The organism is Auritidibacter sp. NML100628, from assembly GCF_003185985.1.
Classification (GTDB): Bacteria; Actinomycetota; Actinomycetes; order Actinomycetales; family Micrococcaceae; genus Auritidibacter; species Auritidibacter ignavus.
This window is the reverse complement of sequence record NZ_QHLP01000005.1, coordinates 1-57245: the sequence shown is the minus strand read 5'-3', so window position 1 is coordinate 57245 and position 57245 is coordinate 1. Positions and strand designations below refer to the sequence as shown.

The following is a 57245-nucleotide window of genomic DNA, read 5'->3' as shown; positions in this document are numbered from 1 at the left end:
CGGTGCCCTGGCCTACGGCACGACCGGTCTGTACTGGGATGCTGAGGGTGAAGAAAACGTGGCCACCCACGCGGTGTTCGGTGGTGACTACAACGCCGAATCCACCGTGGAAGGTGGATTGATGATCGTGACGATTCGCCCTGGGTCGGTTTCCCACCGTCCTGACTCGGTGTCGAGTCCCGAACTGGTCACCTTATCTTCCGGTGAGACCACCTCGAAGTTCGCCAGCGTTGATGCCGTCCAGGTCGCCGAGCAGACCTCGACTCGCCCGGCGTTGACCAGTGCCGACATTGTGGTCTCCGGTGGTCGCGGCGTGGGATCGGCGGAAAACTTTGACCTGGTTAACCAGCTGGCCGATGCTCTCGGGGCTGGCGTGGGTGCCTCGCGTGCCGCGGTGGACTCTGGCTACGTGCCGCACTCCTACCAGGTGGGTCAGACCGGTGTCTCGGTCTCACCGACACTCTATGTGGCTCTGGGTATTTCCGGTGCAATCCAGCACCTGGCCGGTATGCAGACTGCCAAGACCATCGTGGCAATTAACAAGGACGAAGAGGCCCCCATTTTTGAAGTCGCCGATTTCGGCGTTGTGGGAGATCTCTTTGATGTGGTTCCCCAGCTGATCGAAGAACTGGGCAAACGCTAACCACTCATGCACCACCAGGAGGGGCACCAACGATGACGGAGCAGGACAATCTGCCTGGCGAGCCTTCGCGGCGTCGCATGGCCGGATGGACACCACTAACCGTGGAAAACCCCCACGCCGTGCCGGCCACACGTGCACCGATGAACGCACCGGTTGACCAGCAGACCCCACCGGAGCCTGCTACAGCACAACCGACGGCTGCACAGCCTGCACCCCAGCCACCAGCCGATACCCCCGCGCCGGCCGGCGGGGCCGGAACGGTCGAAGAAGTGACCGAGCCGGCCCCCCTGCCAGCGGGGCGACGTCGCATGACGGGCTGGACCCCGTTGAACTACCGGTTCGTTCCGGAGCACACCGGACAGGCGGTTACCAGTGCGGCACCCTCCACATCCCCTGCGTCTGCACCCGAGGCCGACGCAACCACGGCAGATGGTACCGCCACTGGGGTTACCACCACCGCCCAGGTGGTCGAGGTCGCTGCCGAAGAGCAGTCGATCCCTGCCGGTCGTCGTCGGATGGCTGGCTGGTCACCGCTGAAGTATCAGCGCGTGGCCAGTACCCCGCAGCCGGGTGAGACCACTGAGGAATCCGGTGCATCACAGCAACCTGCGGTAGCTCCTGCCACCGTAGCAACACACGACACCGGGACCGCTACCACCGCGGGCCCGACGACCAGCGCAACAGCAGGTCAGGGGCATGTGGAAGAAGTCTCTACCCCCGAAACCGCTCCGGAGGGTCGTCGCCGGATGGCCGGTTGGACCCCGCTGAAATACCGCTACGTTCCGGCACAGCCGGCCGAAGCGACCGCTGCGGAACCCGAGCAGACCGAGTCACCCGCTACCACCGAGCAATCCCCACCATCGCCGCAGGCATCAGCGCAGACCGAGCAGTCACCGGCCTCCTCGCCGACGGCGACGACCACACCCTCGGATACTCACCTCGCGGCCAATCAGGCGGCAGCCCAGCCCACCGCCGCTGCCGCCCAGCAACCGTCTGTCTCGCCGAGGCCGAAAGAGAAGAAACCGCTCTCGCCGTGGACCAAGCGCCTGCTCGGATTGGCCGGTGTCCTGGTTCTGGCCGTTGTGGTGGTCCTTTTCGCCCGCTGGCTTCGCAGCCTGGACCCGGTGGCCGAGTTTATCGCCACCTACGACGGACACTCCACTCAACCGGCGGATACCCCCGAAGGGTTCCCGTGGTGGATGAACTGGGCACACTTCTTCAACTTCTTCCTGATGGTGCTGATCGTGCGCACCGGTCTGTTGATCCGCACCGAACAGCGTCCCGAAGCCTACTGGCGAGCCAAGAAGAAGAGCCTGTTCTCACCGTTCAAGGACGAAGGACCCAAGGTCACCATCCACCAGTTCACTCACCAAGCCCTGGACCTGCTCTGGGTGCTCAACGGCGTAATTTTTGTGATCCTGCTCTTCGCCACCGGCCACTGGGCCCGCATTGTGCCCACCGACTGGGACATCTTCCCGAATATGGTCTCCGCCGGGATCCAATACGCCTCCCTGGACTGGCCGGCAGAAGATGCGTGGGCGCACTACAACGCACTGCAGGTCGTGGCCTACTTCATTGTGGTCTTCATTGCCTCCCCGATCGCGATCATCACCGGTCTGCGGATGTCGACCTGGTGGCCGAAGAATAACGCCACTCTGAACAAGATCTATCCCGCTCCCCTGGCCCGCAAGCTGCACTTCCCGACCATGATCTTCTTCGTGGCATTTGTGATCGTCCACGTCTTCTTGGTGTTTATGACCGGCGCGCTGACCAACCTGAACTATATGTTCACCGGTCGCGACACCAACGACGTCTGGGGCTTGCTGGTTTTCCTCCTCGCCCTGGCGGTCACGGTCGGTGCCACCTGGCTGATCAAGCCGATGATCATCTCCCCGGTGGCCCAAACCACCGGTACCGTTTCGTCGCGCTAAGAAAACCCCACACGGTGCCTGTGACACGTCTCTCATTTGGTACTGTATGACTGTATAGTCACACCACAAGTTAAGGAGAAGACTATGGAGTTTTCACAGCGTAGTTTTATCGTCACCGGCGGTGGTTCTGGGCTCGGTGCAGCCACCGCAGGGGCCCTCGCCTCCCGGGGCGCCCAGGTCATCCTGGCCGATTTGAAGGGTGAAGATGCTGAAAACCGCACCTTCGTGAAAACTGATGTCACCGACGAAGATCAGGTTCAAAGAGCCATCGAGGTCGCCCAGTCCACAGCACGGCTCTCCGGCCTGGTCAACTGCGCCGGGATCGCCATTGCCCAAAAAGCGGTGTCCAAAGGTCAGGCCACCCCGCTGGCCGACTTCGCCAAAGTCGTCAACATCAACCTGATCGGTACCTACAACACCACCCGGCTGTTCGCCGAGGCCATCCACACCCAGGAACCGGATGAGCGCGGTGAGCGCGGGTTGGTTGTCAACACTGCCTCCGTGGCAGCCTTCGACGGCCAGATCGGACAGCCGGCCTACTCGGCCTCCAAGGGTGGTGTCGCCTCCATGACGCTGCCACTGGCCCGCGAACTCGCCCGCCACGCCATCCGCGTGGTGACCATCGCTCCCGGGATCTTCAAGACCCCGATGATGGCCTCGCTACCCCAGGAAGCCCAGGACTCCTTGGCCAAAGCGATCCCGTTCCCGCAGCGTCTCGGTGAGCCCTCCGAGTACGCCCAATTGGTGCTGCACCTCTGGGAGAACCAGATCCTCAATGGTGAGGTCATCCGGCTGGATGGCGCCATTCGGATGCAGCCCTAACGACCCCACTTTGTCAGATCACCAGATAGCCACCCGGCATCGACCAAGCTGAGGAGAAAAGCATGTTATTAGATGACTACCGCCCCCGCTGGGCCACTGAAGAACACGACGATTTGCGCGATATGGCCCGCGAATTCTGCGAAAAAGAACTCGCCCCCAACGCGGAACGTTTCGCCGAACAGCACGAAGTCGACCGCGACCTGTGGAATAAAGCCGGCGACGCCGGCCTGCTGTGCCTGTCCATCCCCGAAGAGTATGGTGGCGGTGGCGGAGACTTCTCCCACGAAGCCGTGCTGATCGAAGAACAGGCCCGCGTTGCTGACAATGCCTGGGGCAACGTGATCCATTCGGTGATCTGCGCCCACTACATCCTGGAATACGGTACCGAAGAGCAGAAGCAGCACTGGTTGCCGAAACTGGCCACCGGTGAATTCGTCGCCGCGATCGGCATGACCGAACCCACCACCGGATCCGACCTGCAGGCCATCCGCACCAAGGGTGTTCGCGACGGTGACGACTACGTGATCGATGGGTCTAAGACCTTCATCACCAACGGTTCCCAGGCCAACCTGATCATCATCGTCACCCGCACCAACGAGCAACCCGGTCACAAGGGTATCTCGCTGGTCGTGGCTGAAACTGACGGACTTGAAGGCTTCTCGCGCGGTCGCGTGTTGCAGAAGATCGGGACCCACGGACAGGACACCCGTGAATTGTTCTTCTCCCAGATGCGGGTTCCCGCCGCCAACATCCTCGGCGGTGAAGCCGGCGAAGGTAAGGGTTTCTACCAGCTGATGCAGCAGCTACCCCAGGAGCGTCTGGCCGTGGCCGTCACCGGCGCTGCTGCGTGTGAGGCCGCCGTGCGCACCACCATCGACTACACCAAAAACCGTCAGGTCTTCGGCAAGACCGTGATGGACATGCAGAACACCAAATTCGTCCTGGCCGAATGCGCCGGCGACACGCTGGCCGCCAAGTCCATGGTCGACTGGGCCATTGAAGAACACGTCGCCGGAAAACTCACCACCGAAGGGGCATCTGCGGCCAAGTTCTGGGCCACCGACATGCAGTGCAAGGTGGTTGACCGGTGCTTGCAACTGCACGGCGGTTACGGCTTCATGATGGAATACCCCATCGCCCGCATGTACGTTGATGCCCGAGTGCAGCCGATCTACGCCGGCACCAACGAGATCATGAAGGACTTGATCTCCCGCGGCTTCTAGCCTCCCAGGGCGGATTAGCCGAAGTTCGGCTCCCGCTTTTCCATCATGGCCTGCGCTCCCTCGATGAAGTCGGGGGAGCGCATGGCTGTTGCCTGCACGGCAATTTCATCGTCCAGGTGAGCGTCCAACCCCACCCCGGTATCTACCGACGACACCAACAACCGCTTGGTCTGCTCCAAGGAATACCGCGATTTCTTCACCAGGATTTGAGCCAGCTGTTGTGCCCGGAACTGGGGGTCATCCACCAGTTCGGTGACCAGACCCCACTGGGCAGCATCGGCGCCGGTAAACCACTCGCCACTCAATAAGATCTGTGCTGCCCGGGTGGGTCCCACCAGTCGTGGCAAGAACCACGACAGCCCCAGATCTCCCCCGGAGAGACCCAGGTCCCCAAATGGTGCCCGGAACCTGGTCTGTGCGGTGGTGATTCGGAAATCACAGGCTCCAATCAGCGAGATTGCCCCACCGATCACCAGTCCGTTCACCGCGGCAATCACCGGCTGACGGGCGGCCCGGATCTCCACCGGAGTTTGATAAATCGCCCGCACCTGATCATCGTTGATCTGTGGTTCACCGTCATCAGAAAACGGCAGGGCCTTCAGGCTCAACCCGGAAGAAAAGGCATCGCCGGCTCCCTGAATGATGATCACCCGTACCTGTTCGTTGGTGCGTAGCTCGCGCACCGCCGCGGCGAAATCTGCAAAATCCTGCGGGCTAAGTGCATTCAACCGTTCCGGAGCATTCAGGGTAACGGTGCCGATGTTGCTGTCAATACTGGTCTCAATCATGTGCTTTATCCTAGTGATCCTGCTAACAACCGACCATGGTGGTCATAGATACCTGACGTCATGAATGAGCGTCATCCGTAATTCGGCTCACATGACATACTAAACTGAGTGAGTCAGATCACCCCGAAATATGAGACTTAACACAACATAAGGAGTACCAATGACTGAACCAGTGGTCACCGGTTACCCCGCCACCATGATGAACGACTACCAGCTCAGCCTCACCACACTGCTGCGCCACGCTTGTCGCAGCTATGGTGATACCCCGGTGGTCTACCGCACGGCCGATGGTGGCTGGGATCGCACCACCTACGCGGCGGAATACACCCGCATCGTGAAGATTTCCTACGCTCTGCGCAAGCTAGGTGTTCGCGTGGGAGACCGGGTCGGCGTGATCGACTGGAACAACCTGCGACACTTCGAAATGTACTGGGCCCTACCGGCCCTGGGCGCCGTCCACGTTCAGATCAACCTGCGTCTTCCCGCCGAAGACATGCTCTACGTGCTGGACAACGCCGGGATGAAAGTTGTGTGTGTCGACGAAACCCTACTCCCGGTCGCCGAGGCGATTGCCCCGCAGGCCACCGGCGTGCAGACCTGGGTGATCATGACCGACAAACCCGCCGACCAGGTCCAGACCAGCCTGGAGAACGCTGTGTTCTACGAGGACATTCTGGCTGAAGCCCCCGTGGAAGAACACTGGCCGAACATGGACGAGAACTCGGCCTGTACCGCCTGCTACACCACCGGCACCACCGGTCGCCCCAAAGGCATCTTCTACTCCCACCGTTCCCAGGTGTTGCACACCTACGGTGTGGCCCAGGTGCTAGGAATCACCTCCGATGACTGCGTGATGCCCATTACCCCGATGTTCCACGTCTCCAGCTGGGGCTTTGTCTATATGGCGGTGCTGTCTGGAGCGAAACTCGTACTCCCGGGCCGGTATGCCATGGAAGAAACCCCGGAACTGGTGCGGGTGATCGTCGAGGAAAACGTCTCGGTCACCAACGGCGCCCCGGCTATCTTCTCCCCGATGCTGGAGGAGATCAAGAAAATGGATCCCGCCCCGGATTTGTCCCGGTTGCGCATGATTTCTGGCTCTTCCGAGCCGCCGCTGTCCATGATGCACGGATTTATCGAGCTGACCGGTGCCGAAGTCATCCACGGCTACGGTGCCTCCGAAACCTCCCCGGTGGTCGCCGTCAACCGTCTGAAAGGTACCCTGAAGGAAAAGCTGAGCGACGACGACAAGTTGCAACTGATGCGCAAACAAGGCCTGTTGCTTTCCGGCATCGACTTTGCCCTCTTTGACGGGGTCGGCTTCGAGGTCCCCTGGGACGGTACCTCGGCCGGCGAGATCTGCATGAAGGGCCCCTGGATCACCGGGACCTACCACAAGATGGCCGAAGAAGATTTGGCCGACCGTTTCGTCAACGGCTACTGGCGCTCCGGCGACGTGGGCACCATCGACGAGAACGGCTACCTGAAAATCACCGACCGCATTAAAGACGTGATCAAATCCGGTGGCGAGTGGATCTCCTCGATCGATATGGAAAATGCGCTCACCGCTCACCCGAAGATCGCCCAAGCTGCCGTGGTCGGGTTGGAACACCCCAAATGGGAAGAGCGCCCCTTCGTGCTGGTGGTGGCTCGCGACGGTGAAGAGATCACCTTGGACGAAATTCACGAGCACCTGCTCCAGGACTTCGCCAAGTGGCAGTTGCCGGACTCCTTCCAGGTTGTTGATCACATCCCCGCCACCTCGGTCGGCAAGATCGACAAGAAGAAGATCCGCGCCGAGTACTCCGATACCTACCTGGCGTGACCTGGTCTCACCAGGGTTGATCTGCGCAAACCTAACCTCGCGGCTTGCCCGCTGTCGGTGGTGTGTGATCCCCCCAGCTGCTGAAGCACCTGCCGGAGCGTATGCGCTACCGACAGCGCGGTCGTGATGGAGGTCTGCGGATTTTCCGGGCTCGGAGCCGACTCGAACGTGAACTGAAACCGCCCGGCGGCACCGGTGGCAATGATTTCATGCCGGGCATCGGTCAAACGTGGATCGGCCACCAGATTCAGCTCCACCCGATCCAGCGATTGTTGCATCAACCGCACGTTATCCTCCGGCGACGTGCCCAACCCGCGGGTGGCCCATGCCAACGCCACGCCCACATTCGTATTCCCCGGAAACGACTCTATTGCGCCTCGGGGGGAACCCGAAAACACCGTCAACGGTTCGTCATCGTCCCCCAAATGTGCCAGCCGATCCTGTTGCTGGTCATCCATCCAGGGCTGAATCAAGCTTGCCGGCGGTTTTGATGTGGTAATTCCCACCCGGTCCAGCCCGTCGGCCTCGGCCAGTGACGACAGCATATCCAGCCCGCCGATCGCACCGTGGGTTACCCACAACCGTCCCGGACCCGATAACAGCTGGGTGGCAATCTCTTCATCGACCAACGCACCCACACTGGTCAGCACCGCATCTTTACCGGCCGCAATCACCCCCGGTCCGTAGGTAGTGGCCGGTTCAACTCCGGCGGCCTCCACAATGATCTCGGCACTGTCCACCGCTGTTTCTAGACCCGGAGTATCAATCTGGACCAATTGCACGCCATCGGGTGCCGGACTGTCTTCATAGCGCGACAGATCCCGCACCGCCGCGGTGAGTCGGATTCGGTCCTTATCCAGTTCCGGGCGCAACAACCGTGCTAAATGGCGACCCACCGCACCAAAACCCAGAAAGACCACGTGGGTTGACGTTTCTGCAGGCATTTTTTCAGTCTAATCTCGTAGACTGACTCAGGCCATGCCCGGCTGGCAGACAACTCCCGCAGAAACAGTCCAGCGACCGTAGAGAACAGGACACCGTCCCGATGTCATCAGCCCCCGATGAGGCCACCGACCAGCAGACCGCGCCCTCCGGACCCAGTTACCGCAAGACCTCCGTGCTCGGTAACGCCGTGCGCGGTGCGATGATGGGCACCGTCGAAACTGTCCCCGGGGTCTCCGCCGGTACCGTGGCCCTGGTGGTCGGCATCTACGACCAGATCATCGATTCCGCCTCGCATCTGATCACCGCCGTCCGCAAACTCATCACCGGCCCCGACCGAGCTGCTGCCTTCCGCTCCGAGATGGCAGCCGTGCATTGGAAAGTCGTCATTCCCGCCGTCATCGGCATGCTCGTGGCGGTATTGTTGATCGCCGGCCCCATGGTGAATCTGCTGGAAAACTACCCCGAACAAATGCGCGGACTGTTCTTCGGCATGGTGCTGGCCTCGATCGCCGTGCCCTTCCTGATGTTGCTCGATGGCTTCCGCTACCGTCGCCAACTGCTACGCTGGGCTGGCAAAGACCCCTCCCGCCAGCGCCTGCGCTACTACCACATCCTCGCCGCGATCCTCGGCCTGATCGCCGCCTTCTGGCTGGTGTCCCTGCCCCAAGCCGACCTGGAGCCCACCCCCTGGATCATCATTCTCGCCGCCGCCGTCGCGATTTCGGCCCTCGTCTTACCCGGACTGTCGGGCTCATTCATCCTGCTGACCTTCGGACTCTACGAGCCCACCCTGCGCGCCGTCGACGAACGCGACCTGGGCTATCTGGGAATCTTCCTGATCGGCCTGATCCTCGGCGGTATCGTGATCGTCAAAGCCCTGAAATGGTTGCTGGACCATCACCACGCACTCACCCTGGCGGTGTTGACCGGCGTGATGGCTGGCGCCCTGCGGAGCCTGTGGCCCTGGCAAGACGAAGCCGGATCACTACTCGGCCCCGATCCCAACACGCTGATGCCCGTCATCCTCTTGATGCTGGCCGGTGTTGCCATCGTGGTGGTCTTGATCATCGTCGACCGCCGAATGGCTCGTCGCGCCCAAGACAGCTAACGTCTGACCCATGCGCTCCGTCCGACCCCTGAACTGACGATCGCTACCTCCACAGCACGCCTCCACAGCCCCCTGGTTGTCCACAGTTGGATCGGGCCGACTGCCCCCGGATCCAGTGGCCCACTACGTTCGAGGGCATGACCATCCTGACTGATGCCGCCACCGCCGCCACGCAACTGGCTCAGGCCCGCGAGCAATTCATGGCCGAATTCGTCGCGATGTGCGCCGATACCCCACTACCTTCACAACCCGCCCCCGTTGCCACAGAAGCTGGCATGGTCGAGCTGCTCACCGAACTCGAACGTACCAAAAATGCGCTCACTGCTGCTGAAGTCCGGCTTACCTCCCGGCTTCATGACCAACGCCTCGCCCGCGAGAAAGCTGAAGGCGTCCCTGCCGATCGCCGTGGCGCCGGCCTCGCGGCCGAAATCGGCCTGGCCCGCCACCAGTCACCGACTCGAGGTCACCGTTTCCTGGATCTGGCGCGCACCCTGACGACCACCATGCCCCGGGCATTGGACGCCCTGACCGAGGGCCACATATCCGAAGACTCCTTGCAACGGATCAGTCGCGAACTCTCCGGCCTCACCCCCGAGCACCAGCGAACCATCGATGCCGAACTGGCCCAGCACTACCCAACTCTCTCGGCGCAACGCCTGGCCCGCCAAGCTCGCGGCCACGCGCAACGACTCGATACTGATCGACAGGCCACTCAAGCCCGCGACGCCCGGCCGAAACGCTCCGTCACTCTCAAAGATGCCGGCCCCGGCATGTCCTATGTGATTGGTTACCTCCCCACCGAAGAAGCCACTGCGATCAAGACCAGTCTCACCAAGGCCGCCCGTCGGATGATCGCCGACGCCGACAACCCCGATCCGCGCACGTTGAAACAGCTCGAAGCAGACTTGCTCGTCGAATACGCCACCGGCCAACGCACTGCGCCGGCAGTCTCAGCCCACGTCGGCGTGTTAATCACCGCCGATTCACTGTTTGGCCACGGCGATTCACCGGCCTGGATCTCCGGACAAGGCCCCCTGCCGGCCGACACTGCGCGCAAGTGGCTGAAAAATCCCGAGGCGAAGGCCTTCATCCGTCGTTTCTTTATCGACCCCGGCCACGGCGGCCTGATCGGCATGGAATCCACCGGCCGATCCTTCACACCCGGGCTCAAAACCCTGATTTCCTCGCGCGATGATGTTTGCCGCACCCCGTTCTGCGACAACCCGATCCAAGAATTTGATCACGCCACCCGGTATGCGGACGGCGGAGCGACCTCCTGGGAGAACGGGCAGGGGCTCTGTGCCAGCTGCAACCAGAACAAAGAAAAAATCGGCTGGAACTACACCGCCGACGCCGACGGGGTACAGGTTGAAACCCCCACTGGCCAGAGATACCACACTCCCACCACTCCCGTGATCCCTGGGCTCGTGGTCGGCAACGATCCTCCGGTACCCAATGCCCCGAATCTCAACGCGTCGGATCCCGACAAGGACACGCTGCCCTGGGACGCCGATGATGACCCGCCGGGTTTCGCCGACTCCGAAGGCCCACCCCCATTCTAGGGGTTTGCACGTTTTCATGTGTGCGTGTGCAAATTAATTGTGGATAGCTCTAGTAGCGATTTCTCATGACCAGTAGCGTGGAGTGATGTAGCTTACACAATCGTTTCGATGAAACTGGAGATGCGAACCGTGCCTAAACCATCACTTACACCGTCCACTGAACGTCGGCGACACCGTTTTGCCTCCGTGTTTTCGTGCAGTGGCTTGGTTTTGTTGGGGCTGGTCCTAGCTGGCTGTTCTTCCGACGATACTAACCACAATGCCTCAGCTCGGGATGCCACCGTACCGGACGAGGAGCATCAGACTGCAACTAGTCAAGATCCCTCTCCTACGGAATATATTCCCGCATCCGAGGACGGGCCGGCCCAAAATGTTCCGGTCCCGGAAAAACCTGAGGCTCTCAGTGAGCTGACTGAGGAGGGTATGAAGGCCGCCGCCCTGTATTGGTGGGACGCCTACAACTACATGTCGGAGTCGGGTGACACTGCACTCCTGGAGGAAATCTCCACTGAGTCTTGTGAGTACTGTCAAGGTCAGATGGATTCGTTGATACGCCATTATGAGGAAGGAGCTTGGTCGGACAACTCTGGTACGGAACCAGAGATCTACAACGTTCTGCATTTTGATCCGGATTCTGGTCAAGGCGAAGTTGACGTTTCTGTTACTCAGCAGGAGAACCATACTTACGATTCAAACGGCGAAATTATTCCAGGCCGTGGCGTTGAGGATTATCAACGAACTGGTCACAAAATGGATCTGGCTTTTGATGAGTCCGAGGAGATATGGCAGATAGTCCAGATTTGGTACTACTCAGGTGGTGTAGCGGAATAATCTCATGAAGCGTTGTTTTCTTATAGTCCCGATTGTGACGTGTGCGGTCCTTTTGTTCACGAAGACCATGGCGTTCGCAGATGAGTCCTCGAGCATCGAATGGGGGACGAGTGCTTTGGCCGGAGAAGGAACTATTGAGGTGTCCGCCGAGCTGAACCAGCAGGGCAGCTCTTCTTCGACGCGTGCTCTCCCCTTAACAACAGCTCCGTCACACGATGCACCCTCGAGAGAAGTCTCTTCCGGTTCTAGCGCTGGTGGGGGCTCGAGCAGTGGGCCGTCTTCGAACAGTGGGGGATCTTCTGCGCATTCGTCTGAATACGCCCTTCGCCTTATCTGTTTCACGCACAAGCGGCTCGAGATACGGATTCCAGAATTTACTACGCCGAAGTGGTGTGACTCGTTGCTGAACCCCAGTACGCCTGTCTCGCAGCCTGCTCCAGTTGGTGGAGCGGGAGGAAATCAGCAGGTGGTCGTTCCTGACGTGACGATGTCAGAGGTAGCAACTATGGAGGTCGAACCGGGTCAGATTTCTACTGATCGTGGTGGGTTCGGGTTGATCCGGGCGCATACCAATTTCTTTGTCGATTCCACCGAGACTCAAGTGTTTGAGGAACAGATGTTTGGCCGTTCGGTTCGCGTTGAAATGGAACCGTTCCGGTATGAATGGGATTACGGTGACGGGACCAGCCGGACGACTTCTGTGGGTGGTTACGCCACGGAGATGTTTAATGACGAAACCCCGACCTCTCACGTTTACGATGACACCGGCCAGTTCCAGGTCAATCTCACGACTCACTATCGGGGAACCTACCAGGTGGAGGGGATGGCCAGTCGCCCTATCCCCGGGACTTTGGCCCTGGACGCTGATCCGGTCACTGCCGACATCTGGCGTGCCGAGACCCGCAACGTGTCCGGCCCGTGCGATGAAGCTCAAACGAACTGGGGTTGTTGAGCCTGCTCAGGAAGCCTATTGGGCGCGGTTCTATACTGGGCGGGTGGACACGACTCAAGAACAACCCGTCATCACTGTCAGTGCTGTGGTCTTGCGCGATGATCAGGATCGCGTTTGCCATGTGCGCAAAGTGGGGACTCAGGCGTTTATGTACCCGGGCGGTAAGCCCGAACACGGAGAAAGCGCTACCGAGACGGCCGTGCGGGAAGCCCGCGAAGAGTTGGGTCTTCAATTACGGGTCGAGGACCTGCACGATTGGGGTACATTCACCAGTGTTGCAGCCAACGAACCGAATACGGTGTTACGTTCGCGAGTCTTTACCGTCGACTACCAGATCTGGCAGGGCCAGGACCTGCAACCTCACGCGGAAATCGAAGAGCTACGCTGGATCCCTATCGACGGTGACGATCTAGGGCTTCCTCAAGGAACCTTTCTCGCTGACCTCGCCACAGAGATTCGAACCCGAATGCAACAGTCCGCTATCGGCTACCTCACTGAGACTTCTCGAGCCCAGTTGGGGAGGGCCGAGCCTATTTATAGGCCGGAATCCCGGTGAGCTGGTGGCCAATAATCAGCGTGTGTACTTCGTCGGTTCCCTCGTAGGTGCGAACCGATTCGAGATTATTGGCATGACGAAGCGGTGAGTGGTCGCCGGTAATGCCGTTGCCACCCAGAATGGTGCGACACTCACGGGCGATGTTGATCGCGCTACGGCAATTATCCATCTTCGCCACCGAGATCTGATGGTTCTCTAGGGTGCCGGCGTCTTTGGCTCGACCCAGTTGCAGGGCCAGCAACTGCCCTTTGACCAGATCGACGGTGAGATCGGCCAGTTTCTTCTGGGTGAGCTGGAACGACGTCAGCGGGCGGCCAAACTGCAATCGTTCGGAGGCATAGTTTAATGCCACCTCCAGGGAGTCGCGAGCGGCCCCCATCGCGCCCCATGCAATGCCGTAGCGGGCTTCATTCAGGCAACTAAAGGGACCGCGCAAGCCGGGATTCTTGGGCAATATCGCATCGGCGGGCAGGGTGGCATTGTTCAGGTGGATCTCGCACTGCAACGAGGCGCGCATCGACAACTTTTGCTCGATCGGGATGGCCGTGAAGCCTTCGGTATCGGTGGGTACGATAAACCCGCGCACGACCTGGGCATCATCGGGCTTGTCGTAGTCCTCAGGAACCGCGCCGACCGTGCGTGCATCGGCCACTGAGGTTTTGGCCCAGACGATGCCCACCTGGGCGATGGAGGCCAAACCGATCCAGCGCTTGGCGCCGTTAAGCACCCACTGTCCGTCAACGAGTGTGGCCTGGGTGGTCATACTGGCTGGATCGGATCCGGCGGTGGGTTCGGTGAGACCGAAGAAACCTAGCGCTGCACCGCTTGCCATCTTGGGCAACCAATATTCTTTTTGTTCTTCGGAACCATTCTTAGAGATCGCCGACATCGCCAGGGATCCCTGAACCGAGACCACGGTGCGCAACCCCGAGTCGCCAGCTTCCATCTCCTGCATCGCCAGACCGTACTCCACCGCGGAACGTCCCGCGCAACCGTAGCCCTTCAAATGCATGCCGAATAGGCCCAGCTCCGCCATTTCGGGGATCAGTTCGATCGGCAAATGGGCTTGATCAAACCACATGGCGATCTGCGGACGCACCCGGCGATCCACAAACTCCGCGACTCGGTCACGGACCTCGAGTTCTTCAGTGCTCAGTAACGACTCGATGTTCATCAGGTCAGTGGGATGCTTGGGCATGAGCGCTCTTCCTCTTTTCACGACGGCCTCAGCTGGCAAGACAATGTATTCCACATCATAGTGACCCACACCCCACGGTGGGGGTTATGGCGAGGGGTTAATGCTTCTATACGCAGATGCGAGCCGATTATTGCGTGCCGGGAATTGCTCAACTGAGACTATGGGATGGCGCTGTTGGACAGCCGGGGTGATCAGCAGCGTAAGAGCCCAACGCATCTTCCACTGTGATCGTCGCCACCGGTAGGCTAAGCGGGAGATGTATCATCACCCATCGGCTCTTGCCGGCCAGCACCAGTTGGCACTGGTCAGCACCGATCAGAACTGATCAGAGTCGAGGAGAAACGACCGAAGCAGAACGAGGAGATAGTGCTCTGATGGTTGACGACCTGCTACAAAACATCCGTCGCATTGCCGTGATCGGGTCCGGGACCATGGGGTCGCAGATCTCGATGGCGTGCGCCCTGGCCGGATTCGAGACCACTGTGGTGGATATTGTGGATGAGGCCCTGGAGAAAGCTGAAGCGTCTTTGCGCTCGCGGATGGAACGCGACGTGTCCAAGGGCCGTCGCCAGCAGGCTGATGTTGATGCGGCGTTTGACCGGTTGAGCTTCTCGACGGATTCCGATCAGGTGGTCTCGGGCGCCGATGTGGTAATTGAAGCAGCCACCGAGAACCTGGAGATCAAGCGCAAACTGTTCGCCGGTTTTGATCAAGCGGCGCCGGAGCACACGATTCTGGCGACCAACTCCTCCACGATCGTCTCGTCTCAGGTTGCTGATGCCACCAACCGGGCCGATAAGGTGTGCAATTTCCACTTCTTCAACCCGGCGCTGGTGATGAAGGCCGTGGAAATTGTGCCCAACGACCAGACCTCCACCTACACCATCGAGGTGATGTGCGCTGTGGCGCAGCGACTGGGCAAGCACGTGGTGCAACTGCACCGTGAGATCCCCGGTTTCGTGGCCAACCGGCTCATGAATGCCCTGCGCGATGAGGCGCTGAATCTTTACCAGGCCGGTATTGCCAGCTATGAAGACATCGATGTGGCCGCCCGGGATGCTCTGGGCCACCCGATGGGGCCATTCGAGCTGATGGATCTGGTGGGTATCGATGTTTCCTACTTCATCGATATGGCCGAATACGACCAAACCGGGCAGGACGCAGCGCTACCGCACCCGGTGCTGAAAGAAAAATACGAAACCGGTGACTACGGCCGGAAAACCGGTCGTGGTTGGTACAACTACGAGAACTAACAGCCCCGGCACGGGCATCCAGAAGGAGTTTAGCCATGATGGAATCACCGACCGATCAGCTGATCACTGAGCGCCGCGATCAGGTGCTGATCATTACCCTGAATCGGCCCAAGGCCAAAAATGCCGCGACCAAAGAGATGTCGGAAGCCATGGTGGCGATCCTGGACGATTTTGATCGGGACGACTCTTTGGCGGTAGCGATCCTGACTGGCGCCGAACAGACCTTTTGTGCCGGAATGGATCTGAAGGCCTTCGCGGAAAAGGGCGAGCGCCCGTTTGTGGAAGGTAAAGGGTTTTTGGGGATCGCCGAGAACTTCGTGTCCAAACCGGTGATTGCCGCGGTGGAAGGATACGCGCTGGCTGGTGGCTTTGAGACCATGCTGGCCTGTGACCTGGTGGTGGCCTCCGAAACCTCGACGTTCGGACTCCCCGAGGTCAAGCGCGGGTTAATCGCTGCCGGGGGTGGTGTGGTGCGACTGCCGCGGCGCACACACCGGGCCGTGGCGTTGCACATGGTGCTGACCGGTGATCTTTTCCCCGCTGAGTTTGTGTACCGGCACGGACTAGTCAACGAGCTGGTGCCGGAAGGCACGGCGTTGGACGCCGCCCTAGAGATGGCCCAGAAGATCGCGGCCAATGGCCCGCTGGCAGTGCGGGTGTCCAAACAGGTGGTGGTGGAATCTGCCTCCTGGACGGAGGATGAGATGATGCAGCGTCAGCGAGTGCTCACTGAACCGGTCGGGGAGTCCGAGGACGCACTGGAGGGATCCCGTGCTTTTGCGGAGAAACGTGCTCCGCAGTGGAAAGGACGGTAACGCCCAAAACGAGCCGGTACACCTGGCAGCAGGTGCGCCGGCTCGCTGGTTTTGATCAGTGGTGGCTGTTGTGGCTGACTGAGCTGTGGTCTGATTTGATCTGAGCGAGTGCGGGGATTAGAGGTGCTCCAGACCGTAGGCCAGCACGGCAGGGCCGAGCTCACCGACCTTGTCGAATCCTTCACCCACGGTCTTGCCCTGCAGGTAGCGGTAGTGGATGCCCTCCATGATCACCGCTAACTTGAAGGCACCCAGGCCCAGGTAGAAATCAATCTGGTCCAGGTCCCGCTGGGAGCGTTCCGCGTAGCGTTGCAGAAGCTCGTCCTGGCTGATGAAGCCCGGGGCCAGGGCAACATCGGACACCGATTCGGCGGCGCGGCCACCCCGGGTGGCCAAGGCGTTGTACACCACGGTCAGAGCCAGATCTGCTAGCGGGTCGCCCAGGGTCGCCATCTCCCAGTCGAGCACCGCCAGGACTTCGTCCTGCTGGTCGGTGCCGGTGGCGCCAATCAGCGTGTTGTCGAGCCGGAAGTCGCCGTGGACAATGCTGACCTCGGAGTGCTCCGGGATCTGGGACTCCAGCCGGCGGTGTAGCTGCTCAAACTCGGGGATATCCCGCGACAGGGAGGCATCCAGCTGTTTCTTCCACCGGGACACCTGGCGTTGCAGGTAGTTGGCAGGTTTACCGAAGTCCTGCAGCCCCACCTCGGCCGGATCGATGGCATGCAGATCGACCAGCGTGTCCAGGATCCGCTCCGAAATTTTGCGGGTCCGCTCTGCACCGATCGGTTCCAGCTGGCGGGCATACCGGTAGGTGGTGCCCTCGATGAAATCCATCAGGTAGAACGGGGCGCCCAGCACCTCGGTGTCCTCACACAGCGTGACCGCATTGGGGACCGGGAAACTGGTCGGGGTCAGTGCGGAGATCACCCGATACTCACGCGACATATCGTGAGCGGTGGCCAGCACGTGACCAATCGGAGGTCGGCGTAGCGCCCAGGTGCTGCGCCCATCAGTGATCCGGTAGGTGATATTGGATTTACCACCGGTAATCAGATCGGCAGACAGTTGCCCTTCGGGGTCAACGAGTCCCGGGTGGTGATCATCCAGGTAGGTACGAACCGCGGCTAAGCTCAGCCCGGGCAGGTCCTCACCCGGCGCCGCGTGGTCCGTGGAGTTGTCAGGCTCGCTCATGATCTATCGTCTCCTCTTGCTGTTCTTCCCTGTTCCGCACCGTGCGCTGTGGCAGGTTTGCTTAGGCAGAACCGCCGGCCACGGTGATGCCACCATCGACCACCAAGATTTCACCGGTGATCCACGAGGCGGCATCGGAGGCCAGGAAGGCCACCGCAGTGGCAATGTCTTCGGGGGTGCCCAGCCGCTTAGCCGGGTACTCAGCTGCCACGGTCTCTTCCCGGCCCTCGTACAGGGCCTTGGCGAAATTGGTCTTGACCACCGCGGGTGCGACGGCGTTGACCCGGATGTTCGGGCCGAGCTCGACAGCCAAGGTGCGGGTCAGGTGGGAAACGGCTGATTTGGACACGCCGTACAGGCCAATACCGGCTGAGGGGATAATCGAGGAGACAGAGGTCAGGTTCACGATCGAACCGTGGTCTTTGAAGCCTAGCTCGTCATCGGCGACGACTTCCTGAACCCAGGCCAAGGTGGAGATCACGTTGACCTCCAAAATCTTCTGGACGGCTTCCAGCTCGATCTCGGCCAGCGGGCCGTAGACCGGGTTGATCCCGGCGTTGTTGACCAGCACATCCAGGCGGCCGAAATTGTCCTTGACCTGAGCGAGAACCTCGGGACGGTGCTCGGGATCGTGCGACTTCCCGCCGATCCCGATCGCGCGACCGGAGGAACCGGCCTTGCCGGCCAGTTCGTTGAGGTGCTCGGCGGCTTCCTGCAGGGGGCCTTCCTTCCGGGCAGTGATCACAACATTCGCCCCGCGAGCGATCAGTTCTTCAGCAATGCCCAGGCCGATCCCGCGAGAAGCGCCGGTGACCACGGCGGTCTTGCCGGCGAAGTCTTGTGGTTTGGCCTCAGCGTGCTGTTGCGATGATGCGGTGGTTTCGGTAGTCACGGTCCGGGACCCTCCAGTCGATAGTGGTATGCAGTGGGCGGTGGGAGAATGCTTCTCCCCTTATCACCCCTTTAGAGTAACCCGGGTCACAGAGGATTGAAAAGTAGCTCACCTAAAACGACGCTGTTGGCCGATAAGTTACATGCGCCGGTTAAACCGGTGGCTGGGCCCGGGCAGGTGGTGCCATCTCGTCACCCGATGTGGCGATGAGAGCTGGACACCACCGGCCACGGACCCAGTGCTAGCGCTTGCGGTTACTCCATGGCCAGCCCCTGGACCGGCGGGGTCTTCACCGCCCGGCGGGCCGGGGCGATGGAGGCCAGCAGGCCGGCCAGGGCCGCTACTGCCAGGATGATCAGCATCTCCACCCACGGGACGGTGAGTCCCACCACCTCGGAAGAGGACTGGCTCAGCGTGTCATCGGCTAGTAGCGGCTGGAAGAGCGCTTGGGCCCCGGCCCAGCCGTAGAACACTCCGAGCACACAGCCGAGCACGGCGCCTACCGCTGCGATCAACATCGCCTCCCAGGCCAGCATCGAGCGGAGCCCCCCACGGGTCAGCCCCAACGCGCGCATCAGCGAGTTCTCTCGGGTGCGTTCCATGGTGGACAGCGAGAGCGTATTGGCGACGCCGACCAGCGCGATGATCACCGAGATGGCCAGCAAGGCGACCACGATCAGCAAGAGCATGTCGATCACCATCTGGTAGAGGGCCTTCTCGGCCGCGGGCGCAGTGACGTTGGCGGTCTCGTCCAGCTGGGTATTGATCGAGGTGAACAGTTCGGTGAGTTCGTTCATGCTCAGACCGTCGTCGACACTGAACCAGACCTGACCGCCAGGCGAGACCGGGGCGGCAGAGTCCGGGGAGTCTGGCAGGCTCTCGGCCGGCATGGGGCCACCCAACGCCTCGGCGGTGGCGGGCGAGACCAGCGGGTTCTGCAATGACGTCTCGGTTCGCTGCACCGTCAGCGTCAGCGTGGTGCCGTCGGCGCCGGTGACCTCCAGGGTCTGCGGGGTCGGATCGTGCCCCATGTCTTGCCCCTGTTGCTCGATCCATGACGGCAACAACACCGTGTGCTTTTCCTCGAGCATCTCGACGTCTTGATCCGGAATGCCGACCGCGGTCAGCGCGTCGGGCTGGGCGGACTGGACCTGTTGTAGCGTTCCACTGGAGTCCTCGTAGGTGCCGACAGTCTCGATCACGGCAGTGTTCTGCACGTGCTCGAATTGCTCGATATCTTCGGCGGTGGTGGCGGGATCGGCCAGCTCCGTGATGACGGCATCGACCGGGAAATTCGAGGTCAGTAGCTTGTCGGCTTGCGCCTGAGCGATGCGTCCACCGGTGAGCATCAGCGTGACCAGCGTGGTGCCCACCAGCAGTGCGGTGGCGGTCGAGGCGGTGCGGGACCGGTTGCGCACCGCATTCAGCTGGGCCATTCGGCCCGGGACCCCGCCCAGACCACGCAGGAGCGCGCCCACACCGTAGACCGCGCCGGGAACGAACAGCACCGCCAGCAACAATATGCCGATGAAGGAGATGACCCCACCCAGGATCGCCAGCAGTAACTGGCCGACCAGGGCGGTGCCGACCATCAGCGCCGAGCCGCCCACGAACAGTACCGCACCAATGATCAACCGGATGATGCCGGTCTTCTGCTGCACCCCGGTCGGCTCCATCGGACGCAGCGCGGCCAGCGGGGAGACCCGGGTGGCGCGCAGGGCCGGGGAGAAGGCGGCGACCACGGTGATCACCACACCGGCCACCAGCACCCAGAGCAGGTTCAGCTCTGCTCCGAAGGTCAGTTGCGGCATGTTGAGTAGCTGAGATCCCAACAAGACCAGCAAGGCCATCAAGCCTACCGCGAGCCCGAGGCCGATCACCGAGCCGATCAGGCCGATCGCGAAGGATTCCAGCAATACCGAGGAGCGGACTTGGCCGCGGGTGGCGCCCAAGACCCGTTGCAGGGCCAGTTGTTGGGAGCGCTGGGCGACCAGCACCTGGAAGGTATTGGCGATCACCAGCATCGTGACAAATAGGGCGACCACCGCAAAGGCCAAGAGCACGCCGACTAATTCGGCGGCCCCGGGGGTTTCCTCGAGTTCAGCAGCGATGGTGTGTTCTGGGGTGTCGACCTGGATCGTGGTGGTGATGCGGTCGTCAGCGGTTTGACGCTCGGCCCACGACGTCAGCTCGGCCAGGGCCTGGTCCGTGGAGGCACCGTCGGCGAGTCGGATCAGCGTGTAGTCGGTGAAGACGGTGTTGTCCTGCTCGGCGGAGTCGCCAGCAGCTGGTTGACCGGATCCGTCGCCGGTCTCGGGGTCCTCGCTGGGTACGGCGTTGAAGGCTTCGACCAGGTCCGTGGAGCCGATCGCCTGGTAGCCGTAGACCATCATCGGGTTGGTGGTGCTCGGCAAGGTACCGGTCAGGGTGGCGGTGACCGGGCCGTTGGGGCCCTCGAGCTCGAAGGTGTCGCCAATATCGAGACCGAGCTTTTCGGCCGCCTCAGCGTTCAGGGCAATCTCGCCGCTGCCGTCGTGGGCCGGCAGCTCGCCCCGAGTCGGTTCGGTAGCCACTAACGAGTGATCCCGCGGGGCCGGTTGTAACAGCAAGGGCGCCGCGTTGGGCTCAGTGTCGGTTCCGAGGGGAACATGGGTGGTGCTCGGCGAGTAGGCCTCGGCGACGGTATCGAGCTCTTCCAGCTCTCGCTGGGCGGCCGGATCGGCCAACAATAAGGCCGCATCGGAATACGGGTCCGGGGACAACACCACATCGGAGGTCGAATAGGTCTCCCCGAGTGTGGCTTTCAGGGTCGCGGTTGAGGTGGATCCGACCAGGAGCGCTCCGGCGAGAAACATGGTGCCGATCACGATCGCGATCAGCACCGATACGTACCGGCGAGGGCTATGGCGGATCTGGGAGAGGGCAATTTTCAGGGTCGGTGCCATCGTTTAGACCTCCCCCATCTCGGACATGGCCTGCAGCACTGATTCGGTGGTGGGCCGGTGGATCTCACCGGTGACCGCCCCGTCGGTGAGCAGAATAACCCGGTCGGCGTAGCTGGCCGCGGTGGGGTCGTGGGTGACCATGATGATGGTCTGGCCTAACTGTCGGGCCGAGTTCTGCAGGAAGGTCAACACCTCGGTTCCGGTGGCGGTATCCAATGCGCCGGTGGGCTCATCGGCGAAGATCACATCCGGGCGGGTCAGTAGCGCGCGGGCGACGGCGACGCGTTGTTGCTGGCCACCGGAGAGCTGGTGGGGTTTATGATTCAGCCGCTCGGTCAGGCCCAGTACCTCGACGATCTGGCGGAACCAGGCGCGATCTGGTGTGCTGCCGGCTAGATCGAGCGGGAGCAGAATATTTTGTTCGGCGCTCAGGGTCGGGACCAGGTTGAAGGCCTGGAAAATGAACCCGACCTTGGACCGGCGCAGGATAGTGAGTTGTTTATCGTTCAGACCGGTGATGATTTCGCCGCCTAAGGCAATTTGGCCGGAGTCGACGGTATCAAGTCCGGCCAGAGCGTGCATCAGGGTCGATTTTCCCGATCCGGAAGGCCCCATGATCGCGGTGAACTCTCCGGGGGCGAAGGAGACGGAAACGTTGTGGAGAGCGGTGACCTGCGTGTTCTCGGAGCCATAGACCTTGGAGAGGTTCTTGGCCGCCACGGCAGGATATTGATGAGTGGGTGCATGATGTTGTGTCATGCTTCTATCCTGCTCGGTCGGGCTGGCAGGCACATCGGCGCCTAGAACGATTCTGCCGACCCCGATCGCACCGGGCCTCCTCCTGCAGGAGGAGGGTTACAGGACGAGGGTGGGCAAGCCACCCTTCCTACTACCGACGGTCAGGTCATGTTGGACCCAGCGCGGGTGAGTATTCTGTGCGCTTGGGCAATGACGGGGGCATCGATCATCGTGCCTTGAACTGAGACTGCTCCATGACCATCGGATGTCTCAGCGGCCTTCAATACCTCGTTGGCCCAGGTGATCTTCTCCTCGTCAGGGGCAAAAGCCGTCCTTGTGGGTTCGAGTTGAGCTGGGTGTATGCACAAGGTTCCGCCATAGCCGTCTTCGACGGACCGACGGGCATGCGAATTCACCACATCTGGATTCCTGAAGTCAACGCAAGGCGTGTCTAACGGCGCAGGAAGTCCTGCCAGTGCACTGGCAACGACAAGCTGTGCTCGGGCATACTCAATAGTAGTGCTCCCAACTTGGCATCCAAGTTCTACTGAGAGATCAATGGCGCCAATGGCCAATCTGCGGATTCGAGGATGGGAAGCGATTTCGGTGAGTTCAGCCAATCCCCTGGCCGTTTCAATGAGCCCGATAATTTCGACTGTCTCTGATGATTTTTCGACCACTGTGTTGAGCTGTTCTCGACTATGGGTCTTGGGTAGCATCAACCCCACGCTGGGGTGCGCTTGCTCACTAACTAGGTCGGAAAACATCGCAAGATCGGGCTCTATCCACCTACTTTCTGTACCGTTTATCCTGAGCGCTAATGCAGATTGCTTGACGTGTTCATCTTGGTCGAGATAGTGACTGAGTGTCTCGGCGGCAAGGGAGCGTGCCTGATCCTTGTGACCCGTAGAAACCGCGTCCTCAAGGTCTACAATGACCATCTGCGCTGTACTGGCCAAAGCTTTCCTTATCCTGTCTAGACGGTCACCCGGTACGAATAGTGCGGTGATCGCTTCGCTCAGTAACGAGCTATGCTGATCTGGGGCTGGATACGTCATTTTCTGGAGTACCTCTTCGTGTTCGGTCCCTTAGGCTTGAGCATTTGTATCGCGGAATGGAATAGAGGGGCCAAAGGCTTGCTGACCAGTCGAAATCTGTCGATAGAAGTCCTCGCCGTGGTGATTGATGACCACGAACGCAGGCATGTCGATCACGGTGATTGCCCGAGCGGCTTCCATTCCGAAGTCTTCAAAGCCGATAACTCGTGAATCAATAATGCAGTCTTCAGCCAGCCGGGCAGCTGGTCCGCCGATCGCTCCAAGATAGAAACCGCCGTGACGGCCACAGGCTTCTGCCACCTCGGTCGAACGGTTTCCTTTGGCTAGTGAGACCAGGGCACCTCCGTGAGATTGCAACAGGTCCATGTAGCTATCCATGCGCCCAGCGGTAGTGGGCCCGAAAGAGCCAGTGGCATAACGTCCTTCGCGCGGAGTGCGTGAGGGTCCGGCGTAGTAAACCGGATGATCTTTTATCCAGTCGGGTAGCTCACTACCTGCTTCGATCATTCGACGTAGTTCGGCATGGACTAAATCACGCGCGACAACCAGGGTGCCTGATAGTGAAACCCTTTGACCGAGATCGCACTCTGCGAGTTCAGCGAGAATCTGTGACATAGGTTGGTTTAGATCAATACAACGGACCTGCGACCGGGGCTCGTTGCTGTCGAAATCCTTTGTGGTCGTTGAAGTGCGTGGCAAGTAGCGTTCTGGCTCGTGGTCTAGAGCCTCAATCCAAGTTCCAGTGCCGTCAATACGGGCTTCTAGTTGTCGGTCAGCCGAACATGACACTGCTATAGCAATCGGTAAAGAGCCATTGTGACGTGGCATTCGGATGACGCGGACATCGTGGCAAAAGTACTTGCCACCGAATTGAGCACCTATGCCACTGCGCTGAGTCATGGTCAAAATCCTTTGCTCAAGATCTGGATCGCGTAACGACCAAGAGAGAGCGGAAGGCTTCGTGGGTAGGTGATCTAAGTGGTGGGCGCTGGCTAGTTTTGCGGTTTGCAGACATTCTTCGGCCGAGGTTCCTCCGATTACCACCGCCAGGTGGTACGGCGGGCAGGCCGAAGTGCCAATATCTGCAATTTTCTCCTCGATAAAGTCCAGCATCCGGTCTTGCTCAAGTACAGAACGATTCGCTTGGTAGAGAAAAGATTTATTAGCAGAACCGCCACCTTTTGCCATAATCAGAAACTCGTACTCGGCTCCAGGAGCGGTCTCTATGTGAATCTGGGCCGGTAGATTCGTATTGGTATTAGCTTCCTCAAAAGTGGAAAGCGGGTAGAGCTGGGAATAGCGTAGATTGAGCTCCTCAAAAGCTTGCTTGATACCGCGGGAGAGCCAGGTCTTATCCTCTCCGTCGGTAAGAATGCGGTGACCGCGACGGGCATGAATGATTAGGGTCCCAGTGTCCTGGCACATAGGTAGTACTTCTCGCGAAGAAATAACCGCGTTAGAGAGCAAATCGTGGGCCACAAAACGGTCGTTCGGTGATGCTTCGGGATCGTCGAGAATGTGGCGAAGCGATGCAAGATGTGCTGGGCGCAAGAAGTGACTGACTTCTTTGACCGCTCGATAAGCTAAATTTTGTAGGCGTTCTCCGGTTACGAGCGTCCACGGTTGCTCGCTAAGGTTACCGGGCACGTTGTTGTGTTTAGAAAATCCAGGCGTATCGAGGTGAACCTTGACAGTGTCACCACCATTTCCTACCCGGACTAATTCACCATGGAAAGAGCTGTGGCTGAGGAGGGGAACCGATTCCGGTTCGACCATGCTAGTGACTTGTGGATCCATGGCCAAACTCCTGACGAATGGCTTCGGTGTTTTCACCGATTGCCGGAACTGGGCCCCAGTTGGGTTGGGCGCCTGTGGGCATGAAAGGTGGAATTAAAGACCTAGTGGTGGCAGCCATTTCTGGGATGCGCACCTCACGCCACCGGTCGCGCTGGGCTAACTGCGGGTGCTGGTCGAAGCCGAACATGTCGCGTAAGCGTGCATTAGCAATCCCGATTTCATCCAGTAACTCGGTTAACTCCGTTGAGCTTAATTGCGCGGTGATACCTTCAATTAACCGGTGGAGCTCCTCGCGGTTTTCAACACGTCGCGCGTTGGGGGTAAAGCGTTCATCGGTTGCCAGCGAAGGTTGACCGAGAACGTGTGTACAGAATTTCTCCCACTCGCGCTCATTCTGCAACCCGAAGAATACGGGACCATCTGCGGTTGGAAATGGTCCATAGGGAGCAATTGAGGCGTGTTGAGCCCCGGAGCGAATCGGAAGCTTGCCCGAGTTAACAGCAAAGAGGTGAGTCTGTGACATCCACTCGCCTAGAGCCTCCAGCATCGAAACATCCAAAACGGTGCCGTGGCCGGTTTTACTTCGCTGGATCAAGGCGGCCAAAATACCGGAAAAGGTGTACATGCCGGCCGCGATGTCGGCTACGGAGACTCCCGCTTTACTGGGAGAATTTTCGGTGCCTGTGACTGATAGTAAGCCTGTCTCACACTGAATGATCAAGTCGTAGGCTTTCCGGGTAGTGTAACTACCACCGTTCCCGTAGCCGGAAATAGTCGCATAGATCAGTTGTGGGTTAAGGTTTTGACAGTATTCCGCGCCAAAACCTAGCCTTTCCATCGCTCCTGGCGCGAGGTTAGAAACAAGCACATCTGCTTCCTTCAGGAGTGATGTGAGCAGTTCTTTGTCGGTCTGCGATTTTAGATCGAGTACTACGGATTCTTTGGTGCGATTCAGCCAAACGAAATAGCTGGAGTAGCCTGAAACGGATTCGTCGTAGGTTCGGGCAAAATCGCCGGCGTCGCGCTCAATCTTGATGACCCGAGCGCCCAGATCCGCCAGTTGTCGAGTGGCAAAAGGTGCGGCAGCAGCTTGTTCGATGCTGACAACCGTTACCCCGTGGAGAGGTAATTCGGTTGAGGAATCTTCCGTTGCGTTACTCTTTAGATCGGCATGTTTTGTGGGGAAGGCCATTGTGTTCTCCCTTTACGTCCACGTTCATAGAATTAGGAGGCGAGCGAACCTGGTCCCGTCGTCTCGTCTGTGTGAATTAGTCTTCGATAGCTCGCTTGGAGCGTTCATCCCAGATTGGTGCGACAACCTCATTGGCGGGGCCGTGCCCTCGTTTGTAAACCATTACTGTGCGTTCGAAGGTGATGACGATAACCCCACGTTGGTTGAACCCCACGGTGCGCACCGTGACAATCCCGATGTTGGGGCGGGATTTGGACTCTCGGGTCGATAGCACCTCGGATTCGGAATAAATGGTGTCACCCTCAAACACAGGGTTTGGTAGACGCACTTTATCCCAGCCCAGGTTGGCCATGACATTCATAGAAATATCCGTGACCGATTGGCCTGTTACCAAGGCAAGGGTGAAGGTAGAATCTACCAACGGTCTACCGAATTCTGTGTTAGACGCATAGTGCGCATCAAAGTGAATGGGCGCAGTATTTTGCGTCAGCAGTGTCATCCACGAATTGTCGACAGGTAACACAGTTCGGCCCAAAGGATGGCGATAAACGTCGCCAATCTCGAAATCTTCAAAGAACCTGCCGTTCCACCCATCTTTGGGAGCGGGAGACGCGTCGTGATGCTGTTTCGGCATGGTGTTTCCTTCGCTTTGTGCAATGGATATCTGATGTTCGGGCCGGATCAGTATGTTCGTGGCATTCCCAGCACTTTGGTACCGACAAATGCCCGCACCAGATTGTTATTGATCGGCGCGACTTGGTACATCCGCGTCTCTCTAAACTTGCGCTCAATGTTGTAGTCGGTTACGAAGCCAAAGCCGCCGAATGTATTTAGTGCTACGTTTGCCGCCTCCCAAGAGGCTTCTGAGGCCAACAGTTTTGACATATTGGCTTCGGCGCCACACGATTGATTCGCATCGGCGAGTTCGCAGGCCTCCCACCGCACGGCATCAGCTGCACGCAATTTCATATAAGCGTCAGCGATGGGGAAGGCTACGCCCTGGTTTTTACCAATGGGCCGGTCAAATACCACACGTTCGTTGGCATAATTAGTGGCCTGGTCAATAAACCAGTAGCCATCGCCTATGGCCTCTGCCGCTAAGAGAATTCGCTCGGAATTCCATCCATCAATAACATAGCGGAAACCCTGGTCTACCTCACCGACAACCGCGGAGTCCGGCACCCACATGTTGTTGTAGTAAACCTGATTGGTGGCGTAATTGAACATAGTGCGAACTTTGACAGGCCGAAACGCATCAGGTTGCTCTTTACGCACTGCACTAAGGTCCACCAGGAAAAGAGTGAGGCCGGCTGTTCGGTGATTAGGATCGGGATCTGATGTACGGGCTAGGACGAGAATCAGATCCGATTCGTCAACTCGGCTTGTCCAGTTCTTATGTCCATTAATGACCCAACCATCATCTTTTCGTTCTGCTCGGGTTTTGATAGCTAAAGTATTGGATCCGGCTTCTTCTTCAGTGATGGAAAAAGCCTGCAAGCGTAAGGAACCGTTGGCCACGCTGGGTAGGTACTGTTGCTTCTGCCATTCAGTTCCGTGGTTAAGGACAGCTTTCATAGTGTAGAGCTGTGCGTGGCAGGCGGCCGAATGCCCACCGGAACGGTTAATTTCTTCAAGAATTACTGACGCTTCGGAGATACCTAACCCGAGTCCACCGTATTCTTCGGGAATCAGAGCCGCTAGATACGTGTCGGTGGTGAGGCGGTCAACAAACTCATGCGGGTATTCTCGCTCGAGATCTTTTTCGCGCCAATACTCATTAGGAAACTCTTCGCATACGGCGCGGATCTTTGTACGAAGTTCCTGGATTCGGCTATCGGATTTAAGTGACATAGCGACTCCTTCTCTCTGTGTGACGTATCCCTCAATATATTGAGTCAGTAACACTATTGCAAGGAGATAAGTGGTATCACTGCGAGATCAGCGCGAAAAATATATTTTGTTACAGCAGGCGCGGGAGCCCCAACCGTCAGTCGTTTCGTTGGGTTTTATCAAATTGCTCTGCCAAGAGTTGGCCGGCATGTTTAATATGTTCGGACATCGCTGCTCTGGCTTTCTCGGGCTGATTATTTCGGAAGCTATCTATGATTGCTGCATGGTCATCTGCCGAAGCAGTTACCCAGCCTTCAACTTCGGGGTAGAAAGCGCGGGGGACATATCGAGAAACAATGCCCAGTAATTTGGCCATTTTGGGGGAATCAGCTAATAGTGTGATCTTGCGATGGAACTGGTGGTTGCGATCTTCAACCTCTGACCATAGCTTGCGTTTTGCGCAGGCGAGGAGCTCGTAGTGTAGTGCCTCAAGTTCATCAATATCTTCGGTTTTGGCGTGAGCGACGGCGCGAGCGGCGATTTCGCCAGCGAGGAAAGAATGCACGGTGAAAATATCGCGTATATCGTCGGCACTGAGTATTTCAACAACAAAACCGTGGCCGGGTTTTGCTGAGAGGAATCCTTCAGCGGTCAGAGTTTGGAGCGCTTCCCGAGCCGGTGTGGTGGAAATATGTAGGGTTCGGCCGACTTCCTCAGGCCGAACGACTTCGCCCGGCGTTATAGCGCCGGAAAGAATTTGCTGCCTTACCCAAGTCATCGCTTCGGATGGCTTGGAACTTCGCGTCCTGGACGTGGGCATTGTGAATCCTTTCCGAAGCAGATACGGGTTAGTGCTCCCAATATATCCGGTGTGACGTAAGTGGGCTCGCAAGGTTATTTCTTTAGTGTGTTGCAGATCACACGATAGAAATATATTCTTAATCGATACGCAGGGCAGAAGCCCATGATTACTATCTAGTGAGGAAATATTGCGATGAGTCTTGAATCTAGATTGGCAGCAAGAGCTCACGATGTCGGTGACCTTGAATATTCACCGGGGCAATTATCAGAAGGGCTAGCTCCGAGGCAACGAAACATGAAGCTGCTCGGCTTTGTCGTCGGCATTGTCTTGGCAGGACTGGTGGCAATTGTCATGCCAGCGGATGTAAATCAGGGTGCACGTATGACTGCAGCAGTAGCGGTGCTCATGGGTACCTGGTGGATTACCGAAGCTGTTCCTTTACCTGCCACAGCCTTGTTACCTTTGGTGTTATTTCCCATGCTGGGTATTGCTGATCTGGCAGATGTCTCCAGTTCTTATGCTTCCTCGACGGTGTTCTTATTCTTGGGCGGGTTCCTGCTAGCCTTGGGTCTACAGCGGTGGAATCTGCACAAACGTATTGCGTTGCGGATTGTTCTGATGGTTGGGACGAAGCCAACTCGACTAATCGGCGGCTTCATGATCGCGACAGCCGTATTGGGTATGTGGGTCTCGAATACTGCGACAGCCATGATGATGATCCCCATGGCTATGTCAGTGATCGCACTGGTGGAGAAACAGGATGGGGTGAAGCCCAAGTCCCGGTTCGGTGTGGGTCTGGTGATCTCGGTCGCCTATGCGGCTACGACCAGCGCATTTGCCACGATTATTGGTAGTCCGGTCAACGTCATCGTGGCCGGATATATTCGCGATACTTTGGGCTACCAGATCACATTTCTGCAATGGATGGCTTTCGGAACTCCACTGACGGTGGTGTTCATGATCATCGGCTGGGTACTGATCGCTAAATGGTTGTGGAAACCTGAAGTAGACCGGCTGCCGGGCGGACGTGAATTGTTCCAGGAGCAGTTGGCGCGACTTGGGCGTATGAGCTCGGGCGAGATCGCCGTCGGCGTGATCTTTGTGTTGACTGCACTGTCGTGGATCTTCGTGCCGGTGATCTTTGAGAATCCTTGGGCCGATGACGCGACGATCGCAATGATGGCCGGCATAGCTGTGTTTCTCGTTCCGGCTCGTCCGCGGTCTGCAGTCATGGTCTTGGACTGGGAATCTGCCAAAGAAGTTCCCTGGGGCGTGCTGATCTTGTTCGGTGGCGGTTTAGCCCTTTCTGGTCAGATTACCGGGACCGGTTTGGCTACGTGGATGGGTGAGTCGTTGTCGGGCCTAGGTGGGTTGCCGACCTGGTTGCTCGTGGTCATTTTGGCGGCATTGTTGCTTTTCCTCACTGAGTTCACCAGTTCAACCGCAACAGCGGCAGCCTTTGTACCTGTGGTCGGTGGCGTTGCCGGTGGCCTCGGTCAGGATCCGGTGCTCTTTGCGGTGACGGCTGGGCTAGCGTGCTTGTGCGCGTTTATGCTTCCCGTGGGAACACCGCCGAATGCGATTGCTTTCGCCTCGGGGTCAGTGACTATTCCGCAAATGATGCGGACAGGTGTGTGGATGAACCTGATCGCGATCGTATTAGTCACCGCTGTTGTGCTTTTGTTGGTTCCGGCAATATTGAATTAGGGCTCTAGGTCATCTAGAGCCCTAATCCTAGAGACAGGCGTGATCAGTACTCGATCACGACGCGGCCCTCGATCTTGCCGTGGCGCATTTCCTCGAAGACGTCATTGATCTCCTCCAGGCCCCGGCGGTGGAAAGTGGGGTGGATCTTGCCGGCGGCGTAGAACTCCAGGGCCTCGATCATGTCTTGCCGGGTGCCGACGATCGATCCGCGGATGGTCAGGCCCTTGAGGACGATATCGAAGATCGGGGCCGGGAATTCTCCGGGAGGAAGCCCGTTGAATACGATGGTGCCACCGCGTCGGGTCATATTGATCGCCTGGCCGAAGGCGGCCGGGTGCACCGCGGTGACCAGCACGCCGTGGGCGCCGGCGATCTGTTCTTGAATCTCCACGGCGGGATCGGCGACATTGGCGTTGACGGTGATTTCAGCCCCGTGTTCACGGGCCAGGGCGAGCTTGTCATCGGCAATATCCACGGCCACGACCCGCATGCCCATCGCGACCGCGTACTGCACGGCCAGGTGGCCTAGCCCGCCGATACCGGAGATCACCACCCATTGGCCCGGTTGCACTTCGGTGCGCTTGAGTCCCTTGTAGACGGTGACTCCGGCGCAAAGTACGGGGGCGACCTCAAAGGGATCGGCGCCTTCGGGGATCACCGGCGCGTAGCGGGCATCGACCAGCATGTACTCGCCGAAAGAGCCATCGACCGTATAGCCGCCGTTTTCCTGGGACTCGCAGAGGGTTTCCCAGCCGGTGCGGCAGTGTTCGCAGTGCCTGCACGCGCTCCACAGCCAGGCGTTGCCGACCAGATCGCCGACCGCCAGGTTGCTGACCTGATCGCCGATGGCCTCGACGACGCCCACGCCTTCGTGGCCGGGGATAAACGGTGGGGAGGGTTTCAGTGGCCAGTCGCCTTCGGCGGCATGCAGATCGGTGTGGCATACCCCGGAGGAGATGAGTTTGACCAGTGCTTGATGCCCGCTGGGGGAGGGGACGTCGGTATTTTCGACCGCCAGGTCGGTTCCGAAGTTCTTGACGATGGCGGCTTGCATGCTTGCCGGGGTTCCTGTTGGGGGTGTCATGCTCTGCTCACAGCTCCTATCCTGTTTGGGGACGATATGGTGACTGTGAGTCTAATCACACAGCGAGCGTGCAACGTTGCTCAAAGGTTGCACGACCGCTGTGAGGGCATGGGGGTTAGTTTGGGTCAGCGCTAGCGCTATGTGGCAGAGCTGGTGTCTTTCCTGGCGTCTTCCAGGGTGCGACCGGGCTTGGTCATCATCAGACCACCCACCAGCATCACGGCTCCGGCGATCGCATAGACGATCAGCGGGACATTCCATGTGCCGGTTGCCGTGGATAGCCAGCCACCCAGTAGCGGGCCGAGGGTACCGAACAGGTAGCCCACACTCATCGCGAAGCCACTGATCGCGCTGGATCCGGAGGTGGTGGAGGTGCGCAGGTTGAAGTGGGCGATCGCCAGCGGGAAGGCGCCACCGATCATACCGATCAGCACCGACCACACCAGGGGTAGCTGCGGGAAGAGGATCAACCCGATGAACCCGGCGATCGGTACCAGCACCAGGATCCACATGATCCAGCCGGTGCGGTTGACCCGTTGGGCCAGCCAGGGCACCACCAGGGCCGGGGGCAGGGTCATGAAGGTGAAGATCGAGTAGCCGATCGAGGCGGTTCCGGCATCGCCGGAGAGTGCCTCCAGCAGGGTCGGCATCCAGCCCAGCATCGCGTAGGTGATCAGCGAGGCCATGGCGTAGAACAGCGCGGTTCCGGCCGAGACCGGGTTGGTGATCAGCGCGCCGAGACCGAACTGTCGATCGGAGCTCTGATCAGCATCGGAGGTCTCGCCGGCTTCCTGATCGGCGCCGGCGGGGTGGCGGTGAAGATCTGGATAATCCAGGGGATCGCAGCCACTGCGGACAGCAGTGCCCAGGACCCGATCGAGACTCGCCAGGAACCGGTGGCCTCGGCCATCGGCAGCGCAACCATGGCCGGCAGTGTGGCACCGGCCTGCATGAGCAGGGCGAACAGGGTCAGCATCGGTGCCGGGTTATGCGCGAAGTAGCGCTTGACCAGTGGGGCGCCGACGACGTTACCCATACCCATACCCAGCAGGGCAACCACGGACAGGGTCAGGAAGCTGATGGGTTCCCCGACCATCGCGCGGATCGCCAGGCCCAGGACGGCCAGGATCATCGCCAGGGAGGCAGTGATCTCCAGGGAGGTTTTACGGATCAGCACCGGGGCCAGGAAGCCGGCGGCACCAAAGGCCAGGGTGGGCAACATGTTCAACAGCGTGGCGGCGCCGTCGCCCGTGTTCAGATCGTCACGGGGAATTACACCAGTATTCCGCCAGCTGACAATTGAACCCCGAGGTGACGGTGAGATTAACTACAGATTCTGCAGGGAGGAACGGCGGGGGTTGACCGGAGGGACCCGGCGGTTAGCGAGAGTGCTGATCGGTGGACTCGCGCACCGTGGACTCCCGCACCGTCTTTTGCTGGCGAGTGACCCGGCGCCAGAGGGCGAAACCGGCGGGAATCAGGATCAGCAGAAGACCCAGGGTGAGGATGAAGACTGAGAGGTGATCGCTGATCAGCTTTAGCACGAGGGTGGTGGCCAGCATGAGCACCCCGATCAGCCCCATCAGCACCAGACCCAGGGTGGTCGGAGAGATCCGTTGCGGGTTTTCCACATCTTCGGGACCGGGCTGCTGGCTGGACTGAGACGCGCGGCGGGCAGAACGTCGAGAGGACATGGGGCTATTGTCTCACGATACCGGCCCGATAGGCCGCGACCACGGCCTGCACGCGGTCGCGGGCGTGCAGTTTTTGCAAGATCTTGGACACATGGGTTTTCACGGTGGTTTCAGACACGAACAGCACCTCGGCGATCTCCTGATTGGACAGCCCTTCGGCCATGTGGACCAGTACTTCGCGCTCGCGGTTGGTCAAGGTCGCTATCGCCTGATCGAGTTCCTCGTGACAGTGCGGGGTGGCCGGGGAGGGCGTGCGCAGTTCGGTGGCCAGATGGTCGAGCAACCGGCGGGTGGTGGAGGGTGCGATCACCGCGTCGCCGTGGTGCACCGAGCGGATGCCGGACAGGAGTTGGTCGGGTGGGGCATCTTTGAGCAAGAATCCAGAGGCCCCGGCGTCGATGGCCTCCAGCGCGTATTCATCCAGGTCGAAGGTGGTCAGCACCACCACGCGGATCGTCGGGTGTTCGGCTAACAGCCGGCGGGTGGCTTCGATCCCGTTGAGTCCGGGCATGCGGATGTCCATCAACAGCACATCGCAGCACGCGATGGCCTCGGAGGTCAGGGCCTCAGTGCCGGTGGCGGCTTCGGCGGTGACGGTCAGATCGGGTTGGGAGTTGATCAGCATGCTCAGCCCGGAGCGGACCAGGTGTTGGTCGTCGATAACGCCGATGCTGATGGGTGCTGGGGGAGTGGTCATGCGGTGGCTTCCTGGTGTGGTGGGTCTCGGTGGTGGCGGTGAGGTTGGCGGGTTGCTCTCCCGGGGGCGAGGCTAGTTTTGCTCATAGGGTATCTCTGCGTGCACGCGGAACCCACTACCGTCGTGGCGAGGCCCGGCAGAGAGGATCCCTGAGTACAAATTGAGCCGTTCGCGCATCCCGATCAGCCCGTGGCCGGTGGTGGGGGTCTGGCTGGGCTCGCCCATCTGGTTTGACTCGCCCGTCTGGCTGGACTCGCCCGTTCCGCCGGTGTCATCGATGGTGACCGCGACCCCGCTGGGCCGCCAGCGCACCACGACCGAAGCGCGAGCATCCTCGCCGGCGTGTTTGCCGGTATTGGTCAGCGCCTCTTGCACGGTGCGGTAGATGACTAGTTCGGCACCGGCCGGCAGCGAGCGGGCCGGGGTGCCAGAACTGGTCAGCGTGACGTGTAGCCCGGTCAGCTGCACCGTGGCGATCAGATCGTCAAGGTCGGCCAGGCCGGGCTGGGGAGCGTAGTCGGTGGTCTCGGTATCGCGCAGGACTCCCAGTAGCCCGCGCATCTGATGCAGTGCATCTCGACCAGTATCGGCCACGGTGTCGAGCGTGTCGAGGGCCAGTTGGGGATTGGTGGTGCCGGCATACCGGCCGCCATCGGCTTGGGAGATGATCACCTGCAGGGAGTGGGCGATAATGTCGTGCATCTCGCGGGCGATCCGGTTGCGTTCATCGGCGGCAGCCAGCGCCCGTTCCTGGGTGGCTTCGACCTCCAGCTGTCGGGCACGATCCTGTAGGCGAGAAACAGCAAGTTTGCGGGTGCGGGCCAGGTCACCGAAAGCCCAGGGAGCCAGCACCAGCAAGGCACAGATCACGGTCAGCATGATCCCGGCGACCACTCGGCTCTCGAAGGTCTCGGTCCCGGGGGCCGGGTAGAGGTAGTAGTCGCCGGTGGTGGAGGTAAAGTCGAGCTGGATGGCTCGTTCCTCCGCGGTCAGCGGGGTCTGTAGTGCGGGATGATCGGCGGTGAGCACGTAGTGTTCGGGGGAGTAGATCACCCGCAACCCGTAGGCGATCGCGGCGAGCACGCCAGTGATCAGGCCGGCCAACGAGGCCCAGCGTGGGGCGTTTTTGGCCAGATTATAGACCATCATTGGGATGATCACCATCGAGGGGATCAGCATCGGGCCCAGAGCCAGTTGAATCAGTCCCAGCACGACCACGACCCCGGCGGCGAAGACCGGAACGCGTCGACGGATCACCCAGGTGGCCATGTGCAGGGTGGCCAAAATCAACGTGTAGACCCCGATGCCCTCCAGCGGGAGGGCGGGCGGCCAGTACCACAGCTGCCAGAAGGACGGGTCCGAAACCGGCAGGACGTTGCTGGGAAACACCAGCACCAGCCAGATGAGGCCGGCTTGGATGGCATCGTAGGCCATCGGGTGGTTCGTGGAGAACCGATCGAGGATGCGCAACGGGTTCATCATCTCTACCCTAAGGCGTTCCGGCGGAGTGGGGGTACTGTGGTGAGAACGTCGGGACACCGCGTGGCGGTTGACCGCCCCGGTAGGCTCAAGACATGGTTGACAATGATCCCACACCACCCGATCACGCACCACAGCACACGACCATTCCCTGGCACCGACTCAGCGATGGCGGATCGATCCCCGGGATCGGATTTGGCACGCTGGTGCAGTCTCGGCAGTATCAGGCTGCCACCGAACAGGCGATTGCACACGGCTATCGGCTGATCGATACCGCGCTACGCTACGACAATGAGCGCGATGTTGGAGCCGCTGTGCGCGCCAGCGGGGTGGCCCGGCAGAATCTGGTGATCACCACCAAAATCCCGGGGCGATGTCACGGTTATGACACCGCCCGGCAGTCGATCGAAACGTCCCTGGAACGGCTCGGGCTCGACCATATCGATATTGCCTTGATCCATTGGCCACTACCGCGACTGGACCGGTATGTGGAGACCTGGCACTCGATGATCGAAATGCGCTCCCAAGGGCTGATCACCACGATTGGTGTGTCGAATTTTCTGCCCGAGCACCTATTGCGGCTGCATGCCGAGTCGGGGGTGATGCCAGAGATCAACCAGATCGAGATGCACCCGTACTTTCCGCAGGCCGACCAGCGAGCCTTCCACGCTGAGCATCATATCGTCACTGAGTCCTGGTCGCCGTTGGGGCGGGGGACTGCGATCATGCAGGAGCCGGTGATCGCCCAGATCGCTGGGGCACACGAGGTTAAGCCGGCCCAGGTGATTTTGCGCTGGCATATCCAACACGATGCGATTCCGTTGCCGGCTTCGTCTTCACCGGAGCATCAGCGGGACAATCTGGCCCTGGACTTCACGCTGACCCCGGAAGAGATGGACCAGATCGATGGCCTGGCCCGGGGCCGGATATCGGGACAGGACCCACGCACCCACGAGGAGTTCTAGATGTTTCACGAGGTGGCGTTGTTGCAACTACGGCATACCGAACTATATGATGGGATGCGCCGCAACAACAGAGTGTGGTGTTGTGTTGAGATGACAGCACGACAGATCCCCACAGGTTAAGGGAGAAGCATGCAGAGATCACGGGTGGTCACCGCGCTGGCCGCGGGAGTCGTAGCGAGTACCGCGTTGACCGGCTGCAATCTGGACGCGCCGGGAGACCAAGCTGAGGGAGACCAGCCGGTGGTCCTGACCACGTTCACGGTGCTGGCCGATATGGCCGATAATGTGGCCGGCGAACACCTACAGGTCGAATCGATCACTAAGCCTGGTGCCGAGATTCATGGTTATGAGCCGACTCCCGGCGACGTCACGAAAGCCAGTGAGGCAGATCTGATTCTGCACAATGGACTGAATCTCGAGGTGTGGTTCGAGCAGTTCGTCGCCGATGCTGATGCCGACCACGTGGTGGTCACCGAGGGGATCGAGCCGTTGAATATTACCGAAGACGCCGGGGAAGGACTACCGAATCCGCACGCCTGGATGAGCCCGGAGCTGGCTCAGGTGTACGTGGACAATATGGCCGAGGCGTTTGGAGAACTGGATCCCGATCACGCCGAGGACTATCAGGCCAATGCGGAAGCGTATAAGGAAGAGTTACAGGATATTCAAGACGAGCTGATCGCCGAACTAGACCAGGTGCCCGAACAGCAGCGGGCTCTGGTGACCTGTGAGGGCGCGTTCTCCTATTTGGCCGCCGATGCCGGATTGACCGAGGACTACATTTGGCCGGTGAACGCCGAAGAAGAGGCGACCCCGCAGCAGATTGCTGACACCATCGAGTTTGTCTCCGACAACGATGTGCCGGCGGTGTTCTGCGAGTCCACGGTCAACGATCAAGCAATGCAACAAGTGGTGTCGGCCACCGACGCCGAGTTCGGCGGTACGCTGTATGTTGACTCACTGTCGGAACAGGACGGCCCAGTGCCGACCTACCTGGATCTGCTCCGCCACGATGCGCAGACCATCACGGCCGCGCTGACTGAGGAAGGCGAAGACGCTGCATGACCCCACCCGATGCCACACCGGAGACCTCCTCTGGTTCAGGTAACTCGCCCGGCTGGACAGCACAGCCTGCGTTCGAGGTGCGCAACGTGAGCGTGCACTATGGGGAGGTGACCGCGCTGAGCGGGGTGAACCTGGTCTTGGAGACCCGGGGGGTGACCGGTCTGGTGGGTATGAATGGCTCGGGGAAGTCCACGCTGTTCAAAACGATCATGGGGCTGATCCGGCCGACTACGGGGCGGGTGCTGATCGGCGGCGATTCCCCGCAGGTTGCGCGTAAACACGGCACGGTGGCCTATGTCCCCCAGAGCGAAGCGGTGGATTGGGCGTTTCCGATCAGCGTGCGCGAGGTGGTGATGATGGGCCGATACGGGCACATGGGTTTGACCCGACGCCCCGGACCCGATGATCACGCCGCGGTGGATGCGGCCCTGGAACAGGTGCACCTGAGTGATCTGGCTGACCGGCAAATTGGGCAACTCTCCGGCGGGCAGAAGAAGCGCGCTTTCGTGGCCCGTGGCATCGCCCAGGGGGCCGAGATCATGTTGTTGGATGAACCCTTCGCCGGAGTGGATCAGCGCAGCGAAGCCACCATGGTGGCCCTGTTGCGACAGGTAGCAGCCGAAGGGCGCACCGTGCTGGTCTCCAGCCACGATCTGCACGCGCTACCGGAGTTGGCCGATGACGCGGTGCTGTTAATGCGTCGGGTGTTATTCCACGGCCCGGTGGCCGAAGCACTCACGCCCGAAAAACTAGCCCTAGCCTTCGGGCTCCAGGATTCGGGTTCCAGGACAGCAACTCACGGGGATGAACGCGAGGGGATCAACTAGAGGGATGGATCGGTGAACCTTTTCGAATACCTCTCGGAGCTGTTGCTCGGACCGTTGCAGTACGAGTTCATGGTCAGGGCACTGATCACCACGGTGACCGCCGCGGTGGTGTGTGCGTTGTTGTCCTGCTGGCTGGTACTGATCGGCTGGTCGCTGATGGGGGACGCAGTCTCCCACGCGGTGCTACCGGGTGTGGTGATCGCCTACATTCTGGGCGCACCTTTCGCCGTAGGGGCCCTGGTCTTCGGGGTGCTGGCGGTGGTACTGATCGGGGTGGTCAACGGCACCTCGCGAGTCAAGGAAGACGCCGCGATCGGGATCGTGTTCACCACACTGTTTGCCCTGGGACTCGTGCTCATCTCGGTGACGCCGTCCCACACGGACCTGGGCCACATCATTTTCGGCAATATTCTCGGGGTCTCCCCGGCTGATCTGACGCAGATCATCATTCTGGCTGCGATCGCGCTGGCGGTGCTGTTGCTCAAACGGCGGGATCTGACGCTATACGCCTTCGATGCGGTACACGCGCATGCCATCGGACTCAACCCGCGGTTGTTGGGCGCCATCTTGCTGGGGCTATTAGCTCTCACCGCGGTGGTCGCCCTGCAGGTGGTCGGGGTCATCCTGGTGGTGGCGATGCTGATCATCCCCGGGGCAACGGCCTATCTGCTCACCAACCGATTTTCCCGGATGTTGATCATCGCCCCGACGATATCAGCGCTCGCCTCGGTGGCGGGACTGTATGCCAGCTACTGGATCGATGTCTCCCCAGGTGGGCTGGTGGTGCTGTTGCAGGGGCTGGTGTTTGCGGTGGTGTACTTCTTCGCCCCGCGCCAGGGGTTGATCACCCGCTGGGTCAGGCATCGACAAGTTCAACGCTCCACGTCTGACCCGGCGCAAGTTGCTGCTGCTGGTCCTGAACGATGACATCCAGCGGGTGCGAGGCCGCGTCGAGGAGTGTCAGCTCGGCGCGTTCGTGGGTGAGCTCGACGACCAGCGGCTGGCGCTGGACCAGGAGCGAGAATTTCACACCGGGTAGCTCCTCGGGCAGCTGCGGATTCAGCCGGAGCATGTTGCCACGGGTCTCGACCCCGGCGTAGCCACGGATCACCATATCCACACTGCCGGCCATCAGGCCCAGGTGCACGCCCTCACGGGTGGTGCCGCCCTGCGTGTCGGAGAGATCAACTTCCATCCCCTCGGTGAACAGCTTCCAGGAGTTCGACCGATCGATCCGGGCCGCCACCCAGCCGTGCACCAGCCGGGAGAGTGAGGAGCCGTGGGAGGTGCGGTGCAGATAGTAGTCCACGGTGGCCTCGTGGTCCTCGACGGTGTACTCGTAGCCCAGGCGGGAGAGCATGTCGTAGAGCTCTTCGGCCGAGAACAGGTAGGTCAGCATCAGTGTATCGGCCTGTTTGGAGAGCTTATACCGGTTGGTGGTATCACCTTCGGCCTGCAAAATCAGATCCAGCCGTCCGATATTGCCGTACTTGGCCCGGTAGCCCTCCCAATCGAATTCCAAGAGGTCCTGGTAACCCTCAAACTGGGCGATAATGTGTCGGCCGGAGACCTCTATGAAGGGCACGGTGAGTTTCGAGGCGACATCTTCCCAGGAGGCAACTTCTTCCACAAACAGGTCGAGCCAGTTGCCGACCGGGTCGTTGCGCTTTTCCAGATAGCGCAACCACTCGATGGTGGATTGCAACACCCACGCCAGCAACATGTTGGTGTAGGCGTTATTGCTCAGTCCGGATCCGCGGGTATCGGGGTAGCCGTCGTGGTACTCATCCGGTCCCATCACCCCGTGGATCGAGTACCGGTCGGTGGCGGGATCATAGCTGGTTAGCGAGACGAAGAACCGGCAGATCTCGACCAGCATTTCGGCCCCGTAGTCGGAGAGGAAGGACTCATCGTGGGTCGCCTCCAGGTAGCGCAATACCGAGTAGGCGATCGCTAGTGAGACGTGGCGTTGCCGGTGGGAATTATCCGGCATCCACATCTGCGAACGGGGGTTCCACAATTCGGTGGGGGTCTCTTCTCGGCCGTCGGAGCCGGATTGCCAGGGGTACATCGCCCCGTCGTAGCCTTCGGCGGCGGCCATGGCGCGGGCTTCACCCAGCCGGCGGTAGCGGTAGAGCAACAGCCCACGGGTGTATTCCGGCCGGCGCAGGATCAGCATCGGGTGGATGTAGAGCTCATCCCAGAACAGGTGCCCACGGTATCCCTCACCGTGTAGCCCACGGGCCGGCACCGAGGCATCGAGTTCTTCACGGTTACCGAACACGGTCTGCAGCACATGGAAGGTGTGGACGTTCAACGCCAGCTGGTGGCGCAACAGCGGCCGGTCGGAGGCCATGGTGTCCACCGGGGCGGTGCGGGTAATGTCGATGGGCCGACCGAAGTCGATCTCGACGGCAAATTTCGACCACAGCACGCCCCACATCTTCTCGTGGTAGCTCAGCAGATCGCGGAAACTTTTCACCCGGTTGATCCGTTTGCTGGAGTTGATCGCCGGGGTGGAGATCGCGTGATCACGCGAGGTGGTCATCGCTGCGATCTTTTCCAGGGAGAGTTTTTCGCCCGCGGTGACCTGCAGGTCGATCTCGTGGCCGATGGTCAGCTCATCGGCGCCGGTGATCAGATTGCGGGAGAGCTCCGGGGAGTACTCGGCGCTGTGCGCGCTGGATCCCGGTGAGCCCGGGGTGAGCCGGGTGCGGGTGGCGATGGCAACATGCACCTGAGATTGGGAGGTGACGGTTTCCAGTAGTACCGTCTCGGGGTCCAAGGTCTCGGCGGTGACCGGTTCCCAGTGACGGTTGGCCAGCTGTAGATCGTCGGTGACGTTCTGATTGGCCACCCGGCCGTTGATCCCGGAGCGGACCTGGACCCGACCGGACCAGTTCTCGGCGGTGATCTTGATCTGCATGGCAGCCAGGTTCTCCCCGGCCATGGACTGGAACTGGCGGGTGGTGACCTCGGTGATCCGGCCCGAGGCGGTGCGGTAACGGATGGTGCGACTCAGCAGCCCGCGACGCAGATCCAGATGTTGGTGGTAGTCTTCCAGGCTCAGCGACGGGTTCGTCGGGGAGAGCAGAGTGCCCTGGTCGTCGGTAATGGTCACATAGGTCCAGTCGGGCAGGTTGACCATGTGCTCGGTTTCGACCACGTGACCCTGCAGGTCGGTGGTGAGTCGGTTGAACACTCCAGCGGCGTAGGAGCCGGGGTAGTGTACCTCGGAGGCCAGGGTGCCCGGCACCGAGCCACGAGTGCCCCAATACCCATTCGCCAGGGTGCACAGGGCCTCACGGGTGCCCTCATTCTCGGGTTCGTAGCCGGTGAAGTTCAGCACCCAGCGGGAGTCCATATCGTGGGTGACGCGACGGTCGAGTTTCAGCGAGGTCAGATCGTCGGTGACGATGTGGGCGCCAGCTTCAGCCAGTCGGCCGGGATCCTGTAGCCGATCGACCCCGATCACCAGGCCGAATTCTCCGGCCGTAGCAGCGGTGACTCCGGAAACGGCGTCTTCGAGCACCACCATATCTTCGGGTTCCAGCCCCATCTCATCGGCTGCCCGTAAGAACATGGCCGGGGCCGGTTTGCCCTCGAGATCTTCGGCTAAGGCGGTGTTGCCGTCAACGATGACATCGAAGTAGTCGATCACGCCACCGGCGGTGAGCACATTGGGCGCGTTGCGCGAGGAGGAGACGATCGCGGTGGGGATCCGCTCGTGGCGGAGTTTGTCGAGCACCTCGGTGGCGTCGGCGAAGACCTCCACACCGTCTAAGGCCAGCACCTTGTCGAAAAAGGACTGTTTGAGCTCGGCCAGTCCTTGCACGGTGAGCTCGCCCTCGAAATCGGCAGCGGCTTCGGGCGTGATAGTTTCGGCGTCCTCACCGATGTGGGCGCGTTCGGGTACGGACAGATCGCGGGAGGCAAAAAAGTTACGCACGCCATCCTCGCGGGGCATGCCGTCGACGAACTGCAGGTAGTCGGAGTCACGATCGAACTCTCGCAACCGGTTGGGGTCGGCGATGACGACCTCGCGGTTCATCTCCAGCTGGCCGACCGCCGGCAGGGCTTGGTCAAACAGTTTCTTCCACGCTTCGGCATGAACCTGGACGGTTTTGGTAACCACCCCATCCATATCGAAGATCACGCCACGATAGTGACGCAGTCCGTGACGTCCAACAGAGGAGGTGACCTGATTCGAGGTGCTCAGTGGATGCATGATTCCATCGTAGGGTCAATCAACCCACCTGGCGGAAGAACTGCCGTGCGCCAGGTGGGTTGTGGTGTGCCGTGATGATGTTCACAGCCGGATCTGCCGGTGCGCTTAGGTGGTGAGGGCGTTTTTGGTGTTCTTCCGGCGCCAGATCTGTAGCCCAGCCACGATCGCGATCACGGCGAACCCACCCAGCGAGCTGAGGATCTCGGGGAAGATCAGCAGAATACCGCCGGCGATCAGGGCCACCGATTCCCACCAGTGAGACCGGTCGAGGAAGTAGCCGGCCGTGGCTGCTGCCAGGGCGGTCATCCCGATGATCACGAACACCAGGGTGCGCAAAAAGGTCAGGATCCCGTCGTCGCCCTGGAAGAGCAAAGCGGGCTCGAAGGCGAAGACGAACGGCACCATAAACCCGGCGATGGCTACACGCAGGGCGGTAACGCCCGAGACCAGCGGGTTGGAGCCGGCGATACCGGAGGCCGCGTAGGCGGCCAAACACACCGGTGGAGTGATATCGGCCAGCAGTCCGAAGTAGAACACGAACAAGTGGGCGGCCAGCACGGGCACATCAAAGGTTTCGATCAGGATCGGGGCGGCCACCGAGGCGGTGACCACATAGTTGGCGGTGGTAGGCAACCCCATGCCCAGCACTAGGCAGGCGATCGCGGTATAGACCAACACCAACAGGAAGCTCCCGCCGGCCAGGGTGAGGATCCCATTGGAGATCTGACCCCCTAGCCCGGTGGCGTTAACGGTGCCGGCAACCATTCCTGCCGAAGCGCAGGCGGCGATCACCGGCAGGGCTGCCTTCGCGCCGTCTTCCAAACACAGCACGAGTTCTTTGAGGTTCATCCGGGTCGAGGCGCGCAACAACGAAATGATCAAGGTGGCTGCCAGGCCCCACAGGGCCGCATTGGCCGGGGTGCGACCGGCCAGCATCAGCCCGATGATTACCGCCAGCGGTAGCAACATGTCGACCTTACGGGCCAGCAGTTTCCATGCCGGGAGATAATCGGAGTCCAGACCGCGGATCTTGTACCGCTTGGCTTCGTAGTGCACCGAGAGCATCGCACCCAGGAAGTACAGTACCGCCGGGACAATGGCGATCACGATAATGGTCTGATACGGGATCCCGGTGTATTCGGCCATGATGAACACCGCGGCACCCATGATCGGGGGCATGATCTGACCACCGGTGGAGGCGGTGGCCTCGGTGGCAGCAGCGAAGGTGGGTTTGAAGCCGATGCGTTTCATCAGCGGGATCGTGAAGGAACCGGAGGCCACGGTGTTGGCCACCGAGGAACCGGTGACAGTACCCTGCATGGCCGAGGCCACCACCGCGGCCTTGGCCGGACCGCCGGTGAACCGGCCGGTGAGTTTGGTGGCTAGCGAGTTGAAATAGGCTCCGATATCGGTCTTCAGCAGTAGCACACCAAAGAGCAGGAACAAGAACACGAAGGTCGAAGACACCTGGATCGGGGTGCCAAAGATCGACCGGGTGGTGAAGAAGGTCTGTTCGACCACATTGTCCAGGGAAGAGCCGGCGTGGTCGAACACTGGAACGAGATCGCCGCGCCAGAAGTACAGCAACGCACAGATCGCGATGATCACGATCGGCAGACCCACGCAACGGCGGGTGGCTTCCAGGATCAGGATGATACCGGCGGCAGCGACAAAGGTATCGAGGTTGGAGTAGCCGAACAGTTGCACGTCGACGCCGGTGATGTAGTCGTAGCGGTAGACCAGGTACCCGAAGACGGCCAGACATCCCAGAGCCAGGATCGTATCCACCCCCAGGGAGGTGAAGTACGCCCAGGACCGGGTGTTGGCCTTGATGCCAAGCTTTTTGTGGATCGGATACAGCAGGTAAATCATCGCCATGGCCGATCCGACGTGGATGGCACCTTGGATCAGGATGGGGCGGGAACCGGCCAGTGCGGTATAGAGCTGGAAGATGGTCAGACAGGCGCCGACGATAAAGACCAGAATGCGCCACAGGCCCATTTCGCTGTTGAGCCGGTAGCGGGCGGCGACGTCGTGTTCGCGCAGGACCTGTTCGGCGGCCTCGGCGTTGGCCGCGGAGTCGCTCTGGCCTTGTTGCAGAGCTTCGACTTCTGCGGCGGTGAGAACAGCGGAGGGTTGCTGTTCCTGGGTGGAGGAGGGGTCAGGTTGTTGCGCCACGGCGTATCCCTTCAGACTGAAACCTGATCGTCAGTGGTGTCGACGATGTACCAAGTGCTCGAGAGCACTGTATGAGCGTGAATGATGAGGTGGTGACCGGTATCGGCCACGCCGGGCCATCAACGCCAACCGCCCGGTTGCGGGAAACAGGCTGGTCGTTGATGGCCCGGTGGTGAATGGTCGATGGGTGGTTTACTCTTCGTCTGCCCCGGCCTCGTCAGCGTCATCGCTACTGTCGCCACCGTTAGCGGAGGCGCCGACCTCGTCGAAGTACTTCTGAGCACCGGGGTGAACCGGAATATCCCCCACGCCCAGCAGTCCGTCTTCAGCGTTGATCAGATCAGCCTGGGGTAAGGAAATATCATCGGCGTTTTCGTAGACAGTCTTGGTGAGCTCGTAGGCATCGTCCTCGCTGATCTGGCTGGTGGAGCCCAGCAACGCAGCGTAGACGGTCACGGTGAGCACATCGTCTTCGACGAAGTCGTAGGTGCCGGCTTCGATGGTGTAGGTCTCGAACAGCGTGTCGCCGGCGATGGCGTCAGCTTCTTCTTGATCCAGGGAGACCAGCTTCACATCATTGGTGGAAGCCAGTTCTTGCAGACTGGCCGCCGGAACACCCAGAATTTCGATGGAGGCGTCAATGTGGCCATCCTGTAGCAGGGAACGACCCTCGGTGAAACCTTCTTCATAGGCCTCATAGTCGCCCTCTTCCAGGCCGTAGGCTTCCAGGATCTCTAGGGCCACAGCGCGGGTACCGGAGCCGGGGGCACCGATGCCGACTCGCTTACCCTCCAGGTCCGAGATGGTGTCGATGCCGTTGCCTTCCAGGGTGATCACCTGAGCGGCTTCGGGGTAGAGCTGACCGATCCAGGCCACGTTCTCGATCCCGCCTTCAGCGCCCTCGAACTGGCCGGTGCCGGAAATGGCTTCCTGGGCGGTGTTGTTCTGGGAGAAGCCCAGCTGAGTAGAACCGTTGTTAATACGACCAATGTTGTCGGCGGACCCATCGGTTTCGATGGCGTCCAAGCTCAGATCGGTGTTCTGACCGATGACGTTGGCGTACTCGTTGCCCAGCGGGAAATACACGCCGGAGGACGAGCCGGTGGCGAAGGTGATGTCCTGGGTATATTCGGCGTCGCCGCCACCACCGTTACCGCCTTCGTCGCCACAGGCAGTCAGCGCCAAGGCGGCCACTGCCGTGGCTGCCACCACTTTCAGCGAGGTGAATGCTTTCATGAGTTCTCTCCTATGGTGTGAGGTGAGTGGACAATTCGGAATAGTGTGAGGGGTCTTCAGTTCTCAGAGCAGTGCCGCCGGCCAGCTGTGGGCCATCGGTTGGTTCGTCCCGCCCTGATCCAAACGCAAGGGCCAGTCTGGGGAAAACAGGCTGGGGTCTTCGCGCGGTGCCCGCAGGACCGTGAATCTCTCGTGGCCGGTGACTCCGTAGACGCCGGGTTGGGCCAGGGAATTATAGCTGAACGGGTTGGAGGGGTAGTAGGCCCCCGTATCGGGAAAGACCAGGATGTCGCCCTGTTCGACGCGGGGGAGTTGGATGCGGTGGGCAACCACATCGCCGGAGAAACAGCACGGGCCGGCTACATCATGTTGCTGGGTGCGCTGTGGATCACGCGGTGCCGCGGTGGGGTCGAGGACTTCGACGCGTAAGGGCCAGGCGGCGGGCATGAAAATGGTGCGGGTGGCGACCTGAGCTCCGGCGTGGGAAATCGCGATCCGGCGATCGCCGGCGTTTTTGGTGTACTCCACGAAGGAGGCGATGAAGCCGTGCTTGGCCAGAATCGAGCGACCAAATTCGGTCTTGACGGTGAACTCACCGTTGAACAGCAACGGTGCGTGTTCGGCCAAAAGATGTGCGTAATCGGTGAAGGTGGGGGTACGCTCATCGGAACCGAAGTTCACCGTGAGCCCACCGCCAATATCGAGGGTGTGAACTTGGGTGCGACCGACCCGTTCATTGATCTCGGTGGCCAGTTCGCTCAGTAGCTTGGCGCCGGTAACCATCGAGTCCAAAGACATGCCCTGAGATCCCACGTGGCAGTGCAACTGGTTCAGCCACGGGTGATCGAGATAGGCCTGGATGAGATCCTGCCGGTTGGTGCCGGTCTTCAGCGCGACCCCGAACTTGGAGTAATCGGAGGCAGTGCTCATCTCTTTGATACTGCCGGCTCCGATTTGCGGGTTAACGCGGAAGCCCAGCTGGGAGGTGGACTCGATCTGGTCTTTCAGCTCGCGGATGCGCTCGAACTCCTGGAAGTTGTCGATATTGATCGACACGCCCAGCTGGAGGGCAGAAGCTAGTTCGCGACGAGTTTTGGCCGGGGAATCAAACACGATCCGGCCGGGATCGATGCCGGTGGACAGCGCCACGGCCAGTTCACCGTCGGAGGCAACTTCGGTGGCCAGCCCCATCTGTACCAGGGCGGAGACCACGGTGGGAATCGAGTTGGCTTTGACCGCGAAGCAGTGAGAAACCGGCACATGGGTGGGGAAAGCGTGTAAGAGCTCATCGACGCCGGTGCGCACCGAGTCCCAGTCGATAAACGCTGCGATCGGTGCCGTATCCGGATCCAGCAGGCCCTGGTCGCGGGCCTCGGAAATGATCCGGTGGCGATCACGAGCGAGTAACGACATGGTGGTGTTTTCCTTTCCCCGCGGGGTGAGTGATCAAGACATCAGTTGTTGGCAGGATATGATACAAATTACAGATCATACATCATCCTTAAAGGATGATTTATCTCTGCGTGAAGGTGGTATGAACCCGAGGTGACGGAGGATCGTATGGATTCGGCATCGAGACAGGCTCGGCTGATGGTGGTGGAAGACCACCCTGTGGTCGCACTCGGGCTGATCAATATTTTCTCCGATGAGCCAGATCTGCAGGTGGTCGCTCAAGCCAGCTCGAGCCGTGAAGCGCTGAAGATGATCGGCCAGGAAAACCCAGATTTGGTGATCGTACCCATGCGTTTAGGCGGGGAGCTGGCCGGGTTGGGGCTGTCGCAGCGGATCAAGGAACGTCGCCCGGGCACGAAGGTGCTGATTTTTAGTAGTTATTTTTCGGCCGAGGAGATCGGGCTGGCCTATCTTAGTGGGGCCGATAGTTATTTGGTGAAGTATCAGTCGCCGCAGGCGCTCGTGGATACCGTGCGGGCGACATTGGCCGGCCAGCGGGTGTGGGCTGAGCCACTGGCGGGGGCACAGTTCACGGAGATCATCACCGATGTGCTGGAGTCGGCCGCACTGACTCGACGAGAAACCGAAGTGCTCGGGTTGATGGTCAGACGGCTGGGCAATGAGGAGATCGCCCGGAAGTTGGTGATCTCGTTATCGACAGTGAAATCGCATGTATCCCGGGTGCTACACAAGCTGGGTTACCGGGATCGGAAAGAGCTGATGGCTGATGTGGTGGTGCAAAGCAACCGAGTCAGCCGGTGAGAGGCTTGAGGACGAGCTGAAAAGACTCGTACGACAAGAAACACTACGAACGGGAAAGGACAACCACAGGCATGACTGCCACACCACGGAACACCGAAGATCTGGTGAGAAGCTACTACAGCACCGTAGATGCCGGGGACCCGGAGGCCACCGCGGCCCTGTTTGCCACGGATGCGACCTATCACCGACCCGGCTATGACCCGTTGGTGGGCCCGGCTATCGCGGAATTTTACCGCACCGAACGGGTCATTGAGTCTGGGGAGCACACCATCACCGAGGTGCTGGTGGACGGCCTGCGAGCCAGTTCTCGCGGGGTGTTCAACGGTGTGCTCAAAGACGGTCGTGCCGCTGAAGAAGGCTTCGCTGATTTCTGGGAGTTCAACGAGGACGGCACCATCGCCAACCGCACGTCATATTTTTACCGGGCTGCGGTTTAGCTGACGTGGAGCAGGATCTTCCCGCGGGAACCGCGCTGGTTGTGTTCCATCGCCTCGGCGGCTTGTTCCAGCGGGTAGGTGGTGTCGATGTCGACGGTGAGGCGCTGCTGGTCGACCTTCTCCAACAGCTCACGGAGGCGAGCGCCGTCGGGACGGACCCATACCCAGTGGCCTCCCGCTTCTTCCACGGATGGGTCGGCGGTGGAAGCGTGCCGGCCACCCTCGGTCAGGACCGCGAGCGTTTCGTCGCGCACGCCACCGACGAAGTCCAGCACGGCAGTGACTCCCTCGGGGGCGAGTTCTTTGACGCGGTCCTCGAGACCGTCACCGTAAGCGACCGGTTGTACGCCTAGCTCGCGGAGACGTTCATGGTTGGCCGCCGAGGCAGTGCCGATCACCGAGGCGCCACGCTCCACGGCCAGCTGAGCGGCCAGGTGGCCCACGCCACCAGAGGCAGCGTGGATCAGTACGGTATCGTCGCCGGAGACCGCAATGGTGTCGAGGCTACGCAGGGCGGTCAATCCGGCGAGGGGAAGGCCGGCGGCAGTGTCGAGATCCACCCCGTCGGGGATGGGCGCCACAGAGGTTGCCGGCAGGGCCACATAGTCGGCGTAGGTACCACCCTGGATAAAGTCTTTGCGACCGTAGGCAGCCACGCTATCGCCCGGTTTGAACTCGGGGGTATCGGGGCCGACTGTTTCGACCACACCGGCGACGTCCCAGCCTGGGGTCACCGGGAAGAAGGTGTCTATCATGGCATCCAGACCGCCACTCATCACCTTCCAGTCCACCGGGTTGACCGCTGCGCGCTGAACCCGAATCAGCACGGCACCGGGCGCGACTTTGGGGGTCGGTACATCGTGAAGTTCAAGGGTATGAGGTTCGCCGTATTTGAAGTAAGTCATTGCACGCATACTTCGCATAACAGCCGACCTTGTTGGCATATTCCTGCCTGTCGGATGGTGGCGCGCCCCACGTCGGGAAACGCCCCTGGGGCGACGCGTTTCTCGTGCGTTCCTAGTGCAGGGCCCCGCCGATCAGGGGTTCATCGGGTTCCGGGCGTAAGGATTCGTCGATCAGGATCTGTAGTGCTACCACGGCTTGGTCGATGGTGACGGGAACGGTTGGGTCAGGAAGATAGGGCACGTGGACGAATCCGGCTGGAACCGGGGTGGGCCACTGTGTGACGGCTGAGAGTAAGGAGTAGAGCACCTCATTGCACACGAAGCTGCCAGCGCTCAGAGACAATTGGACCGGCAGATCGATGGCACGCATGCGAGAATGAGCGGCTTTCAACCGCAATGTGGAGAACACGGCGGTGGGCCCGTGGGGATCGATGGGCTGATCCACCGGTTGGAACCCGGCGTTATCCGGGATGCGGGCATCGCGCAGGTTGAGTCCCACCCGCTCCAGGCGGATCGTTTCGGTGCCGGCTGCTAGGCCGACGGCGATGATCAGATCTGGTTGGATCGAGTCGACCTGGTCGAGCAACAGGCGAGCGGCAGTGCCGAATTCTACCGGAAGGCAGACGGCGTGGACCTCCGGGCTGATGTCGGCCTGTGACACTTTGTGGGCTACCTCCCACGACGGGTTATCGGTCATGGTGCCAAAGGGCTCGAATCCGGAAACTAGCACTCGGGTCATGGTGTTAGCTCACCTCGGTGCGGTGGGCGTGCCGATCCGGGGAGCCCTGCCAAAACTCGACCCGGGTGGCCTCGACCACCTCGCCACGGATCCGGACGGCCCTGACCTGGGCGGGCCACCAAAACGTCATCGCTGCCGCGCTACGGTAAGCCAACTGGGAACCTTTGCGACTACTTTTCGTGCTGGAGAAGGCCCATCCGCGCTCGCCGACATCTTTGACCACCAACGGGCGGGCATCGGGGACACCATGGACATCGACGGTGGATAAATTCACCACGTGCGGTTCGGGGACCTCGGCGTCGACAGCCGCGCGAAGCCACTGCAAAAATGCGGTGACTGGGTCATTGGGAAAGGCCTCCGGGTCAATGTCGGGGGCGGTACCGGTCATGGCCGGGATGGATTTCAGGAAACCACGGACAGCATCGGTCATAGCGTCCAGCCTAGTGTGTCGGTGCAATGTCGGTGCCGGCTCCCAGGTTCTTGGCCATGCTACTGTGGCCGATCAGCCCGGACTGATCGGTCCCTTCGGCCTCGAGGAGACCACGGAGTACGGTAGCTTGCACCAAGGCATTGACGGCCCACGGGTCAACTGACCGAGCAGGACATCTCGTGCCACGGCCCGGAAGATACGTCAGTCGGCAGGGATGGTGACGATCGTGGCCACTGTCCAGACCGCTCAGAAACCGATATTGCCTGGGCGAAGGTGCTACTGATGTGGTGCAGGTATGACAAGTCTGGCCAGCTGGTCGACGGTATGGTCTAGTTGCGTAGCGGTGGTCTGCGCTCCGAACGTGAAACGCACCGCGGTCTGAGCAAGATCAGCTCCATACCCCATGGCGATCAGTGCGGGGCTGGGTTCCTGGCTACCTGCAGCGCAGGCTGACCCCGCGGAACACATGATGCCGTAGCGCTGCAGGTCCAGTAATACCGACTCCCCGCTCCGGCCGGCAAATACGAAGGAGGCATGCCCGGGTAACCTGCAGTGCCGATGGCCAGTGAGTTGGGCCCCCGGAATTTCGGCCTCGACCCGGTGGATGAAGGCATCACGGAGATCGGTCAGGTCCGCAGACTCGTTCTGGGCCAATTCCAGGCCGGTGACCATTCCCACGGCTGCTGCGAGGTTCTCGGTCCCCGAGCGCAGACCGCGTTGCTGACCGCCACCGTGGATCAGCGGATCGCAGGGGGTCCGGCGACGCAGATACAGTGCCCCGATCCCCTTCGGGGTGCCGAGTTTATGACCGGCCAAGCTCATCGCCTGAACCCCGAGATCATCCACCTGCAGTGGAAGATCTCCGGCGGCTTGAACGGCGTCGGTGTGGAAGGGAACCCCGTATTTTTCAGCCACGGTTGCCAGGGCGGGAATGTCTTGGACGGTGCCGACTTCATGATTGGCGTATTGAATGCTGACCAGCGTGGTGTTTTCCCGCAGGGCATCCTCCAGGGCCGCGGGGGACACCCGACCGGTGGCATCTACCGGGAGTTGCTCGAGCTGATAACCGAACCGTTGCAACCAGATAGCGGATTCCCGCACGGCGGGGTGTTCGATGGCCGAGACCAGCAGGTGGCGGCCCCGAGGCGCAGCCAGGGAGATTCCTTTGACCGCGGTGTTATCGGATTCGGTCCCCCCGGAGGTGAAGATGATCTCGGAGGGTCGGGCACCTAGGTGGTTGGCGAGGCGCTGTCGGGCCGCTTCCAGCACACCCCGGGCCTCTTCGGCGGGTTCGTGTTGGGCCGCGGGGTTAGCAAAGGCGCCGGTCAGATAAGGCCACATCGACCGCAAGACCTCTGGTCGGGGTGGGGCGCTAGCTGCGTAGTCCAGGTAAATACTCACGAAAAGTCCAGTCCGAGGTCCAGGGCACGAATGTGGTGGGTCAAGGCTCCCACGCTGATCAGGTCCACCCCGGTGGCGGCAATGTCTCCCACCGTTTCGAGCCGCACCCCGCCAGAGGCTTCCACCAGGGCCTGTCCAGCGATGAGTTCCACACCGCGATGCAGATCCTGAAGCGAGAAATTATCCAGCATGATGGTATCCGCCCCGCCGTGCAAGGCGGAGGGGATCTGGTCGAGGCGGTCGACTTCCACTTCCAGGTGCACGGTGTGTGGCACTTGGGCTTTGGCGTCTCGGATCGCGCTGGTCAGATCCCGGCCCCCTGTGGCAACCACAGCCAGGTGGTTATCCTTGGCCAGTACCGCATCGGAGAGGCTGAAGCGGTGATTATGGCCTCCTCCGCACCGCACCGCATGGCGTTCCAAGGCGCGCAAGCCGGGAGTGGTTTTACGGGTGTCGACAATGCGGGCTCGGGTTCCGGCGACAGCAGCGACGTAGGCGGCGGTGGTGGTCGCAATGCCACACATTCGTTGCACCAGGTTCAGTCCGATGCGCTCGCAGGTCAGAATGGGCCGGGCGGGCCCTGAGATCCCGGCCAGCACCTGGCCCCGGTCAAATTCGGCGCCCTCGTCGATCGTGAGATCCACGGCCACCTCGGGGTTCAGCGCGGTCAGAGCCCGGACGAAGACCTCCCCGCCACTGAAGACCCCGGGCTCACGGGCGACCAGCTCGGCGGTGATCTGTGCTGTGGCAGGGACGAAGGCCTGAGTGGTGAGGTCTCCGAAGGGTACATCCTCCTCCAGCGCGATATGGATCACCCGGTCAATCTGTGAGGGTTTCATGTCTGTCACCTCATCTCGGCTTGGCGGCTAGCATCCGGTCCAAGGCGACCTTGGCCGGGATGGCGATCTGTTCGGGCACGCTGATCTGATTGCTGACCCTGCCGGCCACCAGGTCGTCGAGTACCCAGGCCAGATAGCCAGGATGGATGCGGTACATCGTCGAGCAGGGGCAGATCACTGGGTCGAGGCAGAAAATGGTGCGGTCGGGGTATTGAGCGGCCAGCCGGTTGACCATGTTGATCTCAGTGCCCACTGCGATGACGTCGCCGGGGTGGCTGGCGGCAACGACTTTGTGGATGGCATCGGTGGAGCCGGACGCGTCGGCGGCATCGACCACCGGCATGGGGCATTCGGGGTGAACAATGACCTTCACCCCGGGAGCATCGCGACGGGCTTTGTCGATCTGATCGACGGTGAAGCGCCTATGGACCGAGCAGAAGCCATGCCAGAGCAACACTTTGGCGTGTTGCAGGTCTTCTGCCGTATTGCCACCTTGCGGTTGGCGGGGATTCCACATCGGCATTTGCTCCAGCGGAATGCCCATCGCTTTGGCAGTATTGCGACCCAGGTGTTGATCGGGGAAGAACAATACCCGGTGGGCGCGTTCGAAGGCCCACTCCAACACGGTGGCGGCGTTGGAAGAAGTGCACACGATGCCTCCGTGCCGGCCACAGAAAGCTTTCAGGGCCGCTGAGGAGTTCATGTAGGTCACCGGGATGACCGGCAGTTTTCCGTTGGCATCGGGTTCGGGGTTCTCCGGGTCGAAACCATAGACCGCGGCGATGTCCTCCCAGGCGGTTTCTACCGAGTCCTCATCGGCCATATCGGCCATGGAACACCCGGCAGCGAGATTGGGCAGGATCACTTTCTGTTCGGCGGTGGAGAGAATGTCTGCGGTTTCGGCCATAAAGTGAACTCCGCAGAAGACGATGGCTTCGGCCTGTGGGCGAGTGAGGGCGGCGTTGGCCAGTTGGAAGGAGTCTCCGACAAAGTCGGCGTGCTGGACGACCTCGTCGCGTTGATAAAAGTGGCCGAGGATGACCAGCTTGTCTCCCAGGGTGGCCTTGGCCTGTCGAATCCGGCGGTGGAGTTCCTCGTCGTTCATTGTCCGGTACGCCTCGGGGAGCTGGCCGGGCCGGGCGATGGCATTCGTCGGGGCGAAACCCGGCACGTTGTCGTCTTGGGAGGAACCGGGCCCATAGCCGGGGATGGCATCGAAGGCCCAGGGGTCATCTGCCAGGGAATCGTGACAGGTTTGGGCCGGTGCTAGGTTGATTCGCTGATGAATGGACAGTGTGGTCATTGATCGGTCTCCTGGATGGTGAGTATGTAGCGGGAACGTTCCGGGGCGGAACGATAAAGTTTGGGGGGCCGGTGGGCGGTTCCGGTTTGGCGGCGTCCGGTGTCTTCCACAGTGCCCTGGGCCAAAATCTGGCGTCGAAAATTAGAGGGGTCCAGCGCCCGGTCGAGGATGGCCTCGTAAACCCGACGCAAGTGGGCCAGTGGGAATTCCTCGGGGAGAAACGCGTGAGCGATCGGTGAGTAGGTGACCTTAGCGCGCAACCGATGTAAGGCATAGTCGAGAATGACGCCGTGGTCGAAGGCCAGGTGCTCGGCGTTGTCGGCAACCTCATCGACGGGGAACCACTCCACATTGTCACCATCAACAGAGGCGGCGTCCTCATCCTGGCCGACCAAGGCCCAGTAGACAATGGAGACCACGCGGGCGTGGCTGAGAGCATCAGCGCTGTGGGAGCGGTCCACATCACCGAACGCGTAGAGCTGTTCGAGGTGGCGCGGGCTCAGTCCGGTGGTGCGTTGCAGGGTCGTCTGGGCCGATTCCACGAGGCTCTGCTCGGGAGCTAGGGGCCCGCCAGGTAGCGCCCAACGACCCTGATAGGGTTCGCGGATGCGCCGGACCAGAGGCAGCCAGAGGGTTAGTTCCCCGGTGTCAGGATGCGGACGCAACGTGAAGACCACGGTAGAGACAGCCAATTCAAGACGGTCTGACATGGTGACTTACCCCCTCTGGTTAGGTGAGTGACACCATACAGGCCCCATAAGGTCAATTCAACCTGAAGTCGATGTGGGTTAAGAAATGGGTTAAGACACGACGGCGACCCGTCCTGTCATCTCAGGACGAGCCGCCGTCGTGGTTCGTTTTTCGTCAGTTCCCTCAGCGGGCAACTTCAGCGTGCACTGTCAGCGCAAGGAGGCGTAAGGAGCCTGCGCGGATCAAGCCTGACTACCGGCCGGGGTGAAGTCCCGGGAGCCCAGGAAGTCCGGGCGCAGGTGCGGTGCCGCATAGGGCGGGTCCACCGGGGTTTCTCCACAGAGTTGTAGACGATGAACACGTTGGACCGGGAGTAGGGAGTGACGTTGCCGTTGGAGGCGTGCATGCAGTTGGAGTCGAACATAATCGCTCCACCAGCGGGGCCTTCCAGCACGTCAATGCCGAATCGATCGGCGAAATCGGTCAGAATCTGTGGGTCGGGAACGCCGGCACCCTGCATCACCAGGGACTGCTTGTAGTTATCGTCCGGGGTCTGGCCCTGGCAGACGATGTAGTGCTGGTGGGAGCCCGGCATGATCATTAGCGGACCGTTGAAGGAATAGTTATCGGTCAGCGAGATCGAGATCGACACAGCCCGGGGTCCGGGCATGCCGTCCTCGGCGTGCCAGGTTTCGAAATCCGAGTGCCAGGTGAAGTCCTTACCCACAAACCCGGGCTTGTAATTGATCCGGGATTGGTGGATGTAGACATCGGATCCGAGAATTTGCCGGGCGCGGTCGACCAGGCGGGGATCATTGGCGATCTTCTTGAAGACCTCGTTGCTACGGTGAATATCGAAAATGGAACGGACCTCATTGGACTTAGCTTCCACCACAGTCCGTTCGTCCTGCTTCACCTCGGGGTCCTCGGCGAGTCGCTTCAACTCATCCTTGAACTGCTGGAGTTCTTCGGGGGTGATGAGCTGATCGATGGTGAGGTAGCCCTTCTCGTCGAAGCTCTGCAGGGTCTGCTCGTCGAGCGGGCCTTGTTCTGCGGTGCCCTGGACAACGCGGTCTGGGCGAGGAATGACCCGGGGTTCTTCGCCGGTGCGGGTCGGATAGAAATCAGTAGTGGTGTCAGCCTTGTCAATGGTGGTCATGTACTCTCCTTCCTACATGTTGATCCATGGTCGTCCGGAGTTCAGTTATGTTGCCATGATGGCCACAGTGTGGCAGGCGCCTGATAGTGCCACTACTCGTGGACCCTAGCAGGGATAGCCAGAACTGCAACCGTTGGGGCGCGGCTGAAGCTCCCGGTGAGTCTGCGCGGTGAGCCGGGAAAGGGCAGTGGCCCCTGGGGTCCGTAGTGCCTCATGTCAAACTGAGCGCGAAGGGTAAGTCGTGCCTCACAGATCGTGAGCGCGAGAGGTCGCGTGGCTGCAGTGTCGTGCCTCAGCTAGTTTGAGCGCGAAAACTTGGGTTAGCTGGCTTTGGTGCGGATGCCGGTGGTGCGGCGTTTTTGCCGGGCCTGGTGCTTGCTGTCGAGGTCGGCGGCGATGGTGAGGGTTTTGTCTTTGGCCAGGCTGATCAGCCGGTCTTGGTAGGTCAGGATTTGGCGGGTCAGCTGGGCTGGATTGATCCTGCGGTAGATGGCCGCTAGCTCTTCTTGTTGGGCGGTGGAGAGGATCCCGGCATCCAGCAGCCGGTGGTAGGGAGTCTTGGGTTTGTCATAGAGGCGTTTGCGCCGCCCGCTGGCGTCTTGGGTCCAGCCGGTGGGTTTTTTGGTGGCGGTGAAGTAGTTGAGTTTCAAACCCACCACCTGCCATAGGGCCGCCAGGATGGCGCGTTGATCTGCGGTGTCGTACCGGTAGTGAAACCCAAATTTTCGCACGGCGTGGTTGTTTTTGGATTCCACGGTGGCTTGATCATTTTTTTGATACGGCCGGCCCCGGGTGAAAAAGATCAACCGGTCAGCAGCCCAGTGCATGACTTCGTGGTTGATGAACTCTGACCCGTTGTCACAATCTAAGCCCGCGATCCCATAGGGGATGGCGGCTGCGGCCCGGTCCAATCCTGCCAGGATGTGCACTTGGGCGTTATGACGGAGCACTTCTAGGTGCACCCACCCGGTGCGCACATCAGTCATGGTTAGGGTGCGGGCGAATTCGCCTTGCAGGGTTGGCCCGCAATGGGCCACCGTGTCGGTTTCGAAAAACCCTGGTTCGTCT

52 protein-coding genes (1 of these 52 running past the window's edge) are annotated in these 57245 nt (G+C 60.4%); 20 read left to right on the top strand and 32 right to left on the bottom strand.

Annotated features, from left to right (window positions below; genetic code table 11):
* From DCC24_RS05270 to DCC24_RS05255, 4 genes are all read left to right on the top strand, one after another.
* On the top strand, positions 1 to 643 hold the 3' portion of the coding sequence (locus tag DCC24_RS05270) for an electron transfer flavoprotein subunit alpha/FixB family protein (protein ID WP_110098879.1). It extends 341 nt beyond the left edge of the window; 643 of the gene's 984 nt are visible here — the last part of the coding sequence; its start codon lies beyond the left edge, outside the window; it ends in the stop codon at positions 641 to 643.
* 32 nt (positions 644 to 675) lie between these two features.
* Positions 676 to 2574, top strand: a complete 1899-nt coding sequence (locus tag DCC24_RS12285; RefSeq protein WP_233491995.1) for a cytochrome b/b6 domain-containing protein — start codon at positions 676 to 678, stop codon at positions 2572 to 2574.
* An 84-nt stretch (positions 2575 to 2658) separates the two neighbouring features.
* The gene (locus DCC24_RS05260; RefSeq protein WP_110098878.1) at positions 2659 to 3396 is read left to right on the top strand and encodes an SDR family NAD(P)-dependent oxidoreductase; all 738 of its coding nucleotides are present in this window, start codon (positions 2659 to 2661) and stop codon (positions 3394 to 3396) included.
* 62 nt (positions 3397 to 3458) lie between these two features.
* Complete coding sequence (locus DCC24_RS05255; RefSeq protein WP_110098877.1) at positions 3459 to 4619, top strand: acyl-CoA dehydrogenase family protein; 1161 nt, start codon at positions 3459 to 3461, stop codon at positions 4617 to 4619.
* A gap of 14 nt (positions 4620 to 4633) precedes the next feature.
* On the opposite strand, the gene DCC24_RS05250 is transcribed toward DCC24_RS05255, so the two are convergent.
* A complete protein-coding gene (locus DCC24_RS05250; RefSeq protein WP_110098876.1) occupies positions 4634 to 5407 on the bottom strand; it encodes an enoyl-CoA hydratase/isomerase family protein in 774 nt (257 codons plus the stop codon).
* A 160-nt stretch (positions 5408 to 5567) separates the two neighbouring features.
* Between DCC24_RS05250 and DCC24_RS05245 the strand changes: the two genes are divergently transcribed.
* Complete coding sequence (locus DCC24_RS05245; RefSeq protein ID WP_110098875.1) at positions 5568 to 7232, top strand: long-chain-fatty-acid--CoA ligase; 1665 nt, start codon at positions 5568 to 5570, stop codon at positions 7230 to 7232.
* Here the strand turns inward: DCC24_RS05245 and DCC24_RS05240 are convergent.
* Complete coding sequence (locus DCC24_RS05240) at positions 7220 to 8176, bottom strand: aspartate dehydrogenase domain-containing protein (protein ID WP_110098874.1); 957 nt, start codon at positions 8174 to 8176, stop codon at positions 7220 to 7222. The genes DCC24_RS05245 and DCC24_RS05240 overlap by 13 nt on opposite strands.
* 101 nt (positions 8177 to 8277) lie before the next feature.
* On the opposite strand from DCC24_RS05240, the gene DCC24_RS05235 reads away from it, so the two are divergent.
* The 5 genes from DCC24_RS05235 to DCC24_RS05215 all read left to right on the top strand — a co-directional run bounded on the left by DCC24_RS05235 (position 8278) and on the right by DCC24_RS05215 (position 13186).
* Positions 8278 to 9285 (top strand): DUF368 domain-containing protein, encoded by a 1008-nt coding sequence (locus DCC24_RS05235; RefSeq protein WP_110098873.1) that lies wholly within the window; start codon positions 8278 to 8280, stop codon positions 9283 to 9285.
* Positions 9286 to 9422: 137 nt separating this feature from the next.
* On the top strand, positions 9423 to 10847 hold the full coding sequence (locus tag DCC24_RS05230) for an HNH endonuclease (protein ID WP_110098872.1): 1425 nt from the start codon (positions 9423 to 9425) through the stop codon (positions 10845 to 10847).
* A 108-nt stretch (positions 10848 to 10955) separates the two neighbouring features.
* On the top strand, positions 10956 to 11678 hold the full coding sequence (locus DCC24_RS11955; protein WP_146206282.1) for a DUF6318 family protein: 723 nt from the start codon (positions 10956 to 10958) through the stop codon (positions 11676 to 11678).
* Positions 11679 to 12144: 466 nt separating this feature from the next.
* On the top strand, positions 12145 to 12630 hold the full coding sequence (locus tag DCC24_RS05220) for a hypothetical protein (RefSeq protein WP_158524601.1): 486 nt from the start codon (positions 12145 to 12147) through the stop codon (positions 12628 to 12630).
* A gap of 43 nt (positions 12631 to 12673) precedes the next feature.
* Positions 12674 to 13186, top strand: coding sequence for an NUDIX domain-containing protein (locus DCC24_RS05215; protein WP_233491994.1), 513 nt, complete (start codon positions 12674 to 12676; stop codon positions 13184 to 13186).
* On the opposite strand, the gene DCC24_RS05210 is transcribed toward DCC24_RS05215, so the two are convergent.
* On the bottom strand, positions 13161 to 14384 hold the full coding sequence (locus DCC24_RS05210) for an acyl-CoA dehydrogenase family protein (protein ID WP_110098868.1): 1224 nt from the start codon (positions 14382 to 14384) through the stop codon (positions 13161 to 13163). The two genes, DCC24_RS05215 and DCC24_RS05210, sit on opposite strands and share 26 nt — an antisense overlap.
* Positions 14385 to 14758: 374 nt before the next feature.
* On the opposite strand from DCC24_RS05210, the gene DCC24_RS05205 reads away from it, so the two are divergent.
* Both DCC24_RS05205 and DCC24_RS05200 read left to right on the top strand, forming a co-directional pair.
* A complete protein-coding gene (locus DCC24_RS05205; RefSeq protein ID WP_110098867.1) occupies positions 14759 to 15637 on the top strand; it encodes a 3-hydroxyacyl-CoA dehydrogenase family protein in 879 nt (292 codons plus the stop codon).
* Between the two features lie 35 nt (positions 15638 to 15672).
* On the top strand, positions 15673 to 16452 hold the full coding sequence (locus tag DCC24_RS05200) for a crotonase/enoyl-CoA hydratase family protein (RefSeq protein ID WP_110098866.1): 780 nt from the start codon (positions 15673 to 15675) through the stop codon (positions 16450 to 16452).
* Positions 16453 to 16569: 117 nt separating this feature from the next.
* On the opposite strand, the gene DCC24_RS05195 is transcribed toward DCC24_RS05200, so the two are convergent.
* The 10 genes from DCC24_RS05195 to DCC24_RS05150 all read right to left on the bottom strand — a co-directional run bounded on the left by DCC24_RS05195 (position 16570) and on the right by DCC24_RS05150 (position 28918).
* Complete coding sequence (locus tag DCC24_RS05195) at positions 16570 to 17646, bottom strand: phosphotransferase family protein (protein WP_110098865.1); 1077 nt, start codon at positions 17644 to 17646, stop codon at positions 16570 to 16572.
* 61 nt (positions 17647 to 17707) lie between these two features.
* Entirely contained in the window at positions 17708 to 18538 is an 831-nt protein-coding gene (locus tag DCC24_RS05190) for an SDR family oxidoreductase (RefSeq protein ID WP_110098864.1), read from the bottom strand.
* Between the two features lie 254 nt (positions 18539 to 18792).
* Entirely contained in the window at positions 18793 to 21483 is a 2691-nt protein-coding gene (locus DCC24_RS05185; protein ID WP_110098863.1) for an ABC transporter permease, read from the bottom strand.
* Positions 21484 to 21486: 3 nt separating this feature from the next.
* Complete coding sequence (locus DCC24_RS05180) at positions 21487 to 22242, bottom strand: ABC transporter ATP-binding protein (protein WP_110098862.1); 756 nt, start codon at positions 22240 to 22242, stop codon at positions 21487 to 21489.
* A gap of 140 nt (positions 22243 to 22382) precedes the next feature.
* A complete protein-coding gene (locus DCC24_RS05175; RefSeq protein WP_110098861.1) occupies positions 22383 to 23279 on the bottom strand; it encodes a CoA ester lyase in 897 nt (298 codons plus the stop codon).
* Between the two features lie 30 nt (positions 23280 to 23309).
* Positions 23310 to 25076 (bottom strand): fumarate hydratase, encoded by a 1767-nt coding sequence (locus tag DCC24_RS05170; protein WP_110098860.1) that lies wholly within the window; start codon positions 25074 to 25076, stop codon positions 23310 to 23312.
* Positions 25057 to 26268: a CaiB/BaiF CoA-transferase family protein gene (locus DCC24_RS05165; RefSeq protein WP_110098859.1), complete on the bottom strand. Its 1212-nt coding sequence runs from the start codon at positions 26266 to 26268 to the stop codon at positions 25057 to 25059. The genes DCC24_RS05170 and DCC24_RS05165 overlap by 20 nt, the downstream gene beginning before the upstream one ends.
* A gap of 76 nt (positions 26269 to 26344) precedes the next feature.
* Positions 26345 to 26902, bottom strand: coding sequence for a MaoC family dehydratase (locus DCC24_RS05160; RefSeq protein ID WP_110098858.1), 558 nt, complete (start codon positions 26900 to 26902; stop codon positions 26345 to 26347).
* A 47-nt stretch (positions 26903 to 26949) separates the two neighbouring features.
* Positions 26950 to 28119 carry an acyl-CoA dehydrogenase family protein gene (locus DCC24_RS05155; RefSeq protein WP_110098857.1) on the bottom strand — a complete coding sequence of 390 codons (1170 nt, stop codon included), beginning with the start codon at positions 28117 to 28119 and terminating at the stop codon, positions 26950 to 26952.
* Between the two features lie 136 nt (positions 28120 to 28255).
* Positions 28256 to 28918 (bottom strand): GntR family transcriptional regulator, encoded by a 663-nt coding sequence (locus tag DCC24_RS05150; protein ID WP_110098856.1) that lies wholly within the window; start codon positions 28916 to 28918, stop codon positions 28256 to 28258.
* Between the two features lie 174 nt (positions 28919 to 29092).
* On the opposite strand from DCC24_RS05150, the gene DCC24_RS05145 reads away from it, so the two are divergent.
* Positions 29093 to 30607 (top strand): DASS family sodium-coupled anion symporter, encoded by a 1515-nt coding sequence (locus DCC24_RS05145; RefSeq protein WP_110098855.1) that lies wholly within the window; start codon positions 29093 to 29095, stop codon positions 30605 to 30607.
* Positions 30608 to 30650: 43 nt separating this feature from the next.
* On the opposite strand, the gene adhP is transcribed toward DCC24_RS05145, so the two are convergent.
* The 6 genes from adhP to DCC24_RS05115 form a co-directional block, all read right to left on the bottom strand.
* On the bottom strand, positions 30651 to 31691 hold the full coding sequence (adhP, locus tag DCC24_RS05140) for an alcohol dehydrogenase AdhP (protein ID WP_110098854.1): 1041 nt from the start codon (positions 31689 to 31691) through the stop codon (positions 30651 to 30653).
* Positions 31692 to 31828: 137 nt separating this feature from the next.
* Positions 31829 to 32377 carry an MFS transporter gene (locus tag DCC24_RS05135; protein ID WP_110098853.1) on the bottom strand — a complete coding sequence of 183 codons (549 nt, stop codon included), beginning with the start codon at positions 32375 to 32377 and terminating at the stop codon, positions 31829 to 31831.
* Positions 32378 to 32418: 41 nt separating this feature from the next.
* Positions 32419 to 32913 (bottom strand): hypothetical protein, encoded by a 495-nt coding sequence (locus DCC24_RS05130; RefSeq protein ID WP_110098852.1) that lies wholly within the window; start codon positions 32911 to 32913, stop codon positions 32419 to 32421.
* A gap of 157 nt (positions 32914 to 33070) precedes the next feature.
* The gene (locus tag DCC24_RS05125; RefSeq protein ID WP_110098851.1) at positions 33071 to 33385 is read right to left on the bottom strand and encodes a hypothetical protein; all 315 of its coding nucleotides are present in this window, start codon (positions 33383 to 33385) and stop codon (positions 33071 to 33073) included.
* Between the two features lie 4 nt (positions 33386 to 33389).
* On the bottom strand, positions 33390 to 34082 hold the full coding sequence (locus tag DCC24_RS05120) for a response regulator transcription factor (protein ID WP_199446223.1): 693 nt from the start codon (positions 34080 to 34082) through the stop codon (positions 33390 to 33392).
* Positions 34083 to 34154: 72 nt separating this feature from the next.
* Complete coding sequence (locus tag DCC24_RS05115) at positions 34155 to 35564, bottom strand: sensor histidine kinase (RefSeq protein ID WP_110098850.1); 1410 nt, start codon at positions 35562 to 35564, stop codon at positions 34155 to 34157.
* Between the two features lie 92 nt (positions 35565 to 35656).
* Here DCC24_RS05115 and DCC24_RS05110 point away from each other — a divergent pair, with 92 nt between their 5' ends.
* From DCC24_RS05110 to DCC24_RS05095, 4 genes are all read left to right on the top strand, one after another.
* Positions 35657 to 36526, top strand: coding sequence for an aldo/keto reductase (locus DCC24_RS05110; protein WP_110098849.1), 870 nt, complete (start codon positions 35657 to 35659; stop codon positions 36524 to 36526).
* A gap of 129 nt (positions 36527 to 36655) precedes the next feature.
* A complete protein-coding gene (locus DCC24_RS05105) occupies positions 36656 to 37591 on the top strand; it encodes a metal ABC transporter substrate-binding protein (protein ID WP_110098848.1) in 936 nt (311 codons plus the stop codon).
* On the top strand, positions 37588 to 38418 hold the full coding sequence (locus DCC24_RS05100; RefSeq protein WP_110098847.1) for a metal ABC transporter ATP-binding protein: 831 nt from the start codon (positions 37588 to 37590) through the stop codon (positions 38416 to 38418). The genes DCC24_RS05105 and DCC24_RS05100 overlap by 4 nt, the downstream gene beginning before the upstream one ends.
* Positions 38419 to 38487: 69 nt before the next feature.
* Positions 38488 to 39345, top strand: coding sequence for a metal ABC transporter permease (locus DCC24_RS05095; RefSeq protein WP_208392267.1), 858 nt, complete (start codon positions 38488 to 38490; stop codon positions 39343 to 39345).
* Here DCC24_RS05095 and DCC24_RS05090 read toward each other — a convergent pair.
* The 4 genes from DCC24_RS05090 to DCC24_RS05075 all read right to left on the bottom strand — a co-directional run bounded on the left by DCC24_RS05090 (position 39275) and on the right by DCC24_RS05075 (position 47473).
* On the bottom strand, positions 39275 to 42646 hold the full coding sequence (locus tag DCC24_RS05090) for an HAD-IA family hydrolase (RefSeq protein ID WP_110098845.1): 3372 nt from the start codon (positions 42644 to 42646) through the stop codon (positions 39275 to 39277). The genes DCC24_RS05095 and DCC24_RS05090 overlap by 71 nt on opposite strands.
* 105 nt (positions 42647 to 42751) lie before the next feature.
* Positions 42752 to 44824: a TRAP transporter permease gene (locus DCC24_RS05085; RefSeq protein ID WP_233491991.1), complete on the bottom strand. Its 2073-nt coding sequence runs from the start codon at positions 44822 to 44824 to the stop codon at positions 42752 to 42754.
* A gap of 192 nt (positions 44825 to 45016) precedes the next feature.
* Positions 45017 to 46060 carry a TAXI family TRAP transporter solute-binding subunit gene (locus DCC24_RS05080; RefSeq protein WP_110098844.1) on the bottom strand — a complete coding sequence of 348 codons (1044 nt, stop codon included), beginning with the start codon at positions 46058 to 46060 and terminating at the stop codon, positions 45017 to 45019.
* A gap of 63 nt (positions 46061 to 46123) precedes the next feature.
* On the bottom strand, positions 46124 to 47473 hold the full coding sequence (locus tag DCC24_RS05075; protein WP_110098843.1) for a diaminopimelate decarboxylase: 1350 nt from the start codon (positions 47471 to 47473) through the stop codon (positions 46124 to 46126).
* A gap of 147 nt (positions 47474 to 47620) precedes the next feature.
* On the opposite strand from DCC24_RS05075, the gene DCC24_RS05070 reads away from it, so the two are divergent.
* Both DCC24_RS05070 and DCC24_RS05065 read left to right on the top strand, forming a co-directional pair.
* A complete protein-coding gene (locus DCC24_RS05070) occupies positions 47621 to 48274 on the top strand; it encodes a response regulator transcription factor (RefSeq protein WP_110098842.1) in 654 nt (217 codons plus the stop codon).
* 71 nt (positions 48275 to 48345) lie between these two features.
* Positions 48346 to 48711 (top strand): nuclear transport factor 2 family protein, encoded by a 366-nt coding sequence (locus tag DCC24_RS05065; RefSeq protein WP_110098841.1) that lies wholly within the window; start codon positions 48346 to 48348, stop codon positions 48709 to 48711.
* Here the strand turns inward: DCC24_RS05065 and DCC24_RS05060 are convergent.
* From DCC24_RS05060 to DCC24_RS05050, 3 genes are all read right to left on the bottom strand, one after another.
* Positions 48708 to 49625, bottom strand: coding sequence for an NADP-dependent oxidoreductase (locus DCC24_RS05060; protein ID WP_110098840.1), 918 nt, complete (start codon positions 49623 to 49625; stop codon positions 48708 to 48710). The genes DCC24_RS05065 and DCC24_RS05060 overlap by 4 nt on opposite strands.
* 103 nt (positions 49626 to 49728) lie before the next feature.
* Entirely contained in the window at positions 49729 to 50355 is a 627-nt protein-coding gene (locus tag DCC24_RS05055) for a pyroglutamyl-peptidase I (protein WP_110098839.1), read from the bottom strand.
* A 4-nt stretch (positions 50356 to 50359) separates the two neighbouring features.
* Entirely contained in the window at positions 50360 to 50785 is a 426-nt protein-coding gene (locus tag DCC24_RS05050; RefSeq protein ID WP_110098838.1) for a pyridoxamine 5'-phosphate oxidase family protein, read from the bottom strand.
* A 13-nt stretch (positions 50786 to 50798) separates the two neighbouring features.
* Between DCC24_RS05050 and DCC24_RS12035 the strand changes: the two genes are divergently transcribed.
* Positions 50799 to 50948 (top strand): hypothetical protein, encoded by a 150-nt coding sequence (locus DCC24_RS12035; protein ID WP_158524600.1) that lies wholly within the window; start codon positions 50799 to 50801, stop codon positions 50946 to 50948.
* Positions 50949 to 51061: 113 nt separating this feature from the next.
* Here the strand turns inward: DCC24_RS12035 and DCC24_RS05045 are convergent, their stop codons facing one another.
* The 6 genes from DCC24_RS05045 to DCC24_RS05020 form a co-directional block, all read right to left on the bottom strand.
* Positions 51062 to 52186: a cysteine desulfurase family protein gene (locus DCC24_RS05045; RefSeq protein WP_110098837.1), complete on the bottom strand. Its 1125-nt coding sequence runs from the start codon at positions 52184 to 52186 to the stop codon at positions 51062 to 51064.
* Positions 52183 to 53025, bottom strand: a complete 843-nt coding sequence (gene nadC, locus DCC24_RS05040) for a carboxylating nicotinate-nucleotide diphosphorylase (RefSeq protein WP_110098836.1) — start codon at positions 53023 to 53025, stop codon at positions 52183 to 52185. The genes DCC24_RS05045 and nadC overlap by 4 nt, the downstream gene beginning before the upstream one ends.
* Before the next feature lie 10 nt (positions 53026 to 53035).
* Positions 53036 to 54328 carry a quinolinate synthase NadA gene (gene nadA / locus DCC24_RS05035; RefSeq protein WP_110098835.1) on the bottom strand — a complete coding sequence of 431 codons (1293 nt, stop codon included), beginning with the start codon at positions 54326 to 54328 and terminating at the stop codon, positions 53036 to 53038.
* Positions 54325 to 55038, bottom strand: a complete 714-nt coding sequence (locus DCC24_RS05030) for an NUDIX domain-containing protein (RefSeq protein WP_110098834.1) — start codon at positions 55036 to 55038, stop codon at positions 54325 to 54327. The genes nadA and DCC24_RS05030 overlap by 4 nt, the downstream gene beginning before the upstream one ends.
* 176 nt (positions 55039 to 55214) lie before the next feature.
* Positions 55215 to 56177 carry an ectoine hydroxylase gene (gene thpD / locus DCC24_RS05025; RefSeq protein WP_233491990.1) on the bottom strand — a complete coding sequence of 321 codons (963 nt, stop codon included), beginning with the start codon at positions 56175 to 56177 and terminating at the stop codon, positions 55215 to 55217.
* 320 nt (positions 56178 to 56497) lie between these two features.
* Positions 56498 to 57245, bottom strand: a 748-nt coding sequence (locus tag DCC24_RS05020) for a DDE-type integrase/transposase/recombinase (protein WP_199446221.1), incomplete at its 5' end; no start/stop codon positions are given.

What these genes read in the sequence shown, in the direction of transcription:
- DCC24_RS12285 (WP_233491995.1), top strand. Translation starts at nt 676, where the DNA reads ATGACGGAGCAGGACAATCTGCCTGGCGAGCCTTCGCGGCGTCGCATG.
- DCC24_RS05260 (WP_110098878.1), top strand. Translation starts at nt 2,659, where the DNA reads ATGGAGTTTTCACAGCGTAGTTTTATCGTCACCGGCGGTGGTTCTGGG.
- DCC24_RS05255 (WP_110098877.1), top strand. Translation starts at nt 3,459, where the DNA reads ATGTTATTAGATGACTACCGCCCCCGCTGGGCCACTGAAGAACACGAC.
- DCC24_RS05250 (WP_110098876.1), bottom strand. Translation starts at nt 5,407, where the DNA reads ATGATTGAGACCAGTATTGACAGCAACATCGGCACCGTTACCCTGAAT.
- DCC24_RS05245 (WP_110098875.1), top strand. Translation starts at nt 5,568, where the DNA reads ATGACTGAACCAGTGGTCACCGGTTACCCCGCCACCATGATGAACGAC.
- DCC24_RS05240 (WP_110098874.1), bottom strand. Translation starts at nt 8,176, where the DNA reads ATGCCTGCAGAAACGTCAACCCACGTGGTCTTTCTGGGTTTTGGTGCG.
- DCC24_RS05235 (WP_110098873.1), top strand. Translation starts at nt 8,278, where the DNA reads ATGTCATCAGCCCCCGATGAGGCCACCGACCAGCAGACCGCGCCCTCC.
- DCC24_RS05230 (WP_110098872.1), top strand. Translation starts at nt 9,423, where the DNA reads ATGACCATCCTGACTGATGCCGCCACCGCCGCCACGCAACTGGCTCAG.
- DCC24_RS11955 (WP_146206282.1), top strand. Translation starts at nt 10,956, where the DNA reads ATGAAACTGGAGATGCGAACCGTGCCTAAACCATCACTTACACCGTCC.
- DCC24_RS05210 (WP_110098868.1), bottom strand. Translation starts at nt 14,384, where the DNA reads ATGCCCAAGCATCCCACTGACCTGATGAACATCGAGTCGTTACTGAGC.
- DCC24_RS05205 (WP_110098867.1), top strand. Translation starts at nt 14,759, where the DNA reads ATGGTTGACGACCTGCTACAAAACATCCGTCGCATTGCCGTGATCGGG.
- DCC24_RS05200 (WP_110098866.1), top strand. Translation starts at nt 15,673, where the DNA reads ATGATGGAATCACCGACCGATCAGCTGATCACTGAGCGCCGCGATCAG.
- DCC24_RS05195 (WP_110098865.1), bottom strand. Translation starts at nt 17,646, where the DNA reads ATGAGCGAGCCTGACAACTCCACGGACCACGCGGCGCCGGGTGAGGAC.
- DCC24_RS05185 (WP_110098863.1), bottom strand. Translation starts at nt 21,483, where the DNA reads ATGGCACCGACCCTGAAAATTGCCCTCTCCCAGATCCGCCATAGCCCT.
- DCC24_RS05180 (WP_110098862.1), bottom strand. Translation starts at nt 22,242, where the DNA reads ATGACACAACATCATGCACCCACTCATCAATATCCTGCCGTGGCGGCC.
- DCC24_RS05175 (WP_110098861.1), bottom strand. Translation starts at nt 23,279, where the DNA reads ATGACGTATCCAGCCCCAGATCAGCATAGCTCGTTACTGAGCGAAGCG.
- DCC24_RS05170 (WP_110098860.1), bottom strand. Translation starts at nt 25,076, where the DNA reads ATGGATCCACAAGTCACTAGCATGGTCGAACCGGAATCGGTTCCCCTC.
- DCC24_RS05165 (WP_110098859.1), bottom strand. Translation starts at nt 26,268, where the DNA reads ATGGCCTTCCCCACAAAACATGCCGATCTAAAGAGTAACGCAACGGAA.
- DCC24_RS05160 (WP_110098858.1), bottom strand. Translation starts at nt 26,902, where the DNA reads ATGCCGAAACAGCATCACGACGCGTCTCCCGCTCCCAAAGATGGGTGG.
- DCC24_RS05155 (WP_110098857.1), bottom strand. Translation starts at nt 28,119, where the DNA reads ATGTCACTTAAATCCGATAGCCGAATCCAGGAACTTCGTACAAAGATC.
- DCC24_RS05150 (WP_110098856.1), bottom strand. Translation starts at nt 28,918, where the DNA reads ATGCCCACGTCCAGGACGCGAAGTTCCAAGCCATCCGAAGCGATGACT.
- DCC24_RS05145 (WP_110098855.1), top strand. Translation starts at nt 29,093, where the DNA reads ATGAGTCTTGAATCTAGATTGGCAGCAAGAGCTCACGATGTCGGTGAC.
- adhP (WP_110098854.1), bottom strand. Translation starts at nt 31,691, where the DNA reads ATGACACCCCCAACAGGAACCCCGGCAAGCATGCAAGCCGCCATCGTC.
- DCC24_RS05135 (WP_110098853.1), bottom strand. Translation starts at nt 32,377, where the DNA reads ATGGCCTCGCTGATCACCTACGCGATGCTGGGCTGGATGCCGACCCTG.
- DCC24_RS05130 (WP_110098852.1), bottom strand. Translation starts at nt 32,913, where the DNA reads ATGTTGCCCACCCTGGCCTTTGGTGCCGCCGGCTTCCTGGCCCCGGTG.
- DCC24_RS05125 (WP_110098851.1), bottom strand. Translation starts at nt 33,385, where the DNA reads ATGTCCTCTCGACGTTCTGCCCGCCGCGCGTCTCAGTCCAGCCAGCAG.
- DCC24_RS05120 (WP_199446223.1), bottom strand. Translation starts at nt 34,082, where the DNA reads ATGACCACTCCCCCAGCACCCATCAGCATCGGCGTTATCGACGACCAA.
- DCC24_RS05115 (WP_110098850.1), bottom strand. Translation starts at nt 35,564, where the DNA reads ATGATGAACCCGTTGCGCATCCTCGATCGGTTCTCCACGAACCACCCG.
- DCC24_RS05110 (WP_110098849.1), top strand. Translation starts at nt 35,657, where the DNA reads ATGGTTGACAATGATCCCACACCACCCGATCACGCACCACAGCACACG.
- DCC24_RS05105 (WP_110098848.1), top strand. Translation starts at nt 36,656, where the DNA reads ATGCAGAGATCACGGGTGGTCACCGCGCTGGCCGCGGGAGTCGTAGCG.
- DCC24_RS05100 (WP_110098847.1), top strand. Translation starts at nt 37,588, where the DNA reads ATGACCCCACCCGATGCCACACCGGAGACCTCCTCTGGTTCAGGTAAC.
- DCC24_RS05095 (WP_208392267.1), top strand. Translation starts at nt 38,488, where the DNA reads ATGGTCAGGGCACTGATCACCACGGTGACCGCCGCGGTGGTGTGTGCG.
- DCC24_RS05090 (WP_110098845.1), bottom strand. Translation starts at nt 42,646, where the DNA reads ATGCATCCACTGAGCACCTCGAATCAGGTCACCTCCTCTGTTGGACGT.
- DCC24_RS05080 (WP_110098844.1), bottom strand. Translation starts at nt 46,060, where the DNA reads ATGAAAGCATTCACCTCGCTGAAAGTGGTGGCAGCCACGGCAGTGGCC.
- DCC24_RS05075 (WP_110098843.1), bottom strand. Translation starts at nt 47,473, where the DNA reads ATGTCGTTACTCGCTCGTGATCGCCACCGGATCATTTCCGAGGCCCGC.
- DCC24_RS05070 (WP_110098842.1), top strand. Translation starts at nt 47,621, where the DNA reads ATGGATTCGGCATCGAGACAGGCTCGGCTGATGGTGGTGGAAGACCAC.
- DCC24_RS05065 (WP_110098841.1), top strand. Translation starts at nt 48,346, where the DNA reads ATGACTGCCACACCACGGAACACCGAAGATCTGGTGAGAAGCTACTAC.
- DCC24_RS05060 (WP_110098840.1), bottom strand. Translation starts at nt 49,625, where the DNA reads ATGCGTGCAATGACTTACTTCAAATACGGCGAACCTCATACCCTTGAA.
- DCC24_RS05055 (WP_110098839.1), bottom strand. Translation starts at nt 50,355, where the DNA reads ATGACCCGAGTGCTAGTTTCCGGATTCGAGCCCTTTGGCACCATGACC.
- DCC24_RS05050 (WP_110098838.1), bottom strand. Translation starts at nt 50,785, where the DNA reads ATGACCGATGCTGTCCGTGGTTTCCTGAAATCCATCCCGGCCATGACC.
- nadC (WP_110098836.1), bottom strand. Translation starts at nt 53,025, where the DNA reads ATGAAACCCTCACAGATTGACCGGGTGATCCATATCGCGCTGGAGGAG.
- nadA (WP_110098835.1), bottom strand. Translation starts at nt 54,328, where the DNA reads ATGACCACACTGTCCATTCATCAGCGAATCAACCTAGCACCGGCCCAA.
- DCC24_RS05030 (WP_110098834.1), bottom strand. Translation starts at nt 55,038, where the DNA reads ATGTCAGACCGTCTTGAATTGGCTGTCTCTACCGTGGTCTTCACGTTG.
- thpD (WP_233491990.1), bottom strand. Translation starts at nt 56,177, where the DNA reads ATGACCACCATTGACAAGGCTGACACCACTACTGATTTCTATCCGACC.